This window comes from Streptomyces sp. HmicA12, from assembly GCF_000373565.1.
Classification (GTDB): Bacteria; Actinomycetota; Actinomycetes; order Streptomycetales; family Streptomycetaceae; genus Streptomyces.
On the sequence record NZ_KB891810.1, the window covers coordinates 1 to 55,950 of the forward strand.

Below are 55,950 nucleotides of genomic sequence, written 5' to 3' on the forward strand. Positions count from 1 at the left end.
ATCAACATATCTGGCGTTGATTTTTGGCACGCTGTTGAGTTCTCAAGGAACGGACGCTTGCTTTGTACTCACCCTCTCGGGCTTTCCTCCGGGCGCTTCCCTTCGGTATTTCGTGTTTCCGACTCTATCAGACCGTTTTACCGGCCGATTTCCTCGGGGTTCTGCTTCGCTTTCCGGCCTTTCGGCTTTCCGGCGAGTCCGACTCTATCAGATCCTTTCGGGCCTGATTCCCAGTCAGCGGGGCTTGTCTTCCCGGCTGTTGGGCCGTTCCGACGAGTGAGACTTTAGCGGAATCTCGGCTCCCGAGCTAATCGGGGTCCGGGCTCTCCGTTCTTTCGAACGGGGATTCCTCATTTCGCAAAAGCGCGCGCAAACAGCGTCACGACAGCACAGAAAGCAGCAGTCGTTGTGCGTTTGAGTGGGTCTTGCGGAATGGCTGTCCGGGGACCGACCGGGGTCGGCGCTCACGTCGGACAACTCGGAGAACAGTACGGATCCGCCCGGGGCGTGTCAACTGCGTGCCCCGGGCCCGGAGGTCCGGTGAGTGTCCGGTCAGCTGTTGTTGCCGGAGGCCAGGGCGCGGCTGCGGTCGCGGGCCGCTTCGAGGGCGGCGATGAGGGCGGCTCGTACGCCGTGGTTCTCGAGTTCGCGGATCGCGTTGATGGTCGTACCGGCCGGGGAGGTGACGTTCTCGCGGAGCTTCACCGGGTGTTCGCCGCTGTCGCGGAGCATCGTGGCCGCGCCGATGGCGGACTGGACGATGAGGTCGTGGGCCTTGTCGCGCGGGAGGCCGAGGAGGATGCCGGCGTCCGTCATGGCTTCGACCAAGTAGAAAAAGTAGGCGGGGCCCGAGCCGGAGAGTGCCGTGCAGGCGTCCTGTTGGGTCTCCGGGACGCGGAGGGTCTTGCCGACCGAGCCGAAAATGTCCTCGGCGTGCGCCAGGTGGGCCTCCGTGGCGTGGGTGCCCGCCGAGATGACCGACATCGCCTCGTCGACCAGGGCCGGGGTGTTCGTCATGACGCGGACCACCGGGGTGCCGGGCGGGAGCTTCTCCTCGAAGAACGTCGTGGGGATGCCGGCCGCGCCGCTGATGACCAGGCGGTCCGCCGGGACGTGGGGGGCCAGTTCCGTGAGGAGCGTGCCCATGTCCTGGGGCTTCACCGTCAGGATCAGGGTGTCGGCCTGCTTGGCCGCTTCCTGGTTCGTGACCGGGGTGACGCCGTGACGGCTGCGGAGTTCCTCGGCGCGCTCCGGGCGGCGGGCCGTGACCAGGAGGTCGGACGGGGCCCAGCCGCCGCGGATCATTCCGCTGAGCAGGGCTTCACCGATCTTGCCTGTGCCGAGTACCGCGACCTTGTGGCTCATGGGCGTGGGCCTTCCGTGTTGCGTCGTGCGTGCTGCGTACGTCCGTGTGCTGCGTCGTCCCGTTCTTTCATGGGGTTCCGGCATCCTCCCACCGGGGTGGCCGGGCGCCCCCCGGCGTCCGGTGGGCGGACAGGGGTCAGGCCGTGCGGCGGCGCAGGGTGGCCGCGCCGAGGGCCAGGACCAGGAGGGCGCAGCCGGCGACGATCAGGGCGTCACGGACGTAGGTGGCGGTGAGGTCGGTGTGGCGCAGGACCTCGTTCATGCCGTCGACCGCGTACGACATGGGCAGGACGTTCGAGATCGCCTCCAGGGCCGGGTGCATCTGGTCGCGGGCGGTGAACAGGCCGCAGAGCAGGAGCTGGGGGAAGATCACCGCCGGCATGAACTGGACCGCCTGGAACTCCGATGCCGCGAAGGCGGAGACGAAGAGGCCGAGGGCCGTGCCGAGCAGGGCGTCGAGCAGGGCCACCAGGAGGAGGAGCCAGGCCGAGCCCGTGACGTTCAGGTCGAGGACCCAGAGGGCGAGGCCCGTGGCCAGGACCGACTGGACGACCGCGACCGTGCCGAAGGCGAGGGCGTAGCCCGCGATGAGGTCGCCCTTGCCGAGGGGCATGGCGAGCAGGCGTTCCAGGGTGCCGCTGGTGCGTTCGCGCAGGGTGGCGATGGAGGTCACCAGGAACATCGTGATGAGCGGGAAGATGCCGAGCAGCGAGGCGCCGATGGAGTTGAAGGTGCCGGGGCTGCCGTCGAAGACGTAGCGGAGCAGGAACAGCATCACACAGGGGACCAGGATCATGAGCGCGATCGAGCGCGGGTCGTGGCGGAGCTGGCGCAGGACGCGGGCGGCGGTGGCGGTGGTGCGGTACGTGTTCATGGCGGTCCGTCCCGGGGGCGGTGGGTTCAGTGGGCGGCGTTCGCCGCGTCGACCAGGTGGAGGAAGGCCTCCTCGACGGTGGGGCTCGCGGTGGCCGCGCGCAGGGCGTCGGGGGTGTCGTCGGCCAGGAGTTCGCCGTCGCGCATGAGGAGGAGGCGGTGGCAGCGCTCGGCCTCGTCCATGACGTGCGAGGAGATGAGGAGCGTCGTGCCGCGAGTGGCGGCGAGGTCGTGGAAGAGGCTCCAGAGGTCGCGGCGAAGGACCGGGTCCAGGCCGACCGTGGGCTCGTCGAGGACCAGGAGTTCGGGGGTGCCGAGCAGCGCCACGGCGAGGGAGACGCGGCCGAGCTGGCCGCCGGAGAGGTTTCCGGCGAGGGCGTCCGCGTGGGAGGTGAGGTCCACGTCGGCGAGGACGCGGTCGACGTCCGTGCGGCGGCGCTCGGCGGCGGCCCGTCCGGGGTGGAGGATCGCGGCGAAGTAGTCCAGGTTCTGACGTACCGACAGGTCCAGGTAGACGGACGGGGCCTGGGTCACGTAGCCGACGCGGGAGCGCAGGGCGGGGTGACCGGCCGGGTGACCCAGGACCTGGAGCGTGCCGGTGACCTTGGCCTGGGTGCCGACCAGGGCGCGCATCAGCGTCGACTTGCCGCAGCCGGAAGGGCCGAGCAGGCCGGTGATCCGGCCGCGCGGGACCGTGAAGTCGAGGCCGCGCAGGACGGGGCGGGTGCCGCGGACGACGGTGAGTCCGGCGGCGTGGACGGCGGGATCGGCGGGGGCGGCGGAGGCCCGGGCGCCGGGACCCGGGGAGCCGGCCGGTTTATTCATCACGTGATGAATATCTCGCTCACGGCAGGCGCCGTCAAGGGCCGCCGGGCGCGTCGGCGTGCACGGCGGGACCGCCGAGCTGGGGATCTTCACCCGCATCGTGGACGGGCTCGATGTGCGGCGGGGGGAGGTACGGGGACGGTCAGCGGCGGCGGAGCACGGTGAGGTCCAGGGCGTACGCGTCCTCGATGGTGCCGTCGGGGAACAGGCGCAGGAGGTGGGCCCGTTCGTCGTCCAGGACCGGCTTCGCCCGCTCCTCGCCCATCACCACGAAGTACGAGCGGCTGGCGAGATGGGCCAGGTGCAGGTCGACCGGGATGCGGCGGGTCCAGTGCAGGCGGCGGAAGACGGGCGCGGCCGCCGGTTCGAGGCCCGGCTCGAGGTCCAGGGAGGTGATGATGCCGGCAGCGTCGGAGCTGACGCCGTGGCGGTGGTAGCCGGGCAGGCGGTCCTGGAGGCGGCGTTCCTGGGCCGCGGTCCATGCGACGTCCGGGTCGGGGACGTTCCACCACAGGGCGAGCGCGCCGCCCGGGCGCAGCACGCGCAGCGCCTCGGGGACCGAGCGGGCCGGGTCGGTCCAGTGCCAGGACTGGGCGTACGTGACGAGGTCGGCGGTCGCGTCGGCGAACGGGAGGGCGTCGCCGTAGGCGCGGACCAGGGGGACGCCGGGGAGGGTCGTGCGGAGTTGGGCGCCCATGCCGGGGCCCGGTTCGACAGCGATCACGTCGGCGCCGCGCTCGCGCAGCAGGGCGGTGGCGATGCCGGTGCCCGCGCCGACGTCGACGACCTTCTTCCCGCGCAGGGGCGTGCCCGCCAACTCCTCCACGGCGTCGAAGAGTTCGGGCGGATAGCTCGGGCGGGCCATGGCGTACTGGGCGGCGACCGCGTCGAAGGAGAGCGCGAAGTCGGCCGCCCGGGGCTCGGACGTCACGGGAGCCGGGGACTCGGGCGGGCGCAGGGTGTCGTCTGTCATGGCGCCATCGTGACGGTGCGTGGCCGCGCTGTCATGGGGTCGTCAGGCCTTGCGCTGCTTGCCGCCCGACTTCTTCCTGGCCGGGTTGCCGGTACGCCGGGTCGTGCGGCGTTCGTACTGCTCGCGCGCCGTCTCGTACTCCCGCCGCCGGAGCTTCTCGCCCGGGGCCTCGGTCAGGCAGCGCAGCGCCCACGCGACGAGGACGCCGACGAAGCCGATCGCGAGGAAGCCGCGCAGGGACGCCTGCTTCTCGGGGTCGGGGCGCTCGGAGAAGCCGCCCCAGGTGCGGCTGAACGCGAGGGCGCTGCAGATCGCGAACGCGGCGATGAGCAGGACGCTGACGAACGAGCCCACGTCGGCCATGGCCAGGCCCTGATAGGCGAAGCGCAGCACGAAGCAGCCCGCGGCCGCCAGGACCAGCGCGCCGATGCCGACGCCCGCGCGGCGCAGCGCGTACTGGCCGCTGTGGTCGACCCAGGTCGTGCCGAAGAAACGGATCTCTTCGGGGCGCGGGCCCGGGGTGGGGGTGCCGCTCAGGGGCGTGGTCGGGGTGCCGGTTTCGTCGCTCACGGGTCGATTATCACCGGGACGGCCCCTGGGATGCGTGGGCCGTCCCGGCGGTCGGTGCGCGGCGCCGGATCAGGCGCAGCGGGGAGCTACGTAGCCGTCACTGCCCGTCTTCACGTAGGCGTCGGAGACGTACTCGCCGACGCCGATGCTGTCCCAGATCTTGGTGGTCCCGTACGGGCCGGTGACCGTCGTGCCGGGCTTCTGGCAGAGGATCTGGACCCGCGCGCCGAGCGGCAGGGCGCGCACCACGCGGTACTGGGTGCCGGGGCCGCTGCGGACGTTCACGTTGTAGCCCGGGGCCACCGGGTAGGTGGCCGCGCTCGCCGTGCTCGCCGTGCTCGCCGCGCTCTCCACGCCTGCCGTGTTCTCTGCGTTCTCTGTGTTCCCTATGTTCTCTATGTGCTCTGTGTTCTCGATCGTCATGTCGGACTCCCCCGTTGAACCGGCCCTCGTTCAGTGTTCGTTGAGGACCTGTTGAAATCGCTGTGCTCAGCTGACTTCCGTACGCGCAGCCGTCGCACTCCGTCGAACGCGGAGGCTAGCAAGCACCGTCCGTCTCGTACGAAGCATCGACTAGGCTCCGTGCGTCGCGCGTGGCGGCACGGAATACACGACGACATCCACGGGGGTGGACATGCCGTCATGGCCGAACACCGGCTCCGGCACGGAAGCGGAGCGTCCGCACTATGCCGGGCGCTATCGCCTTGAGGAGCGCCTGGGTTCGGGCGGGATGGGGGTCGTGCACCTGGCCCGTTCCGCCGCCGGACTGCGGCTCGCGGTGAAGGTCGTGCACGCCGAGTTCGCGCGGGACCCCGAGTTCAGGGGGCGGTTCCGGCAGGAGGTGGCGGCCGCGCGGCAGGTCAGCGGGGCCTTCACCGCGTCGGTGGTGGACGCCGACCCGGACGCCGAACGCCCCTGGATGGCCACGCTGTTCATCCCCGGACCGACGCTCGCCGAGCATGTGAAGCGGAACGGGGCGCTGACCCCGGCGCAGCTGCGGCACGTCACCGCGGGGCTCGCCGAGGCGCTGCGCGACATCCACCGCGCGGGGGTCGTGCACCGCGATCTGAAGCCCAGCAATGTGCTGCTCGCCGAGGACACTCCCAAGGTCATCGACTTCGGTATCTCGCGGCCGAAGAACAGTGAACTGCGCACCGAGACCGGCAAGTTGATCGGGACGCCGCCGTTCATGGCTCCCGAGCAGTTCCGGCGGCCCCGGGAGGTCGGTCCGGCCGCCGATGTGTTCGCACTGGGTTCCCTGCTGGTGCACGCGGCGACCGGGCGCGGGCCGTTCGACTCCGACAGCCCGTACCTGGTCGCGTACCAGGTGGTGCACGACGAGCCGGACGTGACCGGGGTTCCCGACGAGCTGGCGCCACTGATCCTGCGCTGCCTCGCCAAGGAGCCGGAGGACCGGCCCACGCCCGACGGGATCATGGCCGAGCTGCGGCGCGTATCGGCGCGGTACGACACCCAGTCGTTCGCGTCCGGGGGCTTCGGATCCGGAGCCCCCGAATCCGAAGCCCCCGAGCCCGGGGATCACGAATCGGAGGGCCCCGGGGACTCCGCATCCGGGGCAAGTCCTTCGCCCGAGGCGTTCATCCCGGAGCAGCGGAAGCCTTCCGAGCCACCGGCCGAAGAGCTCATCTCGCCCGTGGAGGAGGGGAGTTCACGCGCCGAGGGCGGCGTGTGGGCCCGGACCCGGCCGCGCCGCCGCCCTGTCGTCGCGGCCGTGGCGGGAGTGCTGGCGCTCGGCGGCGTCCTCGCGCTCACCTCGACGCTCCTGCCCGGCACCGACGACGGCACCGGTAACGGGACCGGCGCCGGCGCCGCGCAGACCGCTTCGCCCAGCGCCTTCCACGCCTGGCACAGCCCGCTCGGCGACGAGGCCGCGCCCACCTGCTCGTACGGGAACGGGTCCCTGCACTGCGCCCTGCCCGGTGTGCTCGCCGCGTCCGTGGATCCCCGCGACGGCACGGTGCGGTGGCGGCGCCCGGCGAGCGGGAGCGGGGGCGGAAGTGCCCCGGCGCCGGTGCTGTCCGGCGGCGCGGTGCTCGCGCTCGACCCCGACACGTCCCGGCTGCGGGCGCTCGACCCCGACACCGGCGGGACGCTGTGGTCGATGGACGTCTCGGCGTACCGGGGCGAGGTGCAGCCCGTGGCCGACAAGGTGATCCTGGCCGCGCCCGACGGCACGCTGACCGCGGTCGACGGAGCGACGGGCGAGCGGCTGTGGCGGCACGGTCTCGGGGCGGCCGGGCCCGGGCTCAGCTACGTCGGCGGAGACCTCGCCTATGCCGTCACCCTGGCATCCGACGGGGTGAACACCCAGGTCAGCGCGGTGGATCCGGAGACGGGAGCCGTCCGATGGCAGCGGAGGGCGACGGACACGGCGACCCCGATCGGGGTCGCCGACGGGCTGCTCTGGTGCACGCAGCGGAACGCGACGAGCGCGACCGTGGCCCTCGTCGGCCGCCGGCTCTCGGACGGCACCGTCACCCGCCGGGTGCGGCTGGACCTGCCGCTGCCCGGGGCGACGGCGACACTGCGCGACGGCACGGTCTATCTGCTCGCCGAGGGCGGGGCGCTGGTCGCGCAGGACCTGACGACCGGCCGGCAGCGGTGGCGGTCGGAGACGTCCGTGAGCCGCGGGTCGGCGCCGGCCGTCGACGACGAGGGGCGGGTGTACGTGATGACACCGGACGGGCGGCTGCTCGCGCTGAGCCCGCGCACGGGCACCCTCGTCGGGCAGACCGCCCCGCGCCCCTCACCCCGCTCCGACCACCTCGTCATCGACCTGGCGGCGCCTGTGGTGGCCGGCGGGAAGGTCTACGGGAGCGCGCCCGACGGGAGTGTCTTCGGGGTGGACGGAAGCCACCCCGAAGACTGGTGAGGCCCGGGTATCAGCCGAGCTTCGAGACGTCGCGGACCGCGCCCTTGTCGGCGCTGGTGGCCATCGCGGCGTACGCGCGCAGGGCCTGGGAGACCTTGCGCTCGCGGTCCTTCGGGGCGTACACGCCGTTCAGGGCCTCGCGGCGGGACGCCAACTCCTCGTCCGTGACCAGGAGTTCGATGGTGCGGTTCGGGATGTCGATGCGGATGCGGTCGCCGTCCTCGACCAGCGCGATCGTGCCGCCGGACGCCGCCTCGGGCGAGGCGTGGCCGATGGACAGGCCCGAGGTGCCGCCGGAGAAGCGTCCGTCGGTGACGAGGGCGCAGACCTTTCCGAGGCCGCGGCCCTTCAGGTACGAGGTCGGGTAGAGCATCTCCTGCATACCCGGGCCGCCCTTGGGGCCCTCGTAGCGGATGACGACGACGTCGCCCTCCTTCACCTGCTGGGTGAGGATCTTCTGGACGGCCTCCTCCTGCGACTCGCAGACGACGGCCGGGCCCTCGAAGGTCCAGATGGACTCGTCGACGCCGGCGGTCTTCACGACGCAGCCGTCCTCCGCCAGGTTGCCCTTGAGGACGGCGAGGCCGCCGTCCTGGGAGTAGGCGTGGGCGACGTCGCGGATGCAGCCGTTCGCGGCGTCCGTGTCGAGGCTGTCCCAGCGCTTGGACTGGGAGAAGGCGGTGGCGGAGCGCTCGCAGCCGGGGGCCGCGTACCAGAGGTCCTCGGCCTCGGGGGACGTGCTGCCGCTGCGGACGTCCCAGGTGTCGAGCCACTCCTTGATGGACGGGGAGTGGACCGTGTGCACGTCCTCGTTCAGGAGGCCGCCGCGGTAGAGCTCGCCGAGGATCGCGGGGATGCCGCCCGCGCGGTGCACGTCCTCCATGTAGTACGTCTTCGAGCCCGCGACGTTCGGCGCGACCTTGGCCAGGCAGGGGACGCGGCGGGAGACGGCGTTGATGTGGTCGAGGTTGTAGTCGACCTCGGCCTCCTGGGCGGCGGCCAGCAGGTGCAGGATCGTGTTCGTGGAGCCGCCCATGGCGATGTCGAGCGCCATCGCGTTCTCGAACGCGGCGTGCGTCGCGATGTTGCGCGGCAGGACCGAGGCGTCGTCCTCGCCGTAGTAGCGCTTGGTCAGCTCGACGACGGTGGCGCCGGCGCGCTCGTACAGCGCCTTGCGGGCGGTGTGCGTGGCGAGGACCGAGCCGTTGCCCGGGAGGGAGAGGCCGATGGCCTCGGTCAGGCAGTTCATCGAGTTGGCGGTGAACATGCCGGAACACGAGCCGCAGGTCGGGCAGGCGTTCTCCTCGATACGGAGGATGTCCTCGTCGGAGATCTTGTCGTTGACCGCCTCCGACATCGCGTCGACCAGGTCGAGCGTGCGGACCGTGCCGTCGACGAGGGTGGCCCGGCCGGACTCCATCGGGCCGCCGGAGACGAAGACCGTGGGGATGTTGAGGCGGAGCGCCGCCATCAGCATGCCGGGCGTGATCTTGTCGCAGTTGGAGATGCAGACGAGGGCGTCCGCGCAGTGCGCCTCGACCATGTACTCGACCGAGTCGGCGATCAGGTCGCGGGAGGGCAGCGAGTACAGCATGCCGCCGTGGCCCATCGCGATGCCGTCGTCGACCGCGATCGTGTTGAACTCGCGCGGGATGCCGCCGGCCTCGGTGATCGCGTCGCTGACGATGCGGCCGACCGGCGCCAGGTGCGTGTGGCCCGGCACGAACTCCGTGAAGGAGTTGGCGACGGCGATGATCGGCTTCCGGCCGATGTCCGCACCCGGTACACCGGAGGCGCGCATAAGGGCGCGTGCGCCCGCCATGTTGCGACCGTGGGTGACTGTGCGGGACCTCAGCTCGGGCATCGCCGCTCGCTCCTTCAGTACGGACTCTCAGAACACAGAAAAGACTGGTTCACGAGCCTACGCCGCGACTCCACGATCCGGACAGGGCGTCCGGATGGCGGGACGCCCGTCTCAGATAGTCGCTACGCCGACACCCGCTGCGCCGACTCCCGCTGCGCCGATACTCGCTACGGTCCGGTGAGGTGCCCCTGCACCACCGGTGCGATCCGGGCGATGACGTCCTCCGCGTCGGCGGACGCCAGCGGCTCCGCCCTGATCACGTACCGGAGCATCGCCGTGCCCACCAGCTGCGCGGCGGCGAGGCAGGCGCGCAGTTCGGCCTCCTCCTCCGGCACGTCGAGGCGCCGCGCGATCCGGGAGAGGAGCTGGGCCGCGATCAGGCGCCGGAAGACGGCGGCCGCCGCCTCGTTGTTCACGGCGGAGCGCACGATGGCGAGCAGCGGGGCCCGGGTGACCGGGTTCTCCCAGATCCCGAAGATGAACCGGGTCAGCCGCTCGCCGACCCCGTCCAGCGGTCCGTCCTCCACCGCCGCGGGCGCTTCGAGGGCGGGCGCGAACGCCACCTCGATCGCCGCGGCGAAGACCTGTTCCTTGGTCCCGAAGTAGTGGTGCACGAGCGCGGAGTCGACGCCCGCCGCCTTCGCGATGCCGCGCACCGACGTCTTCTCGTACCCGCGCTCGGCGAACTCCTCCCGGGCCGCGTTCAGGATCCGCTCCCGCGTCGCGCCGGGCCCGCCCTCCGTCTGCGTACGGGAGGGGCGTCCCCTGCGCCGCGCGGGTTCCGTCATGAACGCGGTACCCGCACCGCCGACGCGAGGTGCAGCCGCGTGAAGGCGAGGGCCTCGGCGAGGTCGGCCTCGCGTTCGGCGCTGGACATGGCGCGCCGGGTGTTGACCTCGATGACCACGTGCCCGTCGAAGCCGCTCGTCGCGAGGCGTTCGAGGAGTTCGGCGCAGGGCTGGGTGCCGCGGCCCGGGACCAGGTGCTCGTCCTTGTTGGAGCCGTTGCCGTCCGCCAGGTGGACGTGGCCGAGGCGGTCGCCCATACGGTCGATCATGTGCATCGCGTCGGTGCGGGCCGTCGCGGTATGGCTGAGATCGACCGTGAAGTGGCGGTAGTCGTCCTTCGTGACGTCCCAGTCGGGGGCGTACGCGAGCATCTCGCGGTCCCGGTAGCGCCACGGATACATGTTCTCTACGGCGAATCTGACGTCCGTCTCGTCCGCCATCCGCCAGATCCCGCTGACGAAGTCCCTGGCGTACTGGCGCTGCCAGCGGAAGGGCGGGTGGACGACCACCGTCGAGGCGCCGAGCTTCTCGGCCGCCGCTCGCGCGCGCTGCAGCTTCACCCAGGGGTCCGTCGACCACACCCGCTGCGTGATCAGCAGACATGGGGCGTGGACGGCCAGAATCGGGATCCGGTGATAGTCGCTGAGGCGGCGCAGCGCCTCGATGTCCTGGCTGACGGGGTCGGTCCAGACCATGACCTCTACGCCGTCGTAGCCCAGGCGTGCGGCGATCTCGAAGGCCGTCGCCGTCGACTCCGGATAGACCGAGGCCGTCGACAGGGCGACCTTCGCATCCGGGATGCGCACCACTGGTTCTGCCACGGAGACAGAGTACGGGCCTCGGCGACGGTGCGGGGGGCGGGTCTTTGAGGGGTGGGCGTGCTTGGCCGGATCATGGCGCTCGTGGGGCGTCGAGCGCCGGGTCCGCGCTTCGGTGGGCGCCGGGGTCGCGCTTCGGCGGGCGCCGGGTCCGCGCTTCGGCGGGCGCCGGACGGAGCGCTCGCCCCGCGCCGGGGTGCCGCCTTGCCCACCCTGCAGCCCTTGGCGGCAGATTGCCCAAGGCGGCGGGCGGCAGCCCTACGACGTCGTCGGCATGTGGTCCAGGCGGCGCAGGATCACGCCCTCCCGCAGGGCCCACGGGCAGATCTCCAGGGTCTCCACGCCGAACAGGTCCATGGCACCCTCGGCGACCAGCGCCCCGGCGAGCAGTTGTCCGGCCCGGCCCTCCGAGACCCCGGGCAGCTCCGAGCGCTCGGCCTCCGTCATCGCGGCCAGGCGCGGCACCCAGTCCTCCAGGGATCTGCGCTTCAACTCCCGCTGCACGTAGAGGCCTTCGGTCGATCGGGCGGCGCCCGCGAGCCGCGCCAGCTGCTTGAACGTCTTCGACGTGGCGACCACATGATCCGGCGCCCCGAACCGGCTGAACTCCCCCACCGTCCGCGCGATCTGCGCCCGCACGTGCCGTCGCAGGGCCTTCACGTCCGCCGGGTCCGCCGGGTCCCCGGGCAGCCAGCCCGCGGTGAGCCGGCCGGCGCCGAGCGGCAGCGACACCGCGGCGTCCGGCTCCTCGTCGATCCCGTACGCGATCTCCAGGGAGCCGCCGCCGATGTCGAGGACCAGCAACTTCCCCGCCGACCAGCCGAACCAGCGGCGGGCGGCCAGGAAGGTGAGACGGGCCTCCTCCGCGCCGCTGAGCACCCGCAGTTCGACGCCGGTCTCGTCCTTGACCCGGGCCAGCACCTCGTCCGCGTTGGTCGCCTCGCGCACCGCCGACGTGGCGAACGGCAGCAGGTCCTCCACGCCCTTGTCCTCGGCCGCGTCCAGGGCGTCCCTGACCGTGCCGACCAGGCGTGACACGCCGTCGGGGCCGATCGCCCCGTGCTCGTCGAGGAGTTGGGCGAGCCGCAGCTCCGCCTTGTGCGAGTGCGCGGGCAGCGGGCGGGCGCCCGGGTGCGCGTCCACCACGAGCAGATGGACCGTATTCGAACCCACGTCGAGGACACCGAGTCTCATGTACGGAACGCTACTGCGCTCGCGAGGTCCCTTGTCAGGGAAGGTCCGACCCAGCGCCTCCGCGCGCTTACTCTGGAACGGTGCCAAAGACGAAAAAGGCCAAGGCCGACAAGAGTGGTAAGAGCGACAAGAAGGCCAAGTCGGCAAAGCCGCAGGACGAGAAGACGATCGACTTCCCGCGCGCCTGGGTCGAGTTCCCGGATCCGGCGGACGACGAGCAGGTCTTCCGTTGCGATCTGACATGGCTGACCTCTCGTTGGACCTGCATCTTCGGCAGCGGCTGCCAGGGCATCCAGGCGGGCCGCGCGGACGACGGCTGCTGCACGCTGGGGGCTCACTTCTCGGACGATGACGACGAGAAGCGCGTGGCGGGGTTCGTGGCCCGGCTGACCCCCGACATCTGGCAGCACCATGACGTCGGTACGGAGACCGGGTGGGTGTCCAAGGACGAGGACGGGGAGCGCCAGACGCGCCCGTACAACGGCTCGTGCATCTTCCAGAACCGCCCCGGCTTCGAGGGCGGCGCGGGCTGCTCGCTCCACATCCTCGCGCTCAAGGAGGGCCGCGAGCCGCTGGAGACGAAGCCGGACGTCTGCTGGCAGCTGCCGGTCCGGCGCACGTACGAGTGGATCGACCGGCCCGACGACACCCGGGTGCTCCAGGTCTCGATCGGTGAGTACGACCGGCGCGGCTGGGGCCCGGGCGGCCACGACCTGCACTGGTGGTGCACCTCGGCGACCTCGGCGCACGGCGCGGGCGACCCGGTGTACGTCTCGTACCGCCCGGAGCTGACCGAGCTGATGGGCCAGGCCGGCTACGACAAGCTGGTCGAGCTGTGCGAGGAACGCCTCGCGTCCCTGCCCAAGGGTCTTCCGCTCGTCGCCCCGCACCCGGCGGACCCGGCGTAACACCTGGAGCCCCGCGGATTCAGGGGGACCCGGTCGCAGACGACGGGTCCCCCGTGCCCGGGCTCGCCGTGCCGGAGGGCGTCGGGTCGGGCTCGGGCGAGGTGGACGGGTCGCTCGGCGTCGGCGTCGGATCCGGCTCCGTGGTGCCCGGGTCGCTGGGCGTCGGCGTGGGATCGGGGTCGGACGGCGAGGACGGGTCGCTCGGGGTGGGGCCGGGACCCGGCTCCCCCGAGCCGTCTCCGCTGCCCGAACGCCCGTACCCGCTCAGGGAGATGGCGGCCCCCGAAGGGGCGATGCCGATCCGCGCGCTCCAGTGCCCCGCGGGCTCCCGGTCGTGATCGACGTACACCCGGATCGTGGCCGTCTCGCCGGGCCGCAGCGTGCCCGAGCGCTGGCTCAGCCAGAGCCAGTGGGCGCCGGTGTGCGCGGACCAGTGGACGGCCGAACTCCCGGACGCGGTCAGCGTGATGAGCGTCGCGGCGCCGCTGGGCCGCGCCGTGACGGTGAGCCGCCCGGAACCCGTGCTCGCGCGCGTGGGCGGCGAGATCACTTCCACGGAGACGTCCGGCGACCGGCTGCCCGCGGTGAAGCGGGGGTCGGGGGTGGTCTGTGCGTTCCCCGCGTTCTCGTACCCGTATCCGTCGCCGGTGCGCTCGCCGTCGAGCTCGCCCGAGCCACCCGCCTCGCTGGCGCTCACGGACCGGCCGTCGGTGCCCTCGCCGGTCATCGGCGCCCCGCGGTAGGCGGCCCACAGGGCGAGCACGGGGGCGGCGACCACGGTGGCGACGACCGTCGTCGTGACGGCACGCGCGCGTAGCTTGTCGCGTCGGGCCGCGCGGTCCTTGGGGTCCATCGGGAAGCCGCGCCGGTCGAAGCGGGGCGCCCTGGCCGCGGGGCGCGACGCGTGCATCGCCTGGTGCAGGGCCGCGCGCGGGGCCTCCACGAGCGGCAGCGCGGCGGGCGTGACGGAGGTGCCGGGCCAGGTGCCGGGGGTGGCGCGCTCGGCGGTGCGGCGGCAGCGCGGGCAGTCGTCGACGTGCCGCACCAGCTCGCGGCGCAGGGCGGCGGACAGCAGGAGCTGGTTGTCACCGGTGAGGCGGTTGACGCCGGGGCAGGTGCCGGTCTCGACGACGGCGAGCGCGGCGCGGGTGCGCTCGACCTCGCAGGCCGCGGACGCGAGCAGCTCGCGCGTGACGCCCGGGTCGGAGCCGAGGACGGCGGCGACCTCGGGGGCGGACAGCTGGTGGCGCACCGCCAGTTCGAGCGCCTCGCGCTGCTCGGGGGTGGTGCCGGCGGCCTCCGGCCAGGCCAGCAGGCCCAGCTGGCGGCGCTGCTCCTCCTGAAGGAGGGCGCCGGGCGGTGCCGCAGGCTCCGTGGCCTGCTTCACCCCCTCGGCCGTGTGCGCGCCCTGCCGCCTGCGCTTGGCCTCGGCGAGCCGGCGCAGACAGGACCAGCGGGCGAGCGCGTAGAGCCAGGCCCTGTGGTCGGCCTCCGTGTCGGGGGCGCGGGAGCCGCGCCGCTCGGCGAGCGCGAGGGCGTCGCCGAGGGCGGCCGTCGCCTCGTCGTGATCGCACAGCACGGAGAGGCAGTAGGTGAACAGACCGTCCAGACACGGCTCGTAGCGCGTGGGCGGGCGCTGCGGAACAGCGCGCGGCACCGGCCGCCTCGCCCCGGCGCGATGCGCCCGGTGTGCGCCGGTGGTGTGCGTGGGGGTTTCCGGCCTGCTGTTCATCACCCGTGCGACCGTAGGCGGCGGCCAGGGGCCCCTTCCGCCCCCTTGAGCACTTTTAATCCTTACGGGTGAAACGATCCCTCAAAAGAGGACAGGAACCCCCTATTCCGTGGCCAGCGCGGCTACGCGGGGCAACCGCCGGTGGCAAAAGCCGCAGGGTGCGGGGCCGGGCCGGATTGTCAGAGGGGCCCGCTACGGTTCGGTCCATGGCTGCCCGTACGAAATCCGCGAACAGCGGTAAGCAACGTCCGTCGTACCGCTGCACCGAGTGCGGCTGGCAGACGGCCAAGTGGCTGGGCCGCTGCGCCGAGTGCCAGGCGTGGGGGACGATCGAGGAGTACGGCGCGCCCGCGGTGCGCACGACAGCCCCCGGCCGGGTCACCACCTCCGCCGTGCCCATCGGCGAGGTCGACGGCCGGACGGCCACGGCCCGCTCCACCGGGGTGCCCGAGCTGGACCGCGTCCTCGGCGGCGGGCTGGTCCCCGGCGCGGTGGTGCTGCTCGCGGGCGAGCCGGGCGTCGGCAAGTCCACGCTGCTGCTCGACGTCGCCGCGAAGTCGGCGAGCGAGGAGCACAAGACGCTCTACGTCACGGGTGAGGAGTCGGCGTCGCAGGTGCGGCTGCGCGCGGACCGCATCCACGCCATCGACGACCATCTGTACCTGGCGGCCGAGACCGACCTGTCCGCCGTCCTCGGCCACCTGGACGCGGTGAAGCCGTCCCTGCTGATCATGGACTCGGTCCAGACGGTGGCCTCGCCGGAGATCGACGGGGCGCCCGGCGGCATGGCCCAGGTGCGCGAGGTCGCGGGCGCGCTGATCCGCGCCTCCAAGGAGCGCGGCATGTCCACGCTGCTGGTGGGCCATGTCACGAAGGAGGGCGCGATCGCCGGTCCGCGCCTCCTGGAGCACCTGGTCGACGTGGTGCTGAACTTCGAGGGCGACCGGCACGCGCGCCTGCGCCTGGTCCGCGGCGTGAAGAACCGGTACGGGACGACGGACGAGGTCGGCTGCTTCGAGCTGCACGACGAGGGCATCACGGGCCTGGCCGACCCGAGCGGCCTCTTCCTGACCCGGCGCGACGAGCCGGTGCCCGGCACCTGTCTGACGGTGACCCTGGAGGGCCGCCGCCCGCTGGTCGCCGAGGTGCAGGCGCTCACCGTCGACTCGCAGATCCCCTCCCCCCGGCGCACGACGTCCGGCCTGGAGACCTCCCGTGTCTCGATGATGCTGGCGGTTCTCGAACAGCGGGGCAGGATCAGCGCCTTGGGCAAAAGGGACATCTACTCGGCGACGGTCGGCGGCGTGAAGCTCTCCGAGCCCGCCGCGGACCTCGCCATCGCGCTCGCGCTCGCCTCCGCCGCGAGCGACACCCCGCTCCCCAAGAACCTGGTGGCGATCGGAGAAGTGGGCCTCGCGGGCGAGGTCAGAAGGGTGACGGGGGTGCAGCGCCGGCTCGCCGAGGCGCACCGGCTCGGCTTCACGCACGCCCTCGTACCGGGCGATCCCGGCAAGATCCCGGCCGGTATGAAGGTCCTGGAAGTCGCCGACATAGGGGACGCGCTGCGGGTGCTTCCGAAGAGCCGTCGTCGAGAGGCCCCACGGGAGACGGAGGACCGCCGGTAGACTTTGCCCTGGTCTCGCCCGTGCGTGCGAACGCGACGCACTCCAGGGCGGCGCCCCAGAGTCTGCGATCCGGAGGAGTGCAGTGGCAGCCAATGACCGGGCGGCAGCTCCCGGCAAGTCCGCCGGGAGTTCCGGTGCGGACGGCCTGATGCGCGCCGCACTGAGCGCGGTGGCGCCGGGTACGGCGCTGCGCGACGGCCTGGAGCGCATCCTCCGCGGCAACACCGGAGGGCTCATCGTCCTCGGCTCCGACAAGACCGTCGAGTCGATGTGCACCGGCGGTTTCGTCCTGGACGTCGAGTTCACGGCCACGCGCCTGCGCGAGCTGTGCAAGCTCGACGGCGGCATCGTGGTCTCCTCGGACCTCGGCAAGATCCTGCGGGCCGGTGTCCAGTTGGTGCCGGACCCCACGATCCCCACGGAGGAGACCGGCACCCGCCACCGCACCGCGGACCGCGTCAGCAAGCAGGTCGGGTACCCGGTCGTCTCCGTCTCGCAGTCGATGCGGCTGATCGCCCTGTACGTGGACGGGCAGCGGCGGGTCCTGGAGGACTCGGCGGCGATCCTGTCGCGCGCGAACCAGGCCCTCGCGACCCTGGAGCGGTACAAGCTGCGGCTCGACGAGGTCGCGGGGACGCTCTCCGCGCTGGAGATCGAGGACCTGGTCACCGTCCGGGACGTCACGGCCGTGGCCCAGCGCCTGGAGATGGTGCGGCGCATCGCGACCGAGATCGCCGAGTACGTCGTGGAGTTGGGCACCGACGGACGGCTTCTGGCGCTGCAGCTGGACGAGTTGATCGCGGGCGTCGAGCCCGAGCGCGAGCTCGTCGTGCGGGACTACGTGCCCGAGCCGACCGCCAAGCGTTCCCGGACGGTCGACGAGGCGCTGGCCGAGCTGGACTCGCTGCACCACGGCGAGCTGCTCGAACTGCCCATCGTGGCGCGGGCCCTGGGGTACACGGGGTCGCCCGAGGCGCTGGACTCGGCGGTGTCGCCGCGCGGGTTCCGGCTGCTGGCCAAGGTGCCGCGGCTGCCCGGGGCCATCATCGACCGCCTCGTGGAGCACTTCGGCGGTCTCCAGAAGCTGCTCGCCGCCAGCGTGGACGACCTGCAGACCGTGGACGGCGTGGGCGAGGCCCGGGCGCGCAGCGTGCGCGAGGGGCTGTCGCGGCTCGCGGAGTCCTCGATCCTGGAGCGGTACGTGTAGCTCCGCCGGTTGAGCGGACTCGGTTCGTCCTGCCGCTTCCGGTCAGCCTCGGGCTTTCCGTCGTGGTGGGCCGGTGGTCCTGCTTCGCGCAGTTCCCCGCGCCCCTGCCGGGGCGCATCCCGACCGGCGTCGAAAGGTCTCAGTCCGCCTTCAGGACGAACGACGTCTGGGTGCCCGTCAGTTGAGCGCCCTTGACCTCCACCAGGTACGTACCGGGCGTCGCCGAACCCGCGGGCGGCGTCGCGCACTTCGGGGCGCTCGGGCGGAGGTCCCAGGTCAGGGTGTGCGTGACCTTGCCACCCGCCGGGACGCGCAGCAGCAGGCCGCCGTTGCCGGACGGGCAGTCGTCCGACGACCAGAACTCCTTGTCGCCGTCCGCCTTCGTGATCGTGACGACCGCCGTCCGCGGGCCGAGATCGACCTTGCAGGACTTGTCCGTGGAGTTCTTGGCGGCCAGCTCGATCCGCGGCTTCTCCCCGGGCGCGTACGCGTTGTGGAGGCTGCGCACCGCCAGTGTCACGCCGCCCGCCGTGCAGTCGGGCAGCTTCGACCCGGCCGGGACCTGGTCGCCCGACGCCGTGCCACCGCCGCTGCCCGCGCCGTCGCCGCCGCCCGCCGAGTCGTCCGCGCCGCCCGATCCTTCGGAGCCGCCAGAGCCGGAGTCGCCCGACCCGTCACCGGAGCCGCCGCCCGAGCCCGAGCCCGAACCGCCCGACGTGTCGCGCCCGCCGGGGTGTTCGCTGATCGCGGGGCCCGTGCCGGACGGTCCCGGCGTGATGGACTGCGTCGGGTGCTTGCCGTTGTTCCCGCCGGCGCCGTTGTTCCCGCCCCCGCCGCCCACGGTGACGATCCACACGATCAGCAGCGCGAGGAGCGCGACGACGGACGCCAGAACGACCCTCCGGCGCCAGTAGATGGAGGAGGGAAGCGGCCCGATCGGATTGCGCAGAGAACCCACGGCCCAAACCTTACGAGAGATCGGCCCGTTGTCCGGTGTCCACCCGCCGCACCGCACAGCAAGTTTTCCGGATCATCATCACGCCCCCGTCCCCCAAGGGCCGCACGGACCCCTGTCTTTCGTCAGGTACGGGCATGGACCGACGCAAGATGTGACGCCCCTCCGGCATTGCGTACTGTCCGTCACCATGGGAACCATTGACTCCGATCTCTATCGCGACATCCTGCAGTTCGCCCACGACACTCCTTCGTGGTTCCAGCACCTGATGGAGGTCTGGACCGAACTGGGACTGCTGCTGTTCGCCGTGCTCTTCGTCGTCGCCTGGTGGCGGGCGCGGCGCGGTGACCCGCGGGCTCTTGCCGTCGCGGTACTCGCTCCGCTGGCCACCGCGGTGGCCTACGTGTGCAGCGAGTTGATCAAGTCGGGGATCGACGAGGACCGGCCCTGCCGCGCGGTGAGCGGGGCGCTGGCGCCACTGATCGACTGTCCCGCGTACGGGGACTGGTCGTTCCCGTCCAACCACTCCACGATCGCCGCGGCGGCGGCCGTCGGCCTCGCGCTCGCCTGGCCGAAGATCGGCTGGCTGACGGTGCCGATGGCGTTCCTGATGGGGTTCTCGCGGGTCTTCGTGGGCGTGCACTACCCGCACGACGTCGCGGTGGGTTTCCTGCTCGGCACGCTGGTCGCCTTCCTCGTCGTACGCCTGTGCACGCGGCCGGGGACGCGGCTCGTCGAAACGATGCGGGGGTCGGGCAACGGCCTTGTGCGCTGGTTCGCGGGCCCGGGTCCTGCCGGAGCCCGCACGGACGGCCCGTCGGGGCCGTCGCACCGGCGCGGCGCGCATCGCCGCTGAGACCTCCGCCTCCTTACCGTGAGCGGGCCCTGACGATGCGTCACATTCAATGACGGGCGCTACGTCAGCAGGCCCGCTTCGTACGCCACGATCGCCGCCTGTACGCGGTTCTTGACCTCCAGGCGGTCGAGGACGGCGCTGACGTACGTCTTCACCGTGCCCTCCCACCAGGTGCAGGCGCCCGGCGATCTCCGGGTTCGACAGGCCGGCGCCCACCAGGGCGAGAACCTCGCGCTCGCGCGCAGCACCGCCCAGAGCGCGAGGTCCGCGAGAGGAGCGGCGGGGCGGTATCGGGGGTTCACCTCATCGACGGTACAAGCGGCACCGGGGCCACCACCCCCTGCCGATCGTCAGGGGTCCGCCACCGCCCCGCACAGCCCTTCGCCCCCAGCCTCGGCCCGCCGCCGCGACCTCGCCGAACGCCACGGCCCCCGGGCGGTCCCAGCACGCCACGGCACGACGGCAAACCGGCGGCCCGGGTGACAGAGCCGGTGGCGCGCGCCCCGGCGGGGGGCCCGGCCATGGCAGGATCGGAACTGCCATGACTGCGCCCACGAAGCCCACAGAGACCCCTGTGAACGCACCCGCCGAGCGGACCGATCTTCACGAACCCGTCATCGACTGGTTCACCGAGCACGCCCGCGACCTGCCCTGGCGCCGCCCGGAGGCGGGCCCGTGGGGCGTGATGGTCAGCGAGTTCATGCTCCAGCAGACACCCGTGAGCCGGGTCCTGCCGGTCTACGAGCAGTGGCTCGCGCGCTGGCCGCGCCCCGCCGACCTCGCCAAGGAGGCGCCCGGCGAGGCCGTGCGCGCCTGGGGCCGGCTCGGCTATCCGCGCCGCGCCCTGCGCCTGCACGGCGCCGCCGTCGCCATAACGGAACGGCACGGCGGCGACGTACCCACCGGCCACGCACAGCTCCTCGCCCTGCCGGGCATCGGGGAGTACACGGCCGCGGCCGTGGCCTCGTTCGCCTACGGTCAGCGGCACGCCGTGCTGGACACGAACGTGCGCCGCGTCTTCGCGCGTGCCGTGGCGGGGGTGCAGTACCCGCCGAACGCCACCACCGCCGCCGAGCGGAAGCTGGCCCGCGCGCTGCTGCCGGAGACGGACGACACCGCCGCGAAGTGGGCCGCCGCGTCCATGGAGTTGGGCGCGCTGGTCTGCACCGCGAAGAACGAGGAGTGCCACCGGTGCCCGATCGCCGCGCTGTGCGCCTGGCGGCTCGCGGGCAAGCCGGCGCACGAGGGCCCGCCGCGGCGCGGACAGACGTACGCCGGTACGGACCGTCAGGTGCGCGGCAAGCTGCTGGCCGTATTGCGGGAGGCGGTCGCTCCGGTTCCGCAGACGGCGCTCGACCGGGTGTGGGACGAGCCCGTACAGCGGGCGCGGGCCCTGGACGGCCTGGTCAGCGATGGTCTGGTGGAGCCGCTGGCGGGTGGCCTGTACCGGCTTCCGATGGGCTGAGACCGCGGGCCGTTCCGGAAGTCTTCAGTCGGTTCTCAGCTTCGTTACACAACCGACGGACAGCCGTGCGTTCGTCGAAGGCTGGAACGGACAACGCCGTGACAAGCCCTCCGTAGCTTTTTCCTCAGCGCCGCACACGACCAGTGCGGCACACGGGGAGCAAGTGGAAACGGGAGGCGGATCATCATGGCGCACGGCGGTGAGGTGCTCGAGTTCGAGGAGTACGTCAGGACGCGGCAGGACGCTCTGCTGCGCAGCGCCCGGCGCCTGGTGCCGGACCCCGTCGACGCCCAGGACCTGCTGCAGACGGCGCTCGTGCGGACGTACGGCCGCTGGGACGGCATAGCCGACAAGCGCCTCGCGGACGCCTATCTGCGACGCGTCATGATCAACACGCGGACCGAGTGGTGGCGGGCCCGGAAGCTGGAGGAGGTCCCGACCGAGCAGCTTCCGGAGTCGACGATCGACGACTCCACCGAACAGCACGCGGACCGCGCCCTGTTGATGGACATCATGAAGGTGCTGGCTCCGAAGCAGCGCAGTGTCGTGGTGCTGCGACACTGGGAGCAGATGTCCACAGAGGAGACGGCCGCCGCCCTCGGCATGTCGGCCGGAACCGTGAAGAGCACGCTGCACCGGGCCCTGGCCCGGCTCCGCGAAGAGCTGGAGAACCGGGACCGTGAGGAGCCGGTGGCGGGCGCGCTCGACCGTCGTGAGGAGCGGGAGCGTTGCGCGGCCTAGGCCTACGTGCCTCTGGGATCGGGTTCCGTGGAGCCTTGAGAAGAACCCTGCGGAGGACTCTGCGAAGGGCTCTGCGGGTGGCGAAGGCGGGAAGTTCGGTGATCGCCGGGCTCGCCGCCCTCGGGCTCTTCGTCGGAGCCCTCGCGGCCTGTTCGGCGGGCGGCACCGGCGCGCGTGACGAGGGCCCGGCCCGCACCGACCCGGTCGGCTCGACCGCGCCGGCCGCCACCGTGAGCCCCGCACCGGCCGACTCGCCGTCGGCGTCGGCGGCCCCGTCGCCCTCCGCGACCCCGGCCGCGGTGAACGCGGTGCGTCTGGTGAAGGCCGACCCCAGGGTCAGCGCCGACATCAAGCGCGACCTCAAGCCGTGCGTGGCCAAGGAGTACCCGGTCGACGTGAGCTACGGGAACCTGACCGGCGGATCCTCGAACGACATCGTGGTCAACGTGATGACCTGCGGCGACGCGGTGGGCATCGGCACGTATGTGTACCGCGATGTGGACGGTACGTACAAGAATGTCTTCCAGACCGAGGAACCCCCGGTGTACGCGGAGATCGACCGAGGTGATCTCGTAGTCACCAAGCAGGTGTACGAGAAGGGGGACTCCGTCTCCTCACCGTCGGGCGAGGAGGTCCTCACGTACCACTGGACCGGAGGCCGCTTCACCGAGGTGGACCGCACGCACAACGACTACAGCCACACGGTGGACGGGGAGTCGCCCTCCCCCGCCGAGGACGGCTGAGCCGGCTGAGGGCCGAGAACGGAAATGGGAGAGCACCACATGGCTGAGCGCAAGGGCGAGCAGACCCACGTCCTGTTCGTCGAGGACGACGACGTCATCCGCGAGGCCACCCAGCTCGCCCTGGAGCGCGACGGCTTCGTGGTCACCGCCATGCCGGACGGGCTCGCGGGCCTGGAGGCGTTCCGGGCCGACCAGCCGGACATCGCCCTGCTCGACGTGATGGTTCCCGGGCTCGACGGTGTCTCGCTGTGCCGCCGCATCCGTGACGAGTCGACCGTCCCCGTGATCATGCTCTCCGCGCGCGCGGACTCCATCGACGTCGTGCTCGGCCTGGAGGCCGGGGCCGACGACTACGTGACCAAGCCGTTCGACGGGGCCGTGCTCGTGGCCCGGATCCGCGCCGTGCTGCGCCGCTTCGGGCACGCGGGCGGCGCGTCGGCCGGAGGCAGCGGCGGCACGCGGGAACCGGCCGACGCCGCCGGTGGCGCCCTGCACTTCGGCGACCTGGAGATCGACACGGAGGGCATGGAGGTGCGCCGGGGCGGGGAGCCGGTGGCACTGACCCCCACCGAGATGCGGCTGCTCCTGGAGTTCTCCTCGGCGCCCGGCACGGTCCTCTCCCGCGACAAGCTCCTGGAGCGCGTGTGGGACTACGGCTGGGGCGGTGACACCCGCGTCGTCGACGTCCACGTCCAGCGGCTGCGCACCAAGATCGGCCAGGACCGGATCGAGACGGTCCGCGGGTTCGGCTACAAACTGAAGGCCTGAGCGGGTCGATGGGACAGCCGATGGGACAGCCGAACAGGCTGATGGGACGGGAGATATGAGAGGGACCGGCCCGGCTTCCGGGGCGGAGCGGCTCTCCGGCCTGCTGCCGCGGCGGGTGCGGCACAGTCTGCGCAGCGGTGTGCGCTGGAAGATCAGCGTGGCCATCGCCCTGGTCGGCGCGCTCGTCGCCCTCGCGCTCAGCCTGGTCGTGCACAACGCCGCGCGGGTCTCGATGCTGGACAACGCACGGGACGTACAGGACGAGCGGATCCAGTTCGTGCAGCGCCAGTACGAGGCGCGGCCGGGCGGCAATCTGCCGGTCGGCTTCGCGGTGAACGACCCGCTCCTGCCCACCGAACTGCGCGCCAAGGTGCTCAGCGGCCGCCGCGCCACCTATGTGTCGGAGCCGTCCGACGGCGTGCCCGACATCTGGGCCGCGGTCCCGCTCGCGGACGGCGACATCCTCTCGGTGCACACCCGGTTCACCGACCGCAGCGCCACCGTGATGAAGGACCTCGACCAGGCCCTGATCATCGGCTCCATCGCGGTCGTCTTCGGCGGCAGCGCGCTCGGCGTGCTCATCGGCGGCCAGCTCTCGCGCCGCCTGCGCAAGGCGGCGAGCGCGGCCCGGGAGGTCGCCCAGGGGCGTACGGACGTCCGGGTGCGGGAGGCCATCGGCGGGGTCGTGCGCGACGAGACCGACGATCTCGCGCGGGCCGTGGACGCGATGGCCGACGCCCTCAAGCAGCGCCTGGAGGCCGAGCGGCGGGTCACCGCCGACATCGCGCACGAGCTGCGCACCCCGGTCACCGGGCTGCTCACCGCCGCCGAGCTGCTGCCGCCGGGCCGGCCGAGCGAGCTGGTCAAGGACCGGGCGCAGGCGATGCGCACCCTCGTCGAGGACGTCCTCGAAGTGGCCCGTCTGGACAGTTCGGCCGAGCGGGCCGAGCTGCAGGACATCATGCTGGGCGAGTTCGTGAGCCGCCGGATCGCGGCCCGTACCTTCGACGGCATCACGGTCAGCGTGATCCACGAGTCCGAGGTGACCACCGACCCGCGCCGCCTGGAGCGCATCCTGTTCAACCTGCTGGCCAACGCGGCCAAGCACGCCCGCCCGCCGATCGAGGTCAGCGTGGAGGGCCGGGTCGTCCGGGTCCGCGACCACGGCCCCGGCTTCCCCGAGGACCTCCTGGAGGAGGGCCCCAGCCGCTTCCGCACCGGCGCCGCCGACCGCGCGGGCCACGGCCACGGTCTGGGCCTGACGATCGCGGCGGGCCAGGCCCAGGTGCTCGGCGCCCGGCTCACGTTCCGCAACGTACGACCGCCGGGCGCGGACCCCGGCACCCCGGCGGAGGGGGCGGTGGCGGTGCTGTGGCTGCCCGAGCACGCGCCGACGAACACCGGCAGCTTCCCGATGGTGCGGCTGCCCGGCACCACATGAGCCGGCGCCTCAACGCCCCTGGGCCATGAGCGAGTCGGCGAGCCGCGCCGCCTCCGCCTCGCCCAGCGGGGCGTGTCCGAGCAGGAACCGGTACCAGAAGACCCCGTACACCTGATCCACCATCAGGTCGAGGTCGCAGTCGGCCGTCAGCTCGCCGCGCTCCCGGCCCCGTTCGAGCACGGTGCGCAGCGCGGCCCGCCGCGCACCGGTGAACTCCCGCATCAGCTCGGCGAGATGGGGGTCGTGCGCCGCCTCCCGTACGAGGGTGCGCAGGGCCGGGGCGACCGGCGGGCGCTGCGCTCCCGCGAACGTGGCGGCGACCACCGCCCGCAGGTCGTCGCCGAGCGCGCCCGAGTCCGGCACGGGCGCGGCCGTCTCGGCCCGTTCGGTGAGCGCGTCGAGCAGCACCGCTCCCTTCGAGGGCCACCACCGGTACAGCGTCTGCTTGCCGACGCCGGCCTCCTTCGCGATGGCGTCCACGCTCACCGCCGCGCCGTCCGCTTCCGCGAGCAGCCGCAGCGCGGCGTCGAGGACGTCCCGGCGCGCCTCCTCGTTGCGCCGACGCCCGGTGTGGGCTCGCTCAGCACTCACATCGACTCACCTTTTCCGTTTCCGTACGCCGGTCGCCGCGGCCCTCTTCCGGAGAACCACTTGACGAGACCATCGGTCTCGACAACACTTACTTTACCGAGACCGTCAGTCTCGTCAATATCCCCGCCGCACCGGGCCTCCGCCAGGGCACCGGGAACCACGGGGACCAGGGGAACTACGAGGACAGGGTCACCATGACTTCTGCAACACCCTCCACCACCCGCACCGACACCTCCACCGCCCACGTCGTGGTCATGGGCGGCAGCTCCGGCATCGGCGAGGCCACCGCCGCCCTGTTCGCGGCGAGCGGCGCCGAAGTCACCATCACCGGCCGCGACCGGGCCAAGCTCGACGAGGCGGCCGCCCGGATCGGCGGCAAGACCACCACGTACCGCATGGACGCCACCGACCAGGCCGACATCGACGCGTTCTTCGCCACCGTCGCGCCCGTCGACCACCTGGTCGTCGCGGTCAGCGGCGCGGCGGGCAGCGGCGCCTTCGCCGAGCTCGACCTCGACGACCTGGCACACGGCTTCGACGCCAAGTTCTGGCCCCAGCTCCGCATCCTTCAAGCGGCGTTGGCGCACCTGACCGAGTACGCGTCGGTCACCCTCATCACGGCCGCCTCCGCCCGCGCCGCCTTCCCCGGCACCGCGGGCCTGGCCGCGATCAACGGCGCGCTGGAGGCGATGATCCCGCCGCTCGCCGTCGAACTCGCCCCGCGCCGCATCAACGCCGTCTCCCCCGGCGTCATCGACACCCCCTGGTGGGGCCGGGTCCCGGAGGAGCAGCGCAGGGAGCTGTTCGCGGGGCTCGCGGCGACGACCCCGGCGGGCCGCGTCGGCCGCCCCGAGGAGGTGGCGCGGGCCATCAACTCCCTTGCCACGAACGGCTTCATCACGGGCGTGGTCCTGGACTGCACCGGCGGGGCGAACCTGGCGACGGGGCGCTGAGCCCGGCTGTCCGCCGCGGGCGCGAGAAGCCCCACCGGCCCGCGGTCGCACGACAACGGCCACCCGGCGGACGAGAACGCGAAACGGCCCCCGGCGCCAAGGCGCCGGGGGCCGCTCGAAAAGGGGAACCTACTCGGCCGGAGCCGGAGCCGGAGCCGCGGCCGGCGCGGGCGCGGGCCCGGCCCCGCGCAGCGCGACCTCCTTCACGAACAGGGCGGTGACGAGCGCGACGATCGCCACCACGGCCCCGAGCAGGAACGCCGAGTGCATCCCGGAGGAGACCGCGTACTTGTACGCCTCCTGCACCGGCGCGGGCAGCAGATCGAGGTGCGCCGCGTCCAGCTGCGCCGACTCCCCGATGGCCTTGCCGCCGAGCGCACCCGCCCGCTCGGCCATGACGTCGTTCACCCTGTTGTTGAACAGCGCGCCCATGATGGCGACACCGAACGACGAGCCGAGCGTGCGGAACAGGGTCGTGGACGACGACGCGACGCCCATGTCCTTCATCTCCACGCTGTTCTGCGCGACCAGCATGGTGATCTGCATCAGGCAGCCCATACCGGCGCCGAGCACGGCCATGTAGACGCCGGCCGTGAACCGCGAGGTCTCCGTGTCCAGCTGCGCGAGCAGGAACAGCCCGGCGACCATCAGCACGCCGCCGACGATCGGGAACACCTTGTACTTGCCGGTGCTGGTGGTGATCCGGCCCGCGACCAGCGAGACGATCATCATCGACAGCAGCATCGGGAGCAGCAGCAGACCGGAGTTGGTCGCCGACGCGCCCTGCACGGACTGCTGGTACAGCGGCAGGAAGAGCACCGCGCCGAACATCACGAAGCCGGTGACGAAGCCGATCAGGGACATCAGCGTGAAGTTGCGGCTGCGGAAGATGTGCAGCGGCAGGATCGGCTCGGCGGCCCTGGTCTGCGAGAACACGAACCCGACGAGCGCGGCGACGCCGAGCCCGATCAGCTCCATGATCACGGCGGAGCCCCAGGCGTACTCGGTCCCGCCCCAGGTGGTCACCAGCACGATCGAGGTGATGCCGACCGTCAGCAGCGCGGCGCCGAGGTAGTCGATGGACCCGCTCGCCCGCTTCTTCGGCAGATGCAGCACGGCGGTGATCATGACCAGCGCGACGGCGCCGATCGGCAGGTTGATGTAGAAGGCCCAGCGCCAGCCGAGGTGGTCGGTGATGGTGCCGCCGACGAGCGGCCCGCCGATCATCGCGAGCGCCATGACGCCGGCCATCATGCCCTGGTACTTACCGCGTTCCCGGGGCGGGATCAGGTCGCCGATGATCGCCATGACACCGACCATCAGACCGCCGGCGCCGAGGCCCTGGACGGCCCGGAACGCGATCAGCTCGCCCATGTTCTGGGCCATGCCGCTGAGCACGGAGCCGATCAGGAAGATGACGATGGAGGTGAGGAAGGAACCCTTCCGCCCGTACATGTCGCCGACCTTGCCCCAGATCGGCGTGGAGGCGGCGGTGGCGAGCGTGTACGCGGTGACGACCCACGACAGGTACTTGAGCCCGCCCAGTTCACCGACGATCGTCGGCATCGCGGTGCCCACGATCATGTTGTCGAGCATGGCGAGCAGCATGGCCATCATCAGCGCCATCAGCACGACGCGCACACTGCGCGGCTGTTTGCCCTGATCCGGCGGTGCCACCTGCTCCCCGCGGTCCACTGCGTAATCGGCCTGCGCCATGACCCCCACCACTCCCACTTACTTGCCGCCCGGCTAGTTCCCTACAATGAGGAAGGTAGGGCGACAACTAGCCGGTCGTCAAGTAAGTTTTTTCCCAAGGGATCCCGAGGGAACGGCGAGCAAGGGGCACAGATGGTCACGGGCAGCAGCAAGCCGCAGCAGCGTCGCGGGGACACCCGCCAGCGGATCCAGGACGTGGCCCTCGAACTCATCGCCGAGCAGGGCTACGAGAAGACGTCCCTGCGGGAGATCTCCGAGCGTCTCGGCGTCACGAAGGCGGCGCTCTACTACCACTTCAAGACCAAGGAAGACATCCTGGTCAGCCTCTTCACGGACCTGATGACGCCGATCGACGACCTGATCGGCTGGGCCAAGGAGCAGCCGCGCCCCGTCCCTCTGGAGACCAAGCGGGAGATCCTCACCCGCTACAGCAAGGCGCTGTCCGGCGCCGCCCCGCTCTTCCGCTTCATGCAGGAGAACCAGGCGCAGCTGCGCGAGCTGAGCATCGGCGAGAACTTCAAGGACCGGATGCACGACCTGCTCGACCGGCTGCTGCCCGAGGACGCCTCGCTCACCGACCGCGTGCGCTGCTTCAGCGCGCTGTTCTCCATGCACGCCGGGATGTTCGTCCTCAGGGACGTCGAAGGCGACCCCGAGGACAAGCGTCTGTCCATCCTCGAGGTCGCCACGGACCTGGTCACCCAGGCCCACAAGAGCTGACGTCAGCGCGTCACACCTTCACGCCCTTCGCGTTCATGAAGGCGACGGGGTTCACGGCGGAGCCGTAGTTCGGCGTCGTACGGATCTCGAAGTGCAGGTGCGGTCCGCTGGAGTTGCCGGTGCTGCCGGACAGCGCGATGTGCTGGCCCGTCGAGACGGTCTGGCCGACGTGGACGTCGATCCGCGACAGGTGCGCGTACTGGGAGTACGTGCCGTCGGCGTGCTTGATCACGATGGCGTTGCCGTACGCGGGGCCGTCACCGGCGCCGTTGGGGCCGGCCTTGACGACGGTGCCGCCGTGCACGGACATGACGCCGGTGCCGGTCGGCACGGCGAAGTCCTGGCCGGAGTGGTGACCGGTGGCCCACATGCTGCCGCCCTGCGCGTAGCCCGCGGAGAGGGTGTAGTGCGCGACCGGGTCGACCCAGGAGGCGGCCTTCTTGGTGGCGGCCTGCTCGGTGGAGGAGGCGGCCTTGGCCTGGGCGGCGGCCTGCGCCTTGACGGAGGCGGCGGCACCGCTCGGCAGCGCGGCGGCCTGGGTGTCGGCGGCGAACGCGGCCCCGGTGCCCAGAACGGCGGAGACTCCGAAACCGGCGGCCACGACGGCGGCACGCTTGCGGAGCATCGACGTACCGGGACGGTGGGACTGGGTGCGCTTCGACATGGGAGACCTCTTCGAGCTTCGGGGACATTCGGGTCCTGCCGCCCTCCGACGGATGAGCGGACCGGAGGGCGAGAAAGGGACCCGGCACACGTCCTCGTGCTGCCGGGTCGGCCATCCCTTGGTAACCCCCACCCCCGGCCCCGCCCAAAAGCCCGATCTACTACCCGGCCTCGTACGTCAGCCCGGGCCGGAGGTCCCCTTGACACCTCCGTCGCACCCCTCCCGGTTTGACGGATTTATCCACCGATTCATGGTTTAGCCGCACCTCGAGCGCGCCTGCCGAAGCCACTCAGGGGTCGACACCTCACCCGACCCAAGAAACGGACATATCGACTAAACCCATCGACTGCGTAACAGTCGGCCCACGAGCAGCCTGCTCCACTATTTCGCCTAGTACCGGACAAAACGGCTGTGCGGCATGTCACCGGAGGCCAAGATCCAACCCCGCGCGAATGTGACCGGCACTACGCTCCTGGCCCATGGATCCCGCTGTGCTCGGCACCCGGCTGGCCTCGAGCGTGCTCGTCCCCGCACTCCGGAAACTGATCGTCCGGGAGGGCCCGGGCGCCGGCCTCACCGACCGGCCCGTACGCATCTCCGGACTGGTCTCCTTCCGCGGCGAGCAGCGCACCGTCACCGGCCGGGACATCGAGCGCCTCGCCCGCCGTCTGGTCACCGCCGCGCTCGACGGACCGGGCGAGCCACCGTTCCCGCCCGCCGAGACCGAGGCCGTCGTGCACGCGCTGGCCGACACCCTGCACGCACTCGGCGACCTGGCCATGGACGACGTACAGGCGGTCCGCCTCGGCCCGGCCGAACTGGCCCGCGCCCTGCGCCGCGCGGCCCCCGACCCCGGCCTGTCCGCCGACGCGGACCACTTCCTCGGCACGGTCACCGGCTGGGCGTGCGAACACCTGGTGCAGTTCTTCACGCAACGCTCGACCTTCGTGGCCCGCACGCTGGTCGAGCAGAGCCGCGGACAACAGGAACTCCTCGCGAAGACGGACGAGCTGATCCGCCGCACACCCCCCGCCGACGCCACGGACACCTCCTTCGAGCAGCGCTGTCTCTCCTACGTCGCCGAACGCCACCGGCACCTGACCATCTACGGCATCGACCTGCGCGACGCCCCCGAGCGGTGGCCGCTGGAAGTGGCGTACCTGAGCCTGGAGGCGACGGCCGCGCCCCGCGACTCCTTCGACGCCCTTCCCGAAGCGGCCGCCGCACCGGCCCGGATCCGCGCCGAGGACGCGTTCGCCGACGGTCACGAGCGGGTGCTGCTGCGCGGCGAGGCGGGCTCGGGCAAGACGACGCTGATCCAGTGGCTGGCGGTCACCGCGGCGGCCTCGGGGGACCGGATCCCCTTCGTGCTCCCCCTGCGCACCCTCGTCCGCGCCGACGCGCTGCCCGCCCCGGCCGCCTTCCTCTCCGCGGTCGGCTGCCCGCTGACCGCCCCCGACGGCTGGGCCGAGCGGGTCCTCACCGCCGGGCGCGCCCTGGTCCTCGTCGACGGGCTCGACGAGATCCCGGCCGCCGACCGGCACCGCGTCCGCGACTGGCTGACCGCCCTGATCGGCGCGTACGCGGGCAACCGCTGGCTGCTCACCTCCCGCCCCACCGCCGTGCGCCCCGACTGGCTCGCCGACGCCGGCTTCCGCGAGGTGCTCCTGTCGCCGATGCGGCCGGCCGACGTCGCCACGTTCGTCCACCGCTGGCACACGGCCGCGGACGCGGGCTCGTACGAGCCCGCGCTCATGGACTCCCTGCGCACCAAGCGCGACCTGGCCCGGCTCGCCACCAACCCCCTGATGTGCGGCCTGATCTGCGCCCTGCACCGGGAACGGCGCGGCTACCTCCCCACCGGCCGCAAGGAGCTGTACGACGCCGCCCTCTCCCTGCTGCTGACCCGCCGCGACCGCGAACGCGGCATGACCGGCGTCGACCTCGGCGAGGAGGCCCGGCTCGACCTCCTGCAGCACCTCGCGTACGCGCTGACCCTGAGCGGGCGCACGGAGATGAGCCGCGCCGCGGCCGAGGCGGCCCTGGACCGCCGCCTCCCCTCCGTCACCTCGGCGGCGGCCCTGGGCGACGCACCGGCCGTCCTGTCCGCCCTGCTCCTGCGCAGCGGCCTGCTGCACCAGCCCGCCGAGGGCGTCGTCAGCTTCGTGCACCGCACGTTCCAGGACTACCTGGGCGCCCGGTACGCCGTCGAGGACGGCCACGCCCTGCCCTTCGTCCAGCGCCTCGCCGACGACCCGCAGGGCGAGGACGCGATCCGCATGGCCGTGGCCCACGCCCGCCCCGGCGAACGCCCGCCGCTGCTGCGCGAGTTGCTCTCCTCCGGCACCCCGCGCCTGACCCTGCTGGCCCTGGCCTGCCTGGAACACGCGACGACACTGGACCCGGTGGTGCGGGCCGAGGTGGAGCGGGCGGCGAGCACGCTGATCCCACCGCGCACGGTCGAGGACGCGCGGGCCCTGGCGGAGGCGGGCCCGCTGGTCCTGGAACTGCTGCCGGGCCCGGCGGGGCTGAGCGACGAGGAGGCGCACGGGGTGACGGTCACGGCGTCGATCCTGGGCGCGATGGACCCGACGGGGGCTCTGGGAGTACTACGGCGGTTCCGGGAACACCCGGCGCTGGACGTGCGGCGTCAACTGGTCGGTACCTGGCATCGGTTCGGCGCCCAGGAGTTCGCCGACGAGGTGCTGACCCACGTGGACCCTGCCGGCCTGTTCCTCTGGGCCGATTCGCCCGAGCAGGTAGCCGCGCTGCGCACGATGAGGCCTTGGCCCGAGCTGACAGTGAAGGGCCCGCATCGGCTGGACACCCTGGCCGCCACGCTCCCGGACCCCGCGGCGGTGACGTATCTCAGCGCCCGGTACAACCCATGCCTGGACGACCTGGGCGTGTTCACCGCGTTTCCCGCGCTGACAAGCATCTGGATCGAGGGGTGTTCGGCAGCGACGGGCTTCGGCCGGCTGGCCGCCCTACCGTTGACCCGGCTCGGATTTTCACGCTGCTCCAGCCTCGACGGGCTGGAACAACTCGATTCCCTCGAGAGGTTGTCCATATTCGATCTCGAACTCCCGGGCGGCTCTCTGGCCGACAGCCTGCCGGTGACTGCTCCCCTGGAGTTTCTGTTCCTGGGTCGGCACACCACCGACATGACCGGGCTGCGGGGCCTGCACCACTGGCCCACGCTCACCCGACTCAGTCTGGGGCCGGTCGTGACGGCACCGACAGCACGCGACTGGGAGTACGTCGCCGCGCTTCCGGCCCTGTCGACTCTCTATCTGGACGCCGTCTTCTTCCGCGACCACGGGGAGTCCTTGCGGATGCTGCCCGAACTGCCCGGCATCACGACGCTCGTCCTGAGCAGCATGATCGGCGACGAGGACGTCCGCGCGTTGGCGCCGCGTCTGCCCAACCTGCGCCACGTGAGCCTGCAGACCGCCCCTGGCGCCGACGTCCCCCTGGACCGCTATGCCCCGCTGTTCCCCGACGCCGAGGTGTTGCTGTTCCCGCGCTGAATGCGGGCATACGAAAAGGGGGCCGGTGCCCAAAAGCACCGGCCCCCTTTTCACAGGCTCACCCCGGAAGGGCTACGCCTCCTTGCTCAGGTTCGGGCCCGCGCCGCCACCGGCGGCCTGCTCGATCGGAGGAACGTCCGGCAGCGCCGACTTCTCCTCGCCGCGGAAGGTGAAGGTCTTGTTCTCGCCCTCGCCCTCCGTGTCCACGACCACGATGTGACCCGGACGCAGCTCGCCGAAGAGGATCTTCTCCGAGAGGGTGTCCTCGACCTCGCGCTGGATCGTGCGACGCAGCGGCCGCGCGCCCAGCACCGGGTCGTAACCCTTCTTGGAGAGGAGCTCCTTCGCGGACTGGGAGAGCTCGATGCCCATGTCCCGGTCCTTGAGGCGCTCGTCCACCTTGCCGACCATCAGGTCGACGATCTGGAGGATGTCGTCCTGCGTGAGCTGCGGGAAGACGACGACGTCGTCGACACGGTTGAGGAACTCGGGACGGAAGTGCTGCTTGAGCTCGTCCGAGACCTTGTTCTTCATGCGCTCGTAGTTGGTCTTCGTGTCACCCGTGGCCGCGAAGCCCAGGTTGAAGCCCTTCGAGATGTCACGGGTTCCAAGGTTGGTCGTCATGATGATGACCGTGTTCTTGAAGTCCACGACACGACCCTGGGAGTCGGTCAGACGACCGTCCTCCAGAATCTGCAGCAGCGAGTTGAAGATGTCCGGGTGCGCCTTCTCGACCTCGTCGAAAAGAACCACGGAGAACGGCTTGCGCCGCACCTTCTCGGTCAGCTGACCGCCCTCTTCGTAGCCCACGTAACCGGGGGGCGAACCGAAGAGACGCGACACCGTGTGCTTCTCGCTGAACTCCGACATGTCGAGGGAGATCAGCGCGTCCTCGTCACCGAAGAGGAACTCGGCGAGCGCCTTGGACAGCTCCGTCTTACCGACACCGGACGGGCCGGCGAAGATGAACGAGCCACCGGGACGCTTCGGGTCCTTCAGACCGGCGCGCGTACGACGGATCGCCTTCGAGAGCGCCTTGACGGCGTCCTTCTGGCCGATGACGCGCTTGTGGAGCTCGTCCTCCATGCGCAGCAGGCGCGAGGACTCCTCCTCGGTCAGCTTGAAGACCGGGATACCGGTCGCCGTGGCCAGGACCTCGGCGATCAGCTCGCCGTCGACCTCGGCGACGACGTCCATGTCGCCGGCCTTCCATTCCTTCTCGCGCTTGGCCTTCGCCGCAAGGAGCTGCTTCTCCTTGTCGCGCAGCGAGGCCGCCTTCTCGAAGTCCTGGGAGTCGATGGCCGACTCCTTGTCACGACGCACGCCCGCGATCTTCTCGTCGAACTCGCGGAGGTCCGGCGGCGCGGTCATCCGGCGGATGCGCATCCGGGAACCGGCCTCGTCGATCAGGTCGATCGCCTTGTCCGGCAGGAAGCGGTCCGAGATGTACCGGTCGGCCAGCGTCGCGGCCTGGACGAGGGCCTCGTCCGTGATCGAGACGCGGTGGTGGGCCTCGTACCGGTCACGCAGACCCTTGAGGATCTCGATGGTGTGCGGCAGCGACGGCTCCGCGACCTGGATCGGCTGGAAGCGGCGCTCGAGGGCCGCGTCCTTCTCCAGGTGCTTGCGGTACTCGTCGAGCGTGGTGGCACCGATGGTCTGGAGCTCACCGCGCGCCAGCATCGGCTTCAGGATCGAAGCCGCGTCGATGGCGCCCTCGGCGGCACCCGCACCCACGAGCGTGTGCAGCTCGTCGATGAACAGGATGATGTCGCCGCGGGTGCGGATCTCCTTGAGCACCTTCTTGAGGCGCTCCTCGAAGTCACCGCGGTAGCGGGAGCCGGCGACCAGCGCGCCCAGGTCAAGCGTGTACAGGTGCTTGTCCTTGAGCGTCTCGGGCACCTCGCCCTTGACGATGGCCTGGGCGAGACCCTCGACGACGGCGGTCTTGCCGACGCCGGGCTCACCGATCAGGACCGGGTTGTTCTTGGTACGGCGCGACAGGACCTGCATGACGCGCTCGATCTCCTTCTCGCGCCCGATGACCGGGTCGAGCTTGGACTCACGAGCGGCCTGCGTCAGGTTGCGGCCGAACTGGTCGAGGACCAGGGACGTGGAGGGCGTGCCCTCGGCAGGACCGCCGGCGGTGGCGGTCTCCTTGCCCTGGTAACCGGAGAGCAGCTGGATGACCTGCTGCCGCACCCGGTTGAGATCTGCGCCCAGCTTGACCAGGACCTGGGCGGCGACGCCCTCGCCCTCACGGATCAGGCCGAGCAGGATGTGCTCCGTGCCGATGTAGTTGTGGCCCAGCTGAAGGGCCTCGCGGAGCGACAGCTCCAGGACCTTCTTGGCACGGGGGGTGAAGGGGATGTGGCCGGACGGGGCCTGCTGGCCCTGACCGATGATCTCCTCCACCTGCTGGCGGACCGCCTCGAGCGAAATCCCGAGGCTCTCCAGGGCCTTAGCGGCGACACCCTCGCCCTCGTGGATCAAGCCCAGGAGGATGTGCTCGGTGCCGATGTAGTTGTGGTTGAGCATCCGGGCTTCTTCCTGAGCCAGGACGACAACCCGCCGCGCGCGGTCGGTGAACCTCTCGAACATCGTTAATCGCTCCTCAGAGCGGTCAGGCAGTAAGGGGGCTGTCCCCTCCCTGTCCTTCCGCAGCTTAGTCCCGCAAGCGGGGACCGCTCATTCCAACTGCCGACACCCGGCCGAGAACTAGAGGTGCCTCCTGTCCCCGAACGCCGACATCTGCTCCAACCCGATGGTGCGAGACGATGTTCCCGCAGGCCAGGCAGATACCCACCTCGCCACTACGCCGATGGCGAACGCGAGATGCCCGAGCCGAGCGTGTCGCCCCTCCCACTAGGGATGTCTTACCCGCACGGACTGACACTCCATGCGGCGCGCGCCGGTTCCCTCCGCTACGGGCGAACATCCTTGCGCGACAGAACACCCCCGTACGCCCCCATTCCGGACACGTTCCGCATTCAAGTGGCGACTGCGCGTAACTCCGGGGTGCTTCTGGAGGTTGCTCCTGGCATGGTCGCCTTCCCCGCCCCGCGCCGGCCGCTCGAGGCCGTCCCCCCGGTCCCGTCGGTCCAGCAGTGGTACGAGGACGAGCTGGGCTGGGCCACGGCGGCAGGCCCCGAGGGGCTGCGGCTGCGCACGGGGCTGCGTTTCGACGTCCTGGAGGTCCCGGCCGACGCCGGCTTCCGGATGCTGCGCAGGCTGGATCCCCGCTCACCGGTGGCGTTGTGCGGGGAAACGATGCAGCTCCTGGTGGCCGCGGGCAGCGCGGACGAACTTCCGGGGCTGCTCGACTGGCTGGAGTGGGGCTCACTGCCCCTGGACCTCGTCGCGGTCGGGGCGGGCGGATTCATCGACGCGCCGACGCCGCCGGGCAGGACCGGCTCGCAGGAGGCCGCCGTGTGGGTGCGGCCCCCGGAGCCCGGACGCGAGGTGGAGCCGGTGCTGCCGGCCCTGACGAGCCTGTCGGCCGTCTCGACCTGGTCGGTCGTGGGGGGCGGTGGGGGCGCCCCCGATCTCGTACGACTCGTGGACACGGCGGCGACCCACTGCCACCGGGCCCGACTGCTCCGTGCATCCACGGAGGCGGATCGTCAGCCGTTGGCCTTCTCGTAGGCCTCACGGATGGAGGCGGGGACGCGGCCGCGGTCATTGACCTCGTAGCCGTTGTCCTTCGCCCACGCGCGGATCTGCGCCGTGTCCTGGTTGCCACCCGACGCGGCGCGCGCCTTGCCCCGGCCGCTCGCGGCACGGCCACCGGTGCGCCGGCCCGCCTTGACGAACGACTCGAGGGCGCTACGGAGCTTGTCCGCGTTGGCGGTGGTGAGGTCGATCTCGTACGACTTGCCGTCGAGCGCGAACGTCACGGTCTCGTCCGCCTCGCCGCCGTCGAGGTCATCGACAAGAAGGACCTGAACCTTCTGTGCCACCGGATTTCCTTTCATCGAAATCTGAAGGGCCGGCCCCCCTGCGACCGCGGCCGCTGTTTCGCCGTCCCCTTGTTATATGCAGTACTGCAGTACGTCGGAAAGCAAACCGCTTTTGCGGGGAAAACACAAACCCCTGGCTGAGATCCAGGAGAGATCTCGGAGTTGTACGCTGCCCAGCCGGGCCGAAAACATGCGCGTTTCGGACATAGGGGCCCGCACCCTGTGTGCTTGCGGGAACGTTGCCGGAATATCGGACGGCGACGATCACAGATGCAGAAGCATCCGGCTGTTGCCCAAGGTGTTCGGTTTCACTCGTTCGAGACCGAGGAACTCCGCGACGCCCTCGTCATAGGAACGCAGCAGCTCGCTGTAGACATCGGTGTCGACCGTATCGACGGGCGTCTCACCGATCTCCACGAAGCCGTGCTTCGCGAAGAACTCGACTTCGAAGGTGAGACAGAAAACCCGGCGAACACCGATCCAGCGGGCGGTCTGCAGCAGCTTCTCCAGGACCAGATGCCCTACTCCCGCACCCTTGACCTGTGGATTCACCGCGAGAGTGCGGACTTCCGCCAGGTCTTCCCACATGATGTGGAGCGCTCCGCAGCCGACCACCTCGGCGTTGTCGTCGCGTTCGGCGACCCAGAACTCCTGGATGTCCTCGTAAAGCGTCACCGTGGCTTTGTCGAGCAGGATCCCGTGTCGGCTGTACGCGTCGAGCAGTCGGCGCACCGACGGCACATCGACGGTCCGCGCCCGGCGGACGGTGACGGCTTTAACGGTGGAATCGGGTCCTGGGGCGACTTCGGGGAGCTCTGCTGGCATGTCCGGACGCTATCGCCCGGGCTCCTGTGCCGCTTCTCCGGGTGGCGGGACTTCGGGCGCGGGTTCCGGCGCGGCTTCCGGCTGCACGATGCGCATCGCGTCCCTGAGGGCTTCGCGCTGCTGCTGCGACATCATGCCGAAGAAGGCCACGAGCGCGGCGGCGGGGTTGTCGCTCTGCGCCCACGCGTCGTTCATCAGCGCGGCCGAGTAGGCGGCCCGGGTGGAGACGGCCTCATATCGATAAGCCCGGCCCTCCGCTTCACGGCGGACCCAGCCCTTCTGATGGAGATTGTCCAAAACGGTCATGACCGTCGTGTAGGCGATGGACCGTTCCTGCTGCAGGTCCTCCAGGACTTCTCTCACCGTCACCGGGCGGTTCCACTTCCACACCCGCGTCATGACTGCGTCTTCTAGTTCTCCCAAGGGGCGCGGCACGAGCAGCACAATAGTGGGAGAAGTCGGCAATTCAGCGGCGGACGTGGCGAGAGATCGCGGACAGCCTCAAACAATGACAAAAGGGGCGCCCCGTGGGCGCCCCTGACCGTGGTCGCGGCGGTGTGGTGCGGTGCGGCGGGTCAGCCGCTCTGGGCCTGCCGGGCGGCCTCGGCGCGCGCGAGGGCGGCGTCGACGGCCGCGTCTTCCTTGGCCTTCTTGTCGCCGCCCTGCGACTTCACGATCGTCACGATCAGGCCGATGAAGAACGCGGCCATCACTACCGGGGGCACGAGCGCGGAGACGTAGTCCATGCCCCCCAGAGTAGCTAGCCCGCGGCCAACTGCTGCGGCGGGGCCGGGGGCTGCGCCGGGCGGCGCTTGGGCGGGAAGACCTCCGACGGCTTGGGCGCCGGGCGCTGCGGCGTCGCGGGCCGGGGCCTCACCGGCCGGGGGTCCGTGCCGGCGCGGCCGCCGGGCAGGGCCAGCAGGTGCGTCCGGGAGGACGGGACGCGCGGCCGGTGCCGGGCTTCCAGTCTGTCCCGTACGCCCTGTTCGGCCAGGGCGTAGCAGCGTTCCAGCAGCGCCGCGGCGGCGTCATTGCCGCGCAGGGCCCGCAGGGCCGAGAGGTCGTCGACGCCGGGCTGGTGGCCCGCCGCCAGGGCGTCCTCGAGGAGGCTCAGATAGCCGGTGACGGAGCCGGGCAAGGCGGCCCGGTAGCGGTCGAGGTCGGCGAACAGGAAGGCCCGCAGGCGGACGGCTTCCTGTGTGACCTCGTCGACCGACTCCGCGAGCCGGAGACAGTCCCGGACGTCCTTGTCCGAGGCGGGGCTGGGGTGGAGGGCGAGGGCGAGGGCGCGTCGGAGCACACGCAGCTCTTCTGCGCCGAACGCCATGCCGCCGCGGTTTCCGTAGGGCGTGGGCATGGGCCGACGATACGGTCTATTACGGACAAATCGGCTTAACCGGCAATCAGCGGCGTGGCCCGGCCACCGGCCGCCGACGCATACCTCAGAGCCGGCTGACGTTCCGCTCGTAAACGAGCCGGAGCCCGATCAAGGTCAGCCACGGCTCGTGTTCGTCGATGACGGAGGCCTCGCCCAGGACCATCGGCGCGAGCCCACCCGTCGCGATGACGGTGACGTCGTCCGGGTCGTCGGCCAGCTCCTTGGCCATCCGGTTCACGACCCCGTCGACCTGGCCCGCGAACCCGTACACGATGCCGGACTGCATCGCCTCGACCGTGTTCTTGCCGATGACGCTGCGCGGCCGGGCCAGCTCGATCTTGCGCAGCTGCGCGCCGCGCACGCCGAGCGCCTCGACGGAGATCTCGATGCCGGGCGCGATCACGCCGCCGGTGTACTCGCCCCTCGCGGAGACCGCGTCGAACGTCGTCGCCGTACCGAAGTCCACGACGATCGCGGGGCCGCCGTACAGCTCGACGGCCGCGACCGCGTTGATGATGCGGTCGGCGCCGACCTCCTTGGGGTTGTCCATGAGGATCGGGACTCCGGTCTTGATGCCGGGCTCGACCAGGACGGCGGGGACGTCGCCGTAGTAGCGGCGGGTGACCTCGCGCAGTTCGTGCAGGACCGAGGGGACGGTCGAGCAGATGGCGATGCCGTCGATGCCGTCGCCGAGCTCGTCGCCGAGCAGCGGGTGCATGCCCATCAGGCCCTGGAGCAGGACCGCCAGCTCGTCGGCGGTGCGGCGCGCGTCCGTGGAGATGCGCCAGTGCTCGACGATCTCCTCGCCGTCGAAGAGGCCGAGCACGGTGTGGGTGTTGCCCACGTCGATGGTGAGCAGCATCAGACGGTCGCTTCCCGCAGGTCGAGACCGATGTCGAGGATCGGCGAGGAGTGGGTCAGGGCGCCCACGGCGAGGAAGTCGACGCCCGTCTTCGCGTACGTGGCGGCGTTCTCCAGCGTGAGGCGGCCGGAGGACTCCAGGAGCGCGCGGCCGTCGGTGAGCGCCACGGCCTCCTCGGTCTCGGACGGCGTGAAGTTGTCCAGGAGGATCAGGTCGGCGCCCGCGTCGAGGACCTCGCGCAGCTGGTGCAGCGTGTCGACCTCGACCTCGATCGGCAGGCCGGGGAAGCGGTCGCGTACGGCCTGGAAGGCCTGGGCGACGCCGCCGGCGGCCACCACGTGGTTGTCCTTGACCAGGGCCGCGTCCGAGAGCGACATGCGGTGGTTGACGCCGCCGCCCGCGCGGACCGCGTACTTCTCCAGGGAGCGCAGGCCGGGGGTGGTCTTGCGGGTGTCGCGGACCTTCGCCTTGGTGCCGTCCAGCGCGTCCGCCCACGCGCGCGTGGCGGTGGCGATGCCGGAGAGGCGGCACAGGATGTTGAGCGCGCTGCGCTCGGCGGTGAGCAGGTCGCGGGTGCGGGTGGTGACCGAGAGGAGCTTCTGGCCGGCCTCCACGAGGTCGCCGTCCTCCGCGTGCCGTTCCACCTCGAACTCGTCGGACGCGACGACCGAGATGACCGTCTCGGCGACCCGCAGTCCGGCCACGACGCCGGCCTCGCGGGCCGTGAAGTCCGCGGTGGCGACGGCCTCTTCGGGGATCGTGGCGACCGTGGTGACGTCCACGCCGCCGTCGAGGTCCTCGGCGATCGCCATGTGGGCGATGTCCTCGATCTCGACCGGGTGCAGGCCCGCGTCCAGGAGCAGCTGGGCGAGCGACGGGTCGAGGCCGCACTCCATGACGTCGGCGTCCGCGTCGCCGTGCGCACAGCCGCAGTTGTCGCCGCAGCCGCCGCTGTCGGCTTCTGCCAGAGGGAGTTCGGGGGTCGCGCTCACGTCGGTCACTGCTCCTGAGGGTTCTTTACCGTTGCCGGGAAGTCTGCTGTTTGTGTGGTGTGCGTGGCCAGTGTTCGGTCGGGATTCAGCCGTACGACGATGTGGCGGCGCCACTCCGCGTCGTCCCGGTCCGCGTGGTCCTCGCGCCAGTGGCAGCCGCGGGTCTCCTCGCGGCGGCGGGCGGCGGCGACCAGGACGCGGGCCACGCACAGGAGGTTGGTGGCCTCCCAGGTGTCGACGCCGGGGACGGCCGTCTTGCCGTTCTCCGCGAGGGCGCCCGCGGCCTCGGCGTGGATGCGGCCGAGCTGGGCGGCGGCCTCGGCGAGGGAGTCGGCGGAGCGCAGCACGCCCGCGCCCGCCGTCATCACCCGCTGGATCGCGAAGCGGGCCTCCGCGGGCAGCAGCGGGTGGGTCGGGGTGTCCGGGTGCGGGACGGGGGCGGGCACGCGCGCGTGGAGGTGGTTCTCGGCGTGCTCCCGCTGGATGTCCTCCGCGATGCGCTCCGCGTAGACCAGGCCTTCCAGAAGGGAGTTGGAGGCGAGGCGGTTCGCGCCGTGGACGCCGGTGCAGGCGGTCTCGCCGCACGCGTACAGACCGGGGACCGTGGTGCGGCCGTGCAGGTCGGTGCGCACGCCGCCGGAGGCGTAGTGCGCGGCCGGGGCGATCGGGATCGGCTCGGTGATCGGGTCGATGTCGTGGGCGCGGCAGGCGGCAAGGATCGTCGGGAACCGGTGCTCCCACATCTCGGCGCCGAAGTGCCGCGCGTCGAGGTACATGTGCTCGGCGCCCTGCTCCTGCATGCGGCGCGTGATGCCCTTGGCGACGATGTCGCGGGGCGCCAGTTCGGCGAGTTCGTGCTGGCCCACCATGAAGCGCACACCGTCCGCGTCCACCAGGTGGGCGCCTTCGCCGCGTACGGCTTCGGAGACGAGCGGCTGCTGGCCCTCCGCGTCCGCGCCCAGGAAGAGCACGGTCGGGTGGAACTGGACGAATTCGAGGTCGCTGACCTCGGCGCCCGCGCGCAGGGCGAGTGCCACTCCGTCGCCCGTGGACACGTGCGGGTTCGTCGTCGCGGAGAAGACCTGGCCCATGCCGCCGGTCGCGAGGACCACGGCGGGGGCGAGGACGGCGCCGACGCCGTCGTGCTGGCCCTCCCCCATCACGTGCAGGGAGACACCGGCCGTGCGGCCCTCGGCGTCCGTCAACAGGTCGAGGACCAGCGCGTTCTCGACCGTGGGCAGCCCGCGCTCGCGGACCGCCTCGACCAGGGCCCGGGAGATCTCGGCGCCCGACGCGTCGCCGCCCGCGTGCGCGATGCGGCGGCGGTGGTGGCCGCCCTCGCGGGTCAGGTCGAGCGTGCCGTCCGCGGCCTCGTCGAAACGGGCGCCGGTCGCGATGAGCCGGCGCACCGCGTCGGGGCCCTCGGTGACCAGGGTGCGCACGGCGTTCGCGTCGCACAGCCCGACGCCCGCGACCAGGGTGTCGTCCAGGTGCTGCTCGGGGGTGTCGCCCTCGCCGAGCGCGGCGGCGATGCCGCCCTGGGCCCAGCGGGTGGAGCCGTCGTCGAGGCGGGCCTTGGTGACGACGACCGTGCGCAGGCCGGCGGCCTCGCAGCGCAGGGCGGCGGTCAGTCCGGCGACGCCGGAGCCGACGACCACGACGTCGGCTTCCAGGGACCAGCCGGGGGCGGGGGCGTGGAGACGTATGCCTGTGCTCGTCACAGGTGACCTCCGAAGGTCAGGGGCAGGTTGTCGATCAGCCGGGTCGAGCCCACGCGCGCGGCGATCACGAGGACGGCCTCGCCCTCGAAGCCGTCCCGTACGTCGGTGAAGTCGGACGGGTCGACCAGGGCCAGGTAGTCGAGCTCGGCCGGAGGACGCAGCCGACGGGCCTCGTCCAGGACCTGGCGGGCGGCGGCCAGGACCGCGGCCGGGCCGCCCGGGGAGGCGACCGCGTGCGCGTCGGCGGCGGCGCGGGCCTCGCCGAGCGCGTCGAGCGCGCGGGCACGCGCGCGCGTGGTGGGACTTTCGACGGCACGCGCGCGCAGGGCCTCCTGGGCGGCGTGCCGGTCGCGGCCCGCGAACAGGGCGCGGGAGAGCAGGAGCGCGGTGCGGCGCTCGTCCGCGGAGAGGTAGCGGTTGCGGGAGGACAGGGCCAGGCCGTCGCTCTCGCGGACCGTGGGCACGGCGACGATCTCCACGTCGAAGTTCAGGTCGCGCACCATGCGGCGGATCAGGGCGAGCTGCTGGGCGTCCTTCTGGCCGAACAGCGCGACGTCCGCGCGGGTGAGGTGCAGCAGCTTCGCGACGACGGTGAGCATGCCGTCGAAGTGGCCGGGGCGGGACGCTCCTTCGAAGCGCTCGCCCATCGGGCCCGCCGACAACAGGACCTGGGGCTGCCCGCCGGGATAGACCTCGTCGACGGACGGGGCGAACACGACGTCCGCGCCCGCCTGTTCGGCGATCTTGACGTCGGCTTCCAGGGTGCGCGGATAGCGGTCGAGGTCCTCGCCCGCGCCGAACTGCAGCGGGTTCACGAAGACCGTGACGACGACTTCGCCGTCCTCGCCCGCGCGTTCGCGTGCCGTGCGCACGAGGGTGGCGTGGCCCTCGTGCAGGGCGCCCATCGTCATGACGGCGACGCGCTGTCCGCTCCGCGCGCGTGCGCGCAGCTGCGCGCCCTCGTGCACGAGCTTCGTCTTGAAGGCGCTCATCGTGTGTCCTCCGCGCCCGTGGCCAGTACGCCGAGCAGATCCTCCGCGAGCTCCGGCTTCAGCAGGCCGTGCGCGAGGGCGCGGTCGGCGGTGGCGCGGGCCATCGCGAGATACCCGGCGACGGTCTCCGGCGCGTGCTTGCGCAGCTCCGAGACGTGGGCGGCGACGGTGCCCGCGTCGCCGCGCGCGACGGGACCGGTGAGCGCGGCGTCGCCGGAGCGCAGGGCGTTGTCGAGGGCGGCGCCCAGCAGCGGGCCGAGCATCCGGTCGGGGGCGGTGACGCCCGCGTCACGGAGCAGGTCCATCGACTCGGCGACCAGCGTGACCAGGTGGTTCGCACCCAGGGCGAGGGCCGCGTGGTAGAGCGGCCGCATCTCCTCGGCGATCCACTCGGGCTCGCCGCCCATCTCGATGACCAGGGCCTCGGCGGCGAGCCGCAGCTCCTCGGGCGCGGTCACACCGAACGAGCAGCCCGCGAGCCGCTGGACGTCGACGGCGGTGCCGGTGAACGTCATCGCGGGGTGCAGCGCGAGCGGCAGGGCGCCCGCGCGCAGCGCCGGGTCCAGGACCTTGGTGCCGTACCGGCCCGACGTGTGCACGATCAGCTGTCCCGGGCGGATCGAACCGGTCTCGACGAACCCCTCGACGAGGCCCGGCAGGACGTCGTCGGGCACGGTCAGGAGGACCAGTTCGGCCCGCGCGAGGACCTCGGCGGGCGGCACCAGGGGGACGTCGGGGAGCATGGTGGCCGCGCGGCGCACCGAGGCGTCGGAGACGCCGGAGACGGCGACCGGACGGTGTCCGGCCAGCTGCAGGGAGGCGGCGAGCGCGGGGCCCACCCGGCCGGCGCCGACGACGCCCACGGCGAGGCGGGCGGGGCGGTCCCTGGGGTCGGTGGGTTCTGATCGGGGTGACTGTGGGGCTGAGGTCACTGGACGATGGCCTTCCGTTCCAGTCCGCTCGGGGTACCGGACGATTTCTCGTCATGTTAACGCTATCTGGGCGGCCGGGCCCCGGCTGTCCACAGGCTGTGGGCAAGCGCACGCCCGTGCGCCCCTGCCCCGCACATCCCGTGGAGGACGGACCGCGCGTGCGCCATGATCGCTGTATGAGTGCGGCGAACAAGGGCGACGAGGTCCCCGAGAATCACGAAACCGGCGAGAAGCAGCAGGCAGCACGGCGTCTCGCCGCCTTGCGGGGTGCGCGGCGCACGCTGGCGCGCGGCCCGCAGGTGCCCACGCTGGCCGAGCACTGGGCACGCCTGACCGACGTGGCGGGGTCGGTGACCGACCTCTCCGGTGACGTCGACCTGTACGGGGACGGAGTCGTCGCCGACCTGGAGGCGAAGGTCGCCGGGCTCCTCGGCAAGGAAGCCGCCGCGTTCTTCCCCACCGGCACCATGGCGCAGCAGGTCGCGCTGCGCTGCTGGGCGGGCCGCACCGGCAACTCCACGGTGGCGCTGCATCCGCTGGCCCACCCCGAGGTCCACGAACGCCAGGCGCTGACCACGGTGTCCGGGCTGCGCACGGTGTACCCGACGACCGAGCCGCGCCAGATGGACGCCGCGGAAGTGCGCGACCTGGACGAGCCGTTCGGCACGCTGATGCTCGAACTGCCGCTCAGGGACGCCGGGTTCGTGCTGCCCACCTGGGACGAGCTGGAGGCGGTCTGCGAGGCGGCACGCGCGCGTGACGCCGTGGTCCACTTCGACGGGGCCCGCCTGTGGGAGTGCGCGACGCACTTCGGGCGCCCGCTGGACGAGATCGCCGACCTGGCGGACAGCGTCTACGTGTCGTTCTACAAGTCGCTCGGCGGCCTCAGCGGCGCGGCGCTCGCGGGCCCGCGGTCGTTCGTCGACGAGGCCAGGGCCTGGCGGCACCGTTACGGGGGTCAGGTCTTCCAGCAGTTCCCGCAGGCGATCGCGGCGCTGGCCGGCCTGGAGCGGGAGCTGCCGCGGCTGCCCTCGTACGTGGACCACGCGCGCGTGGTGGCGCGAGCGCTGCGGGAGGGCTTCGCCGAGGCCGGTGTCCCGTGGGCGCGGGTGCACCCCGAGGAGCCGCACACGCATCAGTTCCGGGTCCTGCTGCCCTACGACACCGAGGTGCTCGCCCGGGCGGCGCTGGAGCAGGCGGAGGAGACGGGGACGGCGCTGTTCGGGCGCTGGTTCCCCACGACCCAGGTGCCGGGATGCTCGGTCACCGAGGTCACGGTCGCCGCGCCGGGCCTGGAGTGGAGCGCCGACGACGTCCGCGCGGCCGTCGCGGACTTCGTACGGCGACTGCCGCAGGGGTTCTAGGGCTCTGGTGCCCCTGGGCTCTAGGGGTCTAGGGGTCTAGGGGTCTAGGGCCGGTCCGCGCTCAGCATCCGGCCGCGTGGCCGCGGTGGCCCCGGTGTCCGGAGAGGCGTCGGGTCAGGGCGGCACGGATGCGGCCGCGGGCGGGGCGCTCCGCCAGGACCGCCCGGAAGCGCCGGTAGTCCCGCAGCTCGCGCAGCGCGGCCATCTCGTGCGTGCCGGGTGCGGGCGGCGCCGGTTCGCCGCGCTGGGCGGCCCTGAAGACGTCGAGGGCGTACTGCTGGGTGACGGTCATGACGACCACCTCGCTCATCAACTCGATTGTCACGTTTCGCCCCGGAAAAAGCCTGCCTGTCACGCTTCGGGGCCGATGACCACGAGACTGCGCCCGCCGCCTCGGCCCGGTCACGTCGATTGACGGGAGCCGTCAATCGACGACCCGGCTGTCAGTGGCGGCGTGCACCATGGGGTCATGAGCGTGAGCATCGACATCACCGGCCTGCCGGCCGACCGCGTCCATGTCGTGCCCTCGCCCCTGGCCGAGCTGGGCATGGCGCTGCACGCGCTGTCGGAACCCGCCCACCACCCGGGGCTGCGGGGGTGGACGGCGAGCGTGTCCGCATGCCTCGACCCGTGCCTCGCGGACCGGATGTGCGAGGCGGACTTCCTGTGGCGCACGACGTTCTCCGACGTGTTCACGCCGTCCGCCGGGGTCCCGGGGCGGCGCACCCTGCCCGGCGCCACGCTCGCCGAGGAGCTGGACCTGCTCGACAAGCTCTCCGACGAGCAGTTCGTGGACGCGGCCCTGGAGTTCACCTGCCAGTCGTCGTACGCGGACCGGGCGGTGAACCGGCTCGCCGACCCGGGCACCCGCGAGCGCGCGCTCGATCTCGCGGCCGCGCGCGGGCTGCCCCAAGTGCGTTTCACCCAGCGCCTGCTGGAGGATCCGCCCGCGATCAGGGCCTGGTTCCGTGAGCTGATGCAGGACTGCGAGGAGGCGTTCTTCGCGGATGTGTGGGCGCGCGTGCAGCACCAGTTGGCGGCCGACGCGCGGCACAAGACGGAGCTGTTGCGCCGCAAGGGGCTCAGGGAGGCGCTCACGGCGGTCTCCGGCTCGGTCTCGCTCGACGCGGAGGGGCGCACCGTCATCGTCGACAAGATCTCCGTGGGGCGCGCGGAGGCGGGCGACGGCCATCTGGTCCTGGCCCCGACCAGCCTGGGGTGGCCGCACCTGTGGGTGCTGCACCGCGCCGGCTGGCAGCCGATGATCACGTACCCGATCTCCTCCCCGGGCCTCACCGCGCCGCCCTCCGTGGAGCAGCTGACCCTGCGTATGTCCGCCCTCGCCCACCCGGTGCGCATGCGTCTGTGCCGCCACCTGGCGCGCGGCTCGTACACGACGAGCGAGCTGGCCGACGCGCACGGGATGACGGCGCCGGAGATATCCCGGCACCTGTCGGTGCTGAAGAAGGCGGGGCTGGTCACGACGCGCCGCAAGGGGCGTTACGTGCAGCACCAGTTGGACCTGAGCGTGGTGTCGCGGCTCGGCGCGGACTTCATCGAGGGCGTGCTGCGCTGACGGCAAGCCCGTACGGCCCGGGCATGCGCGGGCTAGGCTGGATGAATCAGGCGAGAGGCGGCCCGCGATGAGTGCTGTGGACGACCGCCCGCGCGTCGATGCCCAGATGGAACCCGAGCAGTTCGAGGCGCTCGCCGCCGCCGCCGAACGTGAGGCCGACGGTCTGCGCCTGGAGTTCGTCAACGGAAAACTGGGGGTCAAGGCCGTGCCCGACGGCGTGCACGACGAGATCGTGCTGTGGCTGCAATCGGTCTGTATGCAGCACGACCCCCAGGTAGGCCTCTACGGAAAGCGTGGACTGCGCGTCGAGACCTACCGCAAGGGAGGGCCCGCCCCGACGGGACCCTCGCGCCGCGCGGACACTTCCTGCGGGCCGGCACCTGGGCCGACCCCAGCGGCGTCCTCATGACGGTCGAGGTCACGTCGCACGACGCCGCCGCCGACGCCGACGAGCGGGACCGTGTCGAGAAGCCCCGCGCCTATGCCGGGAGCGGTATCCCGGTGTACCTGCTCATCGACCGCGAGGCCGGCGAGGTGACCGTCTACAGCGAGCCGACCGACGGGACGTATCAACAACGCCACTCGGCGGCCTTGGGGAAGACCGTGGCCCTGCCCTCCCCCGTGGGCATCACGCTGGACACAGCCCCCTTGAAGACCTGGACCGAGCCGACGGCCGAGTAGTTCCCCCTCTCAGGCCCCGCCGGCCCGGACAAGTCCCGTCTCGTAGGCGAGGACGACGACCTGGACGCGGTCGCGCAGACCGAGCTTGGTCAGGATGCGGCCCACGTGCGTCTTCACGGTGGCCTCGGACAGCACGAGGCGGGCCGCGATCTCGCCGTTCGACAGGCCCTGCGCGACCAGGATCATGACCTCGCGCTCGCGCTCGGTGAGCCGCTCCAGCTGCTGGTGCTGCGGCTCCTTGGCGCTGCTGGGCAGCATCGGCGCGAACCGGTCGAGCAGGCGCCGCGTCGTGGACGGGGCGACCACCGCGTCACCGCTGTGCACGGCGCGGATCGCGGTGAGCAGCTCGCCGGGCGGCACGTCCTTGAGCATGAAGCCGGAGGCGCCCGCCTTGAGCCCGGAGAACGCGTACTCGTCCAGGTCGAAGGTGGTCAGGATCAGCACCTTGGGCGGGTTCGGGTCCTGGCAGATGCGCCGCGTCGTCTCGACGCCGTCCAGCTTCGGCATGCGTACGTCCATGAGGACCACGTCCACCGAGGTCGCGCGCAGCACCTCCAGGGCCTCGACGCCGTCGCCCGCCTCGGCCACGACCTCCATGTCCGGCTGGGCGGCGAGCACCATCCGGAACCCGGTGCGCAGCAGCACCTGGTCGTCGACGAGCATGACCTTGATCGACATCGGTCTTGTCCTTACGTCGCGTGACATCTCGTGGCGGCTTGTACCGGTTGCGTAGCTGGTACGTGTCAATGGGCGGGCTTGAGCGGCAGCAGGACGCTGATACGGAACCCACCGCCGGGGCGCGGTCCCGCGTCCAGCGTGCCGCCGACCATACCGACGCGCTCCCGCATCCCGATGAGGCCGTGCCCGCGACCGTCCGCGCCGCCGTCCTCGTACAGCTCGTGCGGGGCGCCCTTGCCGTCGTCCTCGACCAGCAGGCCGAGCCCGTCGTCGAAGTAGACGAGGCGCACGCTCGCGCCCGCGTTCGGACCGCCGTGCTTGCGGGTGTTGGTGAGGGCTTCCTGGACGATCCGGTACGCGGTCAGCTCCACGCCGCTGGGCAGCGGGCGCGGGGTGCCCTCCACCTTGAAGTCGACCGGGAGGCCCGCGGTGCGCACCTGGCCGACGAGGTCCTCGATCTGCTCGACGTCGGGCTGCGGAACGTATTCCTCGCCCTGCTCGCGCTCCCCGGTGCGCAGCACGCCGAGCAGGCGGCGCATCTCGGCGAGCGCCTGCCGGCCCGTGCCCGAGATGGTCTCCAGGGCCTTCTTCGCCTGGTCCGGGGCGGTGTCCAGGACGTAGGCGGCGCCGTCCGCCTGCACCACCATCACCGAGACGTTGTGGGCGACGACGTCGTGCAGCTCGCGGGCGATGCGGGCCCGTTCGGCCGCTACCGCGACCTTCGACTGGGCCTCGCGCTCCTTCTCCAGGCGGGCGGCGCGCTCCTCCAGCTCGGCCAGATAGGCGCGCCGCGTGCGCAGCGAGTCGCCGAGCACCCAGGCGAGGGCGAAGGGCACCATCGTGAAGACGGTGACGGCGATCTGGCCCGCGCCGCTGGCCTGCTCCTCGGGCCAGCGCAGCTGCGCGAGCGGCGCCGCGCACAGGCCGGCGCCGAGTGCGAGCCGGGACGACCACCGCGCCCCGTTCGCCGCGCAGGTGTAGACGATGACGAGCATCGCGAAGTCCGCGGGATCGGTCTCCGCGTCGAGCACCAGCTGGGCCAGGCCGACCACGATCGCGAGGATCAGCATCCGCTCCGGCATCCGGCGGCGCAGCGTGACGACGACGCTCAGCAGCACGGCGCAGAAGATCCCCGCCGTCTGGTTGCCCCGCGACGGCGCCCCGGTGACGCTGCCGAGGGTCGCCACCGACAACCCGAGCAGGACCACGGCCCAGAAGCCGTCGACCCATGTCGGGTGTCTGCGGAGGAAGTCGTAGAGGCGCTGCACGTAACCCAGAGTAGGTAAGCGTGCAGCGTGCAGGGGTCAACCGGAGGGTCGATCCGCACCGGGCGCGCGTACTCCCCAAGGTGGAGGCGCATGCGCCCGGCGCACATAGCCTTCAGGCGTGGAGAACGCACGAGAGGGCGGTGCGCGCGGCTGGCGCGAGGCCGCCGAGCAGGCACTGTACGGCCCGGCCGGCTTCTATCGCGGGCCCGAGGGTCCGGCCGGACACTTCCGTACGTCGGTGCACGCGTCCCCGCTGTTCGCGCACGCCGTGGCCGAGTTGCTGTGCCGGGTGGACGCGGCGCTCGGTGAGCCCGCCGAGCTGGCGTTCGTCGACATGGCGGCGGGGCACGGCGAACTGGTTTCTCGCGTCCTCCAGGTGCTCCCGGAAAAAGTGGCCGCACGCGTGCGTGCCTGCGCGGTGGAGATCGCCGGGCGCCCCGCGGATCTCGATCACCGGATCGAGTGGCGGTCCGAGCCGCCCACCGGGATCACCGGGCTGCTGTTCGCGAACGAGTGGCTCGACAACGTCCCCGCCGACGTCGTGGAGACGGACGCGGACGGCGCCGCCCGGCTCGTCCTCGTACGGGACGACGGCACGGAATCCCTCTCCGGCCTGCCTCTCGACGAGCGGTCGGCCCGGTGGCTGGAGCGGTGGTGGCCGCTGCCGGCCGAGCCGGGGCTGCGCGCCGAGGTGGGGGTGGACCGCGACGAGGCGTGGGCGGCGGCCGTGGGCACCCTGGAGCGCGGTCTGGCGGTCGCCGTGGACTACGCACACACGCGCGCGTCCCGCCCGCCCTTCGGCACGCTGACGGGCTTCAGGGAGGGCCGCGAGACGGCGCCCGTGCCCGACGGCTCCTGCGACCTCACGGCGCACGTGGCGCTCGACGCCTGCGCGACCGCGCCGGGCGCCCGGCTGCTCCCCCAGCGCGCCGCCCTGCACGCCCTCGGCGTCACCGCGGGCCGCCCGCCGCTGGCCCTCGCGTCCCAGGACCCGGCCGCGTACGTACGGGCCCTCGCGCGGGCGGGAGAGGCGGCGGAGCTGACGGCGCGGGGCGGGCTCGGGGACTTCGGGTGGCTCGTCGAGCCCGTCTCCCTGGAGACGCCGGAGACACGCGGCCTACTTGTCGATGTCGCCGACCACGAAGAACAGTGAGCCGAGGATCGCCACCATGTCGGCGACCAGCGTCCCCGGAAGCAGCTCGGTCAGCGCCTGGATGTTGTTGTAGGACGCGGAGCGCAGCTTGAGGCGGTACGGCGTCTTCTCGCCCTTGGAGACGAGGTAGTAGCCGTTGATGCCGAGCGGGTTCTCCGTCCACGCGTACGTGTGGCCCTCGGGCGCCTTGAGGACCTTCGGCAGGCGCTGGTTGACCGGGCCGGGCGGGAGCTCGGCGATCCGGTCGAGGCAGGCGTCGGCGAGGTCGAGGGCGTTGTGGGTCTGCTCCAGAAGGCACTCGAAACGGGCCAGGCAGTCGCCTTCTTGCCGCGTGACGACCTTCAGGGTGTCCTGCAGCTCTCCATAGGCGAGGTACGGCTCGTCGCGGCGCAGGTCGAAGTCGACGCCGGAGGCGCGGGCGATCGGGCCGGAGACCCCGTACGAGTGCGCCGCCTCGGCGGACAGGACGCCGACGTCGCGCGTGCGGCCCCGGAAGATCTCGTTGCCGAGGACCAGACGGTCGTAGACGTCCATACGCGAGCGCACGGACGCGACGGCCTCCCGCGCGCGCGTTGTCCAGCCGAGCGGCAGGTCCTCCTTGAGGCCGCCGACCCGGTTGAACATGTAGTGCATGCGGCCGCCGGAGATCTCCTCCATCACGTTCTGGAGTTCCTCGCGTTCACGGAAGGCGTGGAAGACCGGAGTGATTCCGCCCAGTTCGAGTGGGTACGAACCCAGGAACATCAGATGGTTCAGCACACGGTTCAGCTCGGCGAGCAGGGTCCGCAGCCAGACGGCGCGCTCGGGGACCTCCATGCCCAGCATCCGCTCGACGGCGAGCACGACACCCAGCTCGTTCGAGAACGCGGACAGCCAGTCGTGGCGGTTGGCGAGCATCACGATCTGCCGGTAGTCCCGCGCCTCGAAGAGCTTCTCGGCACCGCGGTGCATGTAGCCGATGACCGGCTCCGCGTGCTGGATCCGCTCGCCGTCGAGCACGAGACGCAGGCGCAGCACACCATGGGTGGAGGGGTGCTGCGGACCGATGTTGAGCACCATGTCGGTGCTCTCCGCGGCACCACCGATGCCGACCGTGGCCTGAGTCGTGGGCGTCATGCGGACAGTCTCTCGTACGTAGGGTGAGTTCATGGAGACAGGGGCGACGGGGCCGATGGGGATCACGGGCGACGCGGACACGCACGCCGAGGACGAACCGACCTGGACCGGACTGCCGTTCGACCTGCTGAAGCTGCGCCGACTGCTGCTGGCGCTGTGGCTGGTGCCGCTGACGGTCGCGGTCGCCGTGCTTCTCGCGGTCTTCGCGGGCCCGCCGTGGGCGGCGTTCGCGCTGGTGCCGCTCGCGGTGCTGGCGTGGGGCTGGACGATGCTCGGCCGCAACTGGCGCTCGTGGCGGTACGCCGAGCGCGCCGACGACCTGCTGATCAGCCGCGGGGTGCTGTGGCGTGAGGAAACGATCGTGCCGTACGGACGGATGCAGCTGGTCGAGGTGACCTCGGGCCCGCTGGAGCGGAAGTTCGGCCTGGCCAGCCTTCAGCTGCACACGGCGGCCGCCGCCACCGACGCGACGATCCCCGGCCTCGTCCCGGCCGAGGCGGAGCGGCTGCGCGACCGCCTCACCGAGCTCGGCGAGGCCCGATCGGCGGGCCTGTGACGGCCTCCCGCGCCCCCGAGGGCGTACGGGGCGAGGAGACGGCCAGGAGCGTGCGAGAGCGGCGCCTGCACCCCGTCACGCCGCTGCGCCGCGCCTGGGCGCCGATCGCGGTCCTGCTCGGCTGGGCCGTCCACGACATGGACCAGGCGCAGCGCCAGCTCGCCCGGCTCACGGCCACCACCCTGACGATCGGCCTGGGCGTGCTCGTCCCCGCGGCCGCCCTGTACGGCTTCCTCACCTGGTGGTTCACCCACTTCGCGGTGACGGACACCGAACTGCGCATCCGGAGCGGCCTGTTGTTCCGCCGCACCGCGCACATCCGGCTCGACCGCCTCCAGGCCGTCGATGTCACGCAGCCGCTCCTCGCCCGCTTCGTCGGCGTGGCCAAGCTGAAACTCGACGTCGTAGGCACCGACAAGAAGGACGAACTCGCCTATCTGGGAGAGAAGGAAGCACGCGACCTACGGGCCGAACTGCTCGCCCGCGCCGCCGGGTTCGCCCCGGAATCGGCCCACGAGGTCGGCGAGGCACCGGCGCAGCGGATCCTGCGCACGCCGCCGCGCACGCTCGCGGTGGCGCTGCTCCTGACGGGCGCGCCGTGGGCGATGCTGCTCGCGGCGGTCGTCGTGCCGACCTTCCTGTGGTTCGCCACCCACAACCTGTGGACAGTGATCGCGGTCGGCGTGCCGCTGTTCGGCGGGGCGTTCACCAACGGCGCGGGCCGGTTCATCAAGGAGTACGACTGGACGGTCGGCGAGTCCCCGGACGGGCTGCGCATCGACCACGGGCTGCTCGACCGGGTGCACGAGACGGTGCCGCCGGGCCGCGTGCAGATCGTGCGCGTCGTGGAACCGCTGCTGTGGCGGCGGCGCGGCTGGGTCCGGGTCGAGCTGCACGTGGCGGGCTCGGCCAACTCCGTCCTGGTCCCCGTCGCCCCGCGCGAGCAGGCCGAGGACGTCATCGCGCGGATCCTGCCGGGCGTCGCGGTGCCCAAGCCGGCCGACTTCACGGCCGCGCCGCGGCGCGGCCGCTGGTGCGTACCGGTGTGGTGGCGGTCGTACGGGGTGTCCGTCACGGAGAGCGTGTTCGCGGCGCGGCACGGACTGCTGCAGCGCCGGATCTCGCTCGTCCCGCACGCCAAGGTGCAGAGCGTGCGCCTCACCCAGGGCCCCTGGGAGCGCTACTGGCGCGTCGCCGACCTGCGCCTGGACACCGGCGCCAACAAGACGGTGACGGCCCGTCTGAGGGACGCTCACGAGGCGACGGAACTGCTGAGGGCACAGGCGGACCGGTCCCGGACCGGCCGCAAGGGGGCACGCCCCGATCGCTGGATGAGCGAAGCGCCGTGAGGGCACGAAAGAGGGCGCCCTACGACGAGTAGAGCGCCCTTGCCACGACGAACCTCAGGCCCGCATGGCCGACCGCAACTCCCCCACGTCGATCTGCTCGGTCTCGTCATGAGCCGTCAGATCGATGACTTCCTTCTCCTGCTCTTGTTCCTGCGCCTGCGCCTGCGCCTGCGCCTGCGCCTGTTCCCGTTCCTTCTGCTGCTCGGCGAGCGCCTCTTCCCCGACGACATCGGCCAGGTCCTCGTCCGGCTGCACGGCGGAACCGCTCGTGCCGAAGAAGTCGAAGCCCCCCACGAGAGCCTTGCGCGCCGGCGCAGCCGGCATCACGGTCGCGACGGCCGGCACGGTCACGTGGCCGGACGCCGCCTCGGACTTCCCCCGAGAATCGGCCTCCTCCACGGCGGGGCTCCCGGCCCGGGCCAGCCGGTCGAGCGCCGCGTTCGCCCGCAGGTACAGCGACGGGGTGACCGCAGCGGCGGCCGTGACCGGGCCCCGCGGCTCGGCGGACCGCGCCGGCGGCAGTGCCTTGGCGGGGGCGGCCGCCTCTATCGCGAGCCGGCGCCGACCTTCGAGGGCGCTGGCGCGCTCGGTCTCCGCGGTGGCGTACCTCCGCAGCAGCGCCGCGTGCTCGTTGCGCAGCGCCGCCAACTCGGCTCGCTTGGAGCGCAGTTTGACCTCGAGCCGGCCGCGCAGCTCGCGCGACTCGTCGAGGTCGCCCTCCAGCTCCGCCACGGCCTCCTCGTGCCGCCAGCGCTCGCTCGCGGCGCCCCGGGTCAGCTCGGCGACCTGCTTGCCCGCCTGCCGGTCCCAGCGGCGCATCACGACGGCGCCGATGACGGCCGCGGCGGCCGCGGCGGCGGTGACGCCGCGCAGCACGAGCGGATCCCCGGACAGCCAGGCGCCGCCCGCGCACACGAGAGGCGCACCGGCGATCACCGAAGGGGGCAGCAGGCGGTGCAAGGGTGGGGAATGGCGGTGGCGTCCACGTGGCATGGCCAGAAACTTACCGCGCGTAGGCGAATCGCGAAGCCCCGCCCGGCAAAATCCGGGCACAGGTGACGCAGAAACCACCGAACTCACGCCAGAAACGGCCGACTTCCGCGTCTCGCGCTTACCGGTCCCCACTCAAGATCATTTACCAATGAGGCCCTTGGACTCCAGGTACTCCTTGGCGACATCGGCTTCCTTCTGCCGCTCGGCGTCGACCTTCCGGTTCAACTCGACGAGGTCGTCGGTGGTGAGCGTCTTGGTCAGCTTCCCCAGGACATCGGCTATCTCCTTGTCGCCGGCGTCCTTCGCGTTCACCACCGGAACGATGTTGTCCGCATTCTGCAGCTTCTTGTCGTCCTCCAGGAGAACGAGGCCGAAGTTCTTCAGCGTCGCATCGGTCGTGGTCGTCAGAACCAGCTGGTCCTGCTCGTTCTTCACGGCCTGCTTGGACTGGGTGGTGCCGACGCCCTTGGGGTCGATGCCCGTGACGTCGATCCCGTACGTCTTCTTCAGGCCCGGGGCGCAGAAGGGCCGCGTCTCGCATTCGTCACCGGCCGCGATCTTGACCTTCTGGCCGGACTTGCCGAGATCGGAAAGCGTCTTCAGATTGTGCTTCTTCGCGTAGGACTCGCTCACCGCGAACGCGTTCTGGTCGACTGCCTCACCCGCGTCCAGAACCTTCAGCCCTTCCGGCTCGGCCAGCTTCCGCAGCGCGGTGATCGTCGCGTCGACATCGCTGGAGGCGACGGCCTTCGCGTCGGAACCGTTCTTCTTCAGGTT

Annotated in this window: 53 protein-coding genes and 1 pseudogene (1 of these 54 only partly in view); 20 read left to right on the top strand and 34 right to left on the bottom strand. The window is 71.7% G+C overall.

Going from position 1 to position 55,950, the window contains the following annotated elements; translation table 11 throughout:
• Positions 1-552: 552 nt before the first annotated feature.
• From proC to B072_RS0120665, 6 genes are all read right to left on the bottom strand, one after another.
• Positions 553-1,365, bottom strand: coding sequence for a pyrroline-5-carboxylate reductase (proC, locus tag B072_RS0120640; protein WP_018531873.1), 813 nt, complete (start codon positions 1,363-1,365; stop codon positions 553-555).
• A 136-nt stretch (positions 1,366-1,501) separates the two neighbouring features.
• Entirely contained in the window at positions 1,502-2,239 is a 738-nt protein-coding gene (locus tag B072_RS0120645; protein WP_018531874.1) for an ABC transporter permease, read from the bottom strand.
• Positions 2,240-2,265: 26 nt separating this feature from the next.
• The gene (locus B072_RS0120650; protein ID WP_018531875.1) at positions 2,266-3,063 is read right to left on the bottom strand and encodes an ABC transporter ATP-binding protein; all 798 of its coding nucleotides are present in this window, start codon (positions 3,061-3,063) and stop codon (positions 2,266-2,268) included.
• Positions 3,064-3,205: 142 nt separating this feature from the next.
• On the bottom strand, positions 3,206-4,036 hold the full coding sequence (locus tag B072_RS0120655; RefSeq protein ID WP_018531876.1) for a class I SAM-dependent methyltransferase: 831 nt from the start codon (positions 4,034-4,036) through the stop codon (positions 3,206-3,208).
• Between the two features lie 42 nt (positions 4,037-4,078).
• Complete coding sequence (locus B072_RS0120660; protein WP_018531877.1) at positions 4,079-4,606, bottom strand: hypothetical protein; 528 nt, start codon at positions 4,604-4,606, stop codon at positions 4,079-4,081.
• Positions 4,607-4,675: 69 nt separating this feature from the next.
• Positions 4,676-5,029, bottom strand: coding sequence for an SH3 domain-containing protein (locus B072_RS0120665; protein ID WP_078506505.1), 354 nt, complete (start codon positions 5,027-5,029; stop codon positions 4,676-4,678).
• Between the two features lie 211 nt (positions 5,030-5,240).
• Here B072_RS0120665 and B072_RS0120670 point away from each other — a divergent pair, with 211 nt between their 5' ends.
• Positions 5,241-7,499: a serine/threonine-protein kinase gene (locus B072_RS0120670; protein ID WP_026246082.1), complete on the top strand. Its 2,259-nt coding sequence runs from the start codon at positions 5,241-5,243 to the stop codon at positions 7,497-7,499.
• A 10-nt stretch (positions 7,500-7,509) separates the two neighbouring features.
• Here the strand turns inward: B072_RS0120670 and ilvD are convergent, their stop codons facing one another.
• The 4 genes from ilvD to B072_RS0120690 all read right to left on the bottom strand — a co-directional run bounded on the left by ilvD (position 7,510) and on the right by B072_RS0120690 (position 12,163).
• Positions 7,510-9,363, bottom strand: coding sequence for a dihydroxy-acid dehydratase (gene ilvD, locus B072_RS0120675; protein ID WP_018531880.1), 1,854 nt, complete (start codon positions 9,361-9,363; stop codon positions 7,510-7,512).
• A gap of 167 nt (positions 9,364-9,530) precedes the next feature.
• Entirely contained in the window at positions 9,531-10,151 is a 621-nt protein-coding gene (locus B072_RS0120680; RefSeq protein WP_018531881.1) for a TetR family transcriptional regulator, read from the bottom strand.
• Positions 10,148-10,972 (bottom strand): sugar phosphate isomerase/epimerase family protein, encoded by an 825-nt coding sequence (locus tag B072_RS0120685; protein ID WP_026246083.1) that lies wholly within the window; start codon positions 10,970-10,972, stop codon positions 10,148-10,150. Before B072_RS0120685 ends, B072_RS0120680 begins: the two co-directional genes overlap by 4 nt.
• Positions 10,973-11,227: 255 nt before the next feature.
• A complete protein-coding gene (locus tag B072_RS0120690) occupies positions 11,228-12,163 on the bottom strand; it encodes a Ppx/GppA phosphatase family protein (RefSeq protein WP_018531883.1) in 936 nt (311 codons plus the stop codon).
• 80 nt (positions 12,164-12,243) lie between these two features.
• On the opposite strand from B072_RS0120690, the gene B072_RS0120695 reads away from it, so the two are divergent.
• Positions 12,244-13,071, top strand: coding sequence for a hypothetical protein (locus B072_RS0120695; RefSeq protein ID WP_018531884.1), 828 nt, complete (start codon positions 12,244-12,246; stop codon positions 13,069-13,071).
• Positions 13,072-13,090: 19 nt separating this feature from the next.
• Here the strand turns inward: B072_RS0120695 and B072_RS0120700 are convergent, their stop codons facing one another.
• A complete protein-coding gene (locus B072_RS0120700) occupies positions 13,091-14,803 on the bottom strand; it encodes a sigma-70 family RNA polymerase sigma factor (protein WP_202539720.1) in 1,713 nt (570 codons plus the stop codon).
• A 206-nt stretch (positions 14,804-15,009) separates the two neighbouring features.
• Here B072_RS0120700 and radA point away from each other — a divergent pair, with 206 nt between their 5' ends.
• Positions 15,010-16,428, top strand: a complete 1,419-nt coding sequence (radA, locus tag B072_RS0120705) for a DNA repair protein RadA (RefSeq protein WP_018531886.1) — start codon at positions 15,010-15,012, stop codon at positions 16,426-16,428.
• Positions 16,429-16,510: 82 nt separating this feature from the next.
• The gene (gene disA, locus B072_RS0120710; protein WP_026246085.1) at positions 16,511-17,635 is read left to right on the top strand and encodes a DNA integrity scanning diadenylate cyclase DisA; all 1,125 of its coding nucleotides are present in this window, start codon (positions 16,511-16,513) and stop codon (positions 17,633-17,635) included.
• Between the two features lie 139 nt (positions 17,636-17,774).
• Here the strand turns inward: disA and B072_RS0120715 are convergent, their stop codons facing one another.
• Positions 17,775-18,593 (bottom strand): hypothetical protein, encoded by an 819-nt coding sequence (locus B072_RS0120715; protein ID WP_018531888.1) that lies wholly within the window; start codon positions 18,591-18,593, stop codon positions 17,775-17,777.
• 187 nt (positions 18,594-18,780) lie between these two features.
• Here B072_RS0120715 and B072_RS0120720 point away from each other — a divergent pair, with 187 nt between their 5' ends.
• Positions 18,781-19,446, top strand: coding sequence for a phosphatase PAP2 family protein (locus B072_RS0120720; protein ID WP_043244360.1), 666 nt, complete (start codon positions 18,781-18,783; stop codon positions 19,444-19,446).
• A 59-nt stretch (positions 19,447-19,505) separates the two neighbouring features.
• Here B072_RS0120720 and B072_RS46605 read toward each other — a convergent pair.
• A pseudogene (locus B072_RS46605) lies at positions 19,506-19,686 on the bottom strand (response regulator transcription factor); the annotation flags it as partial.
• 301 nt (positions 19,687-19,987) lie between these two features.
• Here B072_RS46605 and B072_RS0120730 point away from each other — a divergent pair.
• The 5 genes from B072_RS0120730 to cseC all read left to right on the top strand — a co-directional run bounded on the left by B072_RS0120730 (position 19,988) and on the right by cseC (position 24,604).
• On the top strand, positions 19,988-20,911 hold the full coding sequence (locus B072_RS0120730; RefSeq protein ID WP_026246087.1) for an A/G-specific adenine glycosylase: 924 nt from the start codon (positions 19,988-19,990) through the stop codon (positions 20,909-20,911).
• A gap of 186 nt (positions 20,912-21,097) precedes the next feature.
• Positions 21,098-21,652 carry a SigE family RNA polymerase sigma factor gene (locus tag B072_RS0120735; protein ID WP_018531892.1) on the top strand — a complete coding sequence of 185 codons (555 nt, stop codon included), beginning with the start codon at positions 21,098-21,100 and terminating at the stop codon, positions 21,650-21,652.
• 77 nt (positions 21,653-21,729) lie between these two features.
• Positions 21,730-22,395: a hypothetical protein gene (locus tag B072_RS0120740; RefSeq protein ID WP_018531893.1), complete on the top strand. Its 666-nt coding sequence runs from the start codon at positions 21,730-21,732 to the stop codon at positions 22,393-22,395.
• 39 nt (positions 22,396-22,434) lie between these two features.
• On the top strand, positions 22,435-23,163 hold the full coding sequence (gene cseB / locus B072_RS0120745) for a two-component system response regulator CseB (protein WP_018531894.1): 729 nt from the start codon (positions 22,435-22,437) through the stop codon (positions 23,161-23,163).
• A 55-nt stretch (positions 23,164-23,218) separates the two neighbouring features.
• A complete protein-coding gene (gene cseC, locus B072_RS43615; RefSeq protein WP_018531895.1) occupies positions 23,219-24,604 on the top strand; it encodes a two-component system sensor histidine kinase CseC in 1,386 nt (461 codons plus the stop codon).
• A gap of 9 nt (positions 24,605-24,613) precedes the next feature.
• Here the strand turns inward: cseC and B072_RS0120755 are convergent, their stop codons facing one another.
• Positions 24,614-25,195 carry a TetR/AcrR family transcriptional regulator gene (locus B072_RS0120755; protein WP_018531896.1) on the bottom strand — a complete coding sequence of 194 codons (582 nt, stop codon included), beginning with the start codon at positions 25,193-25,195 and terminating at the stop codon, positions 24,614-24,616.
• 194 nt (positions 25,196-25,389) lie between these two features.
• Between B072_RS0120755 and B072_RS0120760 the strand changes: the two genes are divergently transcribed.
• Positions 25,390-26,148 (top strand): SDR family oxidoreductase, encoded by a 759-nt coding sequence (locus B072_RS0120760; RefSeq protein WP_018531897.1) that lies wholly within the window; start codon positions 25,390-25,392, stop codon positions 26,146-26,148.
• 129 nt (positions 26,149-26,277) lie between these two features.
• Here the strand turns inward: B072_RS0120760 and B072_RS0120765 are convergent, their stop codons facing one another.
• On the bottom strand, positions 26,278-27,864 hold the full coding sequence (locus B072_RS0120765) for an MDR family MFS transporter (protein WP_018531898.1): 1,587 nt from the start codon (positions 27,862-27,864) through the stop codon (positions 26,278-26,280).
• Positions 27,865-27,996: 132 nt separating this feature from the next.
• Between B072_RS0120765 and B072_RS0120770 the strand changes: the two genes are divergently transcribed.
• Positions 27,997-28,584 carry a TetR/AcrR family transcriptional regulator gene (locus B072_RS0120770; protein WP_018531899.1) on the top strand — a complete coding sequence of 196 codons (588 nt, stop codon included), beginning with the start codon at positions 27,997-27,999 and terminating at the stop codon, positions 28,582-28,584.
• A gap of 10 nt (positions 28,585-28,594) precedes the next feature.
• Here the strand turns inward: B072_RS0120770 and B072_RS0120775 are convergent, their stop codons facing one another.
• On the bottom strand, positions 28,595-29,248 hold the full coding sequence (locus B072_RS0120775) for a M23 family metallopeptidase (protein WP_018531900.1): 654 nt from the start codon (positions 29,246-29,248) through the stop codon (positions 28,595-28,597).
• Between the two features lie 479 nt (positions 29,249-29,727).
• Between B072_RS0120775 and B072_RS0120780 the strand changes: the two genes are divergently transcribed.
• Positions 29,728-32,778 carry an NACHT domain-containing protein gene (locus B072_RS0120780; RefSeq protein ID WP_026246089.1) on the top strand — a complete coding sequence of 1,017 codons (3,051 nt, stop codon included), beginning with the start codon at positions 29,728-29,730 and terminating at the stop codon, positions 32,776-32,778.
• A 72-nt stretch (positions 32,779-32,850) separates the two neighbouring features.
• Here the strand turns inward: B072_RS0120780 and B072_RS0120785 are convergent, their stop codons facing one another.
• Positions 32,851-35,379, bottom strand: a complete 2,529-nt coding sequence (locus tag B072_RS0120785; RefSeq protein ID WP_018531902.1) for an ATP-dependent Clp protease ATP-binding subunit — start codon at positions 35,377-35,379, stop codon at positions 32,851-32,853.
• A 441-nt stretch (positions 35,380-35,820) separates the two neighbouring features.
• Between B072_RS0120785 and B072_RS0120790 the strand changes: the two genes are divergently transcribed.
• Positions 35,821-36,423, top strand: a complete 603-nt coding sequence (locus B072_RS0120790; RefSeq protein WP_018531903.1) for an SCO3374 family protein — start codon at positions 35,821-35,823, stop codon at positions 36,421-36,423.
• Here the strand turns inward: B072_RS0120790 and B072_RS0120795 are convergent.
• The 10 genes from B072_RS0120795 to B072_RS0120840 all read right to left on the bottom strand — a co-directional run bounded on the left by B072_RS0120795 (position 36,402) and on the right by B072_RS0120840 (position 44,439).
• On the bottom strand, positions 36,402-36,737 hold the full coding sequence (locus B072_RS0120795; RefSeq protein ID WP_018531904.1) for a histone-like nucleoid-structuring protein Lsr2: 336 nt from the start codon (positions 36,735-36,737) through the stop codon (positions 36,402-36,404). The two genes, B072_RS0120790 and B072_RS0120795, sit on opposite strands and share 22 nt — an antisense overlap.
• A 264-nt stretch (positions 36,738-37,001) precedes the next feature.
• The gene (locus tag B072_RS0120800; RefSeq protein ID WP_026246090.1) at positions 37,002-37,562 is read right to left on the bottom strand and encodes an amino-acid N-acetyltransferase; all 561 of its coding nucleotides are present in this window, start codon (positions 37,560-37,562) and stop codon (positions 37,002-37,004) included.
• Positions 37,563-37,571: 9 nt separating this feature from the next.
• Positions 37,572-37,997: a BlaI/MecI/CopY family transcriptional regulator gene (locus B072_RS0120805; protein ID WP_078506515.1), complete on the bottom strand. Its 426-nt coding sequence runs from the start codon at positions 37,995-37,997 to the stop codon at positions 37,572-37,574.
• Between the two features lie 140 nt (positions 37,998-38,137).
• The gene (locus B072_RS48725; RefSeq protein WP_018531907.1) at positions 38,138-38,308 is read right to left on the bottom strand and encodes a hypothetical protein; all 171 of its coding nucleotides are present in this window, start codon (positions 38,306-38,308) and stop codon (positions 38,138-38,140) included.
• A 14-nt stretch (positions 38,309-38,322) separates the two neighbouring features.
• Positions 38,323-38,919: a hypothetical protein gene (locus B072_RS0120815; RefSeq protein WP_078506506.1), complete on the bottom strand. Its 597-nt coding sequence runs from the start codon at positions 38,917-38,919 to the stop codon at positions 38,323-38,325.
• 85 nt (positions 38,920-39,004) lie between these two features.
• Entirely contained in the window at positions 39,005-39,802 is a 798-nt protein-coding gene (locus B072_RS0120820) for a type III pantothenate kinase (protein WP_018531909.1), read from the bottom strand.
• Entirely contained in the window at positions 39,802-40,803 is a 1,002-nt protein-coding gene (nadC, locus tag B072_RS0120825; RefSeq protein WP_018531910.1) for a carboxylating nicotinate-nucleotide diphosphorylase, read from the bottom strand. Before nadC ends, B072_RS0120820 begins: the two co-directional genes overlap by 1 nt.
• Positions 40,800-42,515 carry an L-aspartate oxidase gene (locus tag B072_RS0120830; RefSeq protein WP_018531911.1) on the bottom strand — a complete coding sequence of 572 codons (1,716 nt, stop codon included), beginning with the start codon at positions 42,513-42,515 and terminating at the stop codon, positions 40,800-40,802. Before B072_RS0120830 ends, nadC begins: the two co-directional genes overlap by 4 nt.
• Positions 42,512-43,507, bottom strand: a complete 996-nt coding sequence (gene panC / locus B072_RS0120835) for a pantoate--beta-alanine ligase (RefSeq protein WP_018531912.1) — start codon at positions 43,505-43,507, stop codon at positions 42,512-42,514. Before panC ends, B072_RS0120830 begins: the two co-directional genes overlap by 4 nt.
• Entirely contained in the window at positions 43,504-44,439 is a 936-nt protein-coding gene (locus B072_RS0120840; protein WP_026246093.1) for a Rossmann-like and DUF2520 domain-containing protein, read from the bottom strand. Before B072_RS0120840 ends, panC begins: the two co-directional genes overlap by 4 nt.
• Before the next feature lie 176 nt (positions 44,440-44,615).
• Between B072_RS0120840 and B072_RS0120845 the strand changes: the two genes are divergently transcribed.
• Entirely contained in the window at positions 44,616-45,803 is a 1,188-nt protein-coding gene (locus B072_RS0120845) for a threonine aldolase family protein (RefSeq protein ID WP_018531914.1), read from the top strand.
• A 61-nt stretch (positions 45,804-45,864) separates the two neighbouring features.
• Here the strand turns inward: B072_RS0120845 and B072_RS0120850 are convergent, their stop codons facing one another.
• Positions 45,865-46,113, bottom strand: coding sequence for a hypothetical protein (locus B072_RS0120850; RefSeq protein WP_018531915.1), 249 nt, complete (start codon positions 46,111-46,113; stop codon positions 45,865-45,867).
• A 159-nt stretch (positions 46,114-46,272) separates the two neighbouring features.
• Between B072_RS0120850 and B072_RS0120855 the strand changes: the two genes are divergently transcribed.
• The gene (locus tag B072_RS0120855; RefSeq protein ID WP_018531916.1) at positions 46,273-47,379 is read left to right on the top strand and encodes a DUF5937 family protein; all 1,107 of its coding nucleotides are present in this window, start codon (positions 46,273-46,275) and stop codon (positions 47,377-47,379) included.
• Positions 47,380-47,425: 46 nt separating this feature from the next.
• Here B072_RS0120855 and B072_RS48255 read toward each other — a convergent pair whose 3' ends face one another.
• The gene (locus B072_RS48255; RefSeq protein WP_158689215.1) at positions 47,426-47,602 is read right to left on the bottom strand and encodes a hypothetical protein; all 177 of its coding nucleotides are present in this window, start codon (positions 47,600-47,602) and stop codon (positions 47,426-47,428) included.
• 14 nt (positions 47,603-47,616) lie between these two features.
• Between B072_RS48255 and B072_RS43620 the strand changes: the two genes are divergently transcribed.
• The gene (locus tag B072_RS43620) at positions 47,617-48,060 is read left to right on the top strand and encodes a Uma2 family endonuclease (protein WP_078506507.1); all 444 of its coding nucleotides are present in this window, start codon (positions 47,617-47,619) and stop codon (positions 48,058-48,060) included.
• Between the two features lie 9 nt (positions 48,061-48,069).
• Here the strand turns inward: B072_RS43620 and B072_RS0120865 are convergent, their stop codons facing one another.
• Together B072_RS0120865 and B072_RS0120870 are read right to left on the bottom strand one after the other, a co-directional pair.
• The gene (locus B072_RS0120865) at positions 48,070-48,738 is read right to left on the bottom strand and encodes a response regulator (RefSeq protein ID WP_018531917.1); all 669 of its coding nucleotides are present in this window, start codon (positions 48,736-48,738) and stop codon (positions 48,070-48,072) included.
• A gap of 65 nt (positions 48,739-48,803) precedes the next feature.
• Complete coding sequence (locus B072_RS0120870; protein WP_018531918.1) at positions 48,804-50,006, bottom strand: sensor histidine kinase; 1,203 nt, start codon at positions 50,004-50,006, stop codon at positions 48,804-48,806.
• Between the two features lie 118 nt (positions 50,007-50,124).
• Here B072_RS0120870 and B072_RS0120875 point away from each other — a divergent pair, with 118 nt between their 5' ends.
• Positions 50,125-51,159: an SAM-dependent methyltransferase gene (locus B072_RS0120875; protein WP_018531919.1), complete on the top strand. Its 1,035-nt coding sequence runs from the start codon at positions 50,125-50,127 to the stop codon at positions 51,157-51,159.
• On the opposite strand, the gene B072_RS0120880 is transcribed toward B072_RS0120875, so the two are convergent.
• On the bottom strand, positions 51,124-52,275 hold the full coding sequence (locus tag B072_RS0120880; protein ID WP_018531920.1) for an NADH-quinone oxidoreductase subunit D: 1,152 nt from the start codon (positions 52,273-52,275) through the stop codon (positions 51,124-51,126). The genes B072_RS0120875 and B072_RS0120880 overlap by 36 nt on opposite strands.
• A gap of 31 nt (positions 52,276-52,306) precedes the next feature.
• On the opposite strand from B072_RS0120880, the gene B072_RS0120885 reads away from it, so the two are divergent.
• The gene (locus B072_RS0120885) at positions 52,307-52,831 is read left to right on the top strand and encodes a PH domain-containing protein (RefSeq protein WP_078506508.1); all 525 of its coding nucleotides are present in this window, start codon (positions 52,307-52,309) and stop codon (positions 52,829-52,831) included.
• The gene (locus B072_RS0120890; protein WP_018531922.1) at positions 52,828-54,180 is read left to right on the top strand and encodes a PH domain-containing protein; all 1,353 of its coding nucleotides are present in this window, start codon (positions 52,828-52,830) and stop codon (positions 54,178-54,180) included. Before B072_RS0120885 ends, B072_RS0120890 begins: the two co-directional genes overlap by 4 nt.
• 54 nt (positions 54,181-54,234) lie before the next feature.
• Here B072_RS0120890 and B072_RS0120895 read toward each other — a convergent pair whose 3' ends face one another.
• Positions 54,235-55,173, bottom strand: coding sequence for a hypothetical protein (locus B072_RS0120895; RefSeq protein WP_026246094.1), 939 nt, complete (start codon positions 55,171-55,173; stop codon positions 54,235-54,237).
• A gap of 138 nt (positions 55,174-55,311) precedes the next feature.
• A protein-coding gene (locus tag B072_RS0120900; protein ID WP_026246095.1) for an ABC transporter substrate-binding protein crosses the window boundary here: on the bottom strand, positions 55,312-55,950 show its 3' portion. It continues 342 nt past the right edge of the window; the window shows 639 of its 981 coding nt (coding positions 343-981); its start codon lies beyond the right edge, outside the window — the gene reads right to left on this strand; the stop codon is at positions 55,312-55,314.

Coding starts and splice junctions, on each gene's coding strand:
- B072_RS0120760 (WP_018531897.1), top strand. CDS start 25,390: ATGACTTCTGCAACACCCTCCACCACCCGCACCGACACCTCCACCGCC.
- B072_RS0120785 (WP_018531902.1), bottom strand. CDS start 35,379: ATGTTCGAGAGGTTCACCGACCGCGCGCGGCGGGTTGTCGTCCTGGCT.
- B072_RS0120800 (WP_026246090.1), bottom strand. CDS start 37,562: ATGCCAGCAGAGCTCCCCGAAGTCGCCCCAGGACCCGATTCCACCGTT.
- B072_RS0120730 (WP_026246087.1), top strand. CDS start 19,988: ATGACTGCGCCCACGAAGCCCACAGAGACCCCTGTGAACGCACCCGCC.
- B072_RS0120780 (WP_026246089.1), top strand. CDS start 29,728: ATGGATCCCGCTGTGCTCGGCACCCGGCTGGCCTCGAGCGTGCTCGTC.
- B072_RS0120775 (WP_018531900.1), bottom strand. CDS start 29,248: ATGTCGAAGCGCACCCAGTCCCACCGTCCCGGTACGTCGATGCTCCGC.
- B072_RS0120700 (WP_202539720.1), bottom strand. CDS start 14,803: ATGAACAGCAGGCCGGAAACCCCCACGCACACCACCGGCGCACACCGG.
- B072_RS48725 (WP_018531907.1), bottom strand. CDS start 38,308: ATGGACTACGTCTCCGCGCTCGTGCCCCCGGTAGTGATGGCCGCGTTC.
- panC (WP_018531912.1), bottom strand. CDS start 43,507: ATGAGCGCCTTCAAGACGAAGCTCGTGCACGAGGGCGCGCAGCTGCGC.
- B072_RS0120880 (WP_018531920.1), bottom strand. CDS start 52,275: ATGACGCCCACGACTCAGGCCACGGTCGGCATCGGTGGTGCCGCGGAG.
- B072_RS0120765 (WP_018531898.1), bottom strand. CDS start 27,864: ATGGCGCAGGCCGATTACGCAGTGGACCGCGGGGAGCAGGTGGCACCG.
- B072_RS0120865 (WP_018531917.1), bottom strand. CDS start 48,738: ATGTCGATCAAGGTCATGCTCGTCGACGACCAGGTGCTGCTGCGCACC.
- B072_RS0120895 (WP_026246094.1), bottom strand. CDS start 55,173: ATGCCACGTGGACGCCACCGCCATTCCCCACCCTTGCACCGCCTGCTG.
- radA (WP_018531886.1), top strand. CDS start 15,010: ATGGCTGCCCGTACGAAATCCGCGAACAGCGGTAAGCAACGTCCGTCG.
- proC (WP_018531873.1), bottom strand. CDS start 1,365: ATGAGCCACAAGGTCGCGGTACTCGGCACAGGCAAGATCGGTGAAGCC.
- cseB (WP_018531894.1), top strand. CDS start 22,435: ATGGCTGAGCGCAAGGGCGAGCAGACCCACGTCCTGTTCGTCGAGGAC.
- ilvD (WP_018531880.1), bottom strand. CDS start 9,363: ATGCCCGAGCTGAGGTCCCGCACAGTCACCCACGGTCGCAACATGGCG.
- B072_RS0120650 (WP_018531875.1), bottom strand. CDS start 3,063: ATGAATAAACCGGCCGGCTCCCCGGGTCCCGGCGCCCGGGCCTCCGCC.
- B072_RS0120690 (WP_018531883.1), bottom strand. CDS start 12,163: ATGAGACTCGGTGTCCTCGACGTGGGTTCGAATACGGTCCATCTGCTC.
- B072_RS0120720 (WP_043244360.1), top strand. CDS start 18,781: ATGGGAACCATTGACTCCGATCTCTATCGCGACATCCTGCAGTTCGCC.
- B072_RS0120855 (WP_018531916.1), top strand. CDS start 46,273: ATGAGCGTGAGCATCGACATCACCGGCCTGCCGGCCGACCGCGTCCAT.
- B072_RS0120665 (WP_078506505.1), bottom strand. CDS start 5,029: ATGACGATCGAGAACACAGAGCACATAGAGAACATAGGGAACACAGAG.
- B072_RS0120815 (WP_078506506.1), bottom strand. CDS start 38,919: ATGCCCACGCCCTACGGAAACCGCGGCGGCATGGCGTTCGGCGCAGAA.
- B072_RS0120845 (WP_018531914.1), top strand. CDS start 44,616: ATGAGTGCGGCGAACAAGGGCGACGAGGTCCCCGAGAATCACGAAACC.
- B072_RS0120655 (WP_018531876.1), bottom strand. CDS start 4,036: ATGACAGACGACACCCTGCGCCCGCCCGAGTCCCCGGCTCCCGTGACG.
- cseC (WP_018531895.1), top strand. CDS start 23,219: ATGAGAGGGACCGGCCCGGCTTCCGGGGCGGAGCGGCTCTCCGGCCTG.
- B072_RS0120770 (WP_018531899.1), top strand. CDS start 27,997: ATGGTCACGGGCAGCAGCAAGCCGCAGCAGCGTCGCGGGGACACCCGC.
- B072_RS0120680 (WP_018531881.1), bottom strand. CDS start 10,151: ATGACGGAACCCGCGCGGCGCAGGGGACGCCCCTCCCGTACGCAGACG.
- B072_RS0120820 (WP_018531909.1), bottom strand. CDS start 39,802: ATGCTGCTCACCATCGACGTGGGCAACACCCACACCGTGCTCGGCCTC.
- B072_RS0120790 (WP_018531903.1), top strand. CDS start 35,821: ATGGTCGCCTTCCCCGCCCCGCGCCGGCCGCTCGAGGCCGTCCCCCCG.
- B072_RS0120885 (WP_078506508.1), top strand. CDS start 52,307: ATGGAGACAGGGGCGACGGGGCCGATGGGGATCACGGGCGACGCGGAC.
- B072_RS0120735 (WP_018531892.1), top strand. CDS start 21,098: ATGGCGCACGGCGGTGAGGTGCTCGAGTTCGAGGAGTACGTCAGGACG.
- B072_RS0120645 (WP_018531874.1), bottom strand. CDS start 2,239: ATGAACACGTACCGCACCACCGCCACCGCCGCCCGCGTCCTGCGCCAG.
- B072_RS0120670 (WP_026246082.1), top strand. CDS start 5,241: ATGCCGTCATGGCCGAACACCGGCTCCGGCACGGAAGCGGAGCGTCCG.
- B072_RS0120850 (WP_018531915.1), bottom strand. CDS start 46,113: ATGAGCGAGGTGGTCGTCATGACCGTCACCCAGCAGTACGCCCTCGAC.